At 58.3% G+C, this 55,808-nt stretch carries 57 protein-coding genes (1 of these 57 only partly in view); 41 read left to right on the top strand and 16 right to left on the bottom strand.

Going from position 1 to position 55,808, the window contains the following annotated elements; translation table 11 throughout:
* The first annotated feature begins 503 nt into the window (after positions 1-503).
* Entirely contained in the window at positions 504-1,385 is an 882-nt protein-coding gene (locus ACR0LN_RS08100) for a Hint domain-containing protein (RefSeq protein WP_480428955.1), read from the top strand.
* Between the two features lie 14 nt (positions 1,386-1,399).
* On the opposite strand, the gene ACR0LN_RS08105 is transcribed toward ACR0LN_RS08100, so the two are convergent.
* Positions 1,400-2,026 carry a J domain-containing protein gene (locus ACR0LN_RS08105; RefSeq protein WP_480428956.1) on the bottom strand — a complete coding sequence of 209 codons (627 nt, stop codon included), beginning with the start codon at positions 2,024-2,026 and terminating at the stop codon, positions 1,400-1,402.
* A 108-nt stretch (positions 2,027-2,134) separates the two neighbouring features.
* On the opposite strand from ACR0LN_RS08105, the gene ACR0LN_RS08110 reads away from it, so the two are divergent.
* Positions 2,135-2,389, top strand: coding sequence for a BolA family protein (locus ACR0LN_RS08110; protein WP_480428957.1), 255 nt, complete (start codon positions 2,135-2,137; stop codon positions 2,387-2,389).
* A 68-nt stretch (positions 2,390-2,457) separates the two neighbouring features.
* Positions 2,458-2,658: a GDCCVxC domain-containing (seleno)protein gene (locus ACR0LN_RS08115; RefSeq protein WP_480429069.1), complete on the top strand. Its 201-nt coding sequence runs from the start codon at positions 2,458-2,460 to the stop codon at positions 2,656-2,658.
* Between the two features lie 22 nt (positions 2,659-2,680).
* Here the strand turns inward: ACR0LN_RS08115 and ACR0LN_RS08120 are convergent, their stop codons facing one another.
* From ACR0LN_RS08120 to pepN, 5 genes are all read right to left on the bottom strand, one after another.
* Entirely contained in the window at positions 2,681-3,091 is a 411-nt protein-coding gene (locus ACR0LN_RS08120; protein ID WP_480428958.1) for a DUF4177 domain-containing protein, read from the bottom strand.
* Positions 3,092-3,264: 173 nt separating this feature from the next.
* Entirely contained in the window at positions 3,265-4,776 is a 1,512-nt protein-coding gene (gatB, locus tag ACR0LN_RS08125) for an Asp-tRNA(Asn)/Glu-tRNA(Gln) amidotransferase subunit GatB (RefSeq protein WP_480428959.1), read from the bottom strand.
* 71 nt (positions 4,777-4,847) lie between these two features.
* Positions 4,848-6,107, bottom strand: a complete 1,260-nt coding sequence (locus ACR0LN_RS08130) for a hypothetical protein (protein WP_480428960.1) — start codon at positions 6,105-6,107, stop codon at positions 4,848-4,850.
* Between the two features lie 131 nt (positions 6,108-6,238).
* A complete protein-coding gene (locus ACR0LN_RS08135) occupies positions 6,239-6,580 on the bottom strand; it encodes a hypothetical protein (RefSeq protein WP_480428961.1) in 342 nt (113 codons plus the stop codon).
* Between the two features lie 83 nt (positions 6,581-6,663).
* Positions 6,664-9,216 (bottom strand): aminopeptidase N, encoded by a 2,553-nt coding sequence (gene pepN / locus ACR0LN_RS08140; protein WP_480428963.1) that lies wholly within the window; start codon positions 9,214-9,216, stop codon positions 6,664-6,666.
* Positions 9,217-9,410: 194 nt separating this feature from the next.
* Between pepN and ACR0LN_RS08145 the strand changes: the two genes are divergently transcribed.
* The 3 genes from ACR0LN_RS08145 (at position 9,411) to ACR0LN_RS08155 (ending at position 12,983) form a co-directional block, all read left to right on the top strand.
* Positions 9,411-11,543, top strand: a complete 2,133-nt coding sequence (locus ACR0LN_RS08145) for a malate synthase G (protein ID WP_480428965.1) — start codon at positions 9,411-9,413, stop codon at positions 11,541-11,543.
* Between the two features lie 24 nt (positions 11,544-11,567).
* Positions 11,568-11,993, top strand: coding sequence for a GlcG/HbpS family heme-binding protein (locus ACR0LN_RS08150; protein ID WP_480428966.1), 426 nt, complete (start codon positions 11,568-11,570; stop codon positions 11,991-11,993).
* Between the two features lie 210 nt (positions 11,994-12,203).
* The gene (locus ACR0LN_RS08155) at positions 12,204-12,983 is read left to right on the top strand and encodes a gamma-glutamyl-gamma-aminobutyrate hydrolase family protein (protein ID WP_480428967.1); all 780 of its coding nucleotides are present in this window, start codon (positions 12,204-12,206) and stop codon (positions 12,981-12,983) included.
* Positions 12,984-13,030: 47 nt separating this feature from the next.
* Here ACR0LN_RS08155 and ACR0LN_RS08160 read toward each other — a convergent pair whose 3' ends face one another.
* The gene (locus ACR0LN_RS08160) at positions 13,031-15,271 is read right to left on the bottom strand and encodes a xanthine dehydrogenase family protein molybdopterin-binding subunit (protein ID WP_480428968.1); all 2,241 of its coding nucleotides are present in this window, start codon (positions 15,269-15,271) and stop codon (positions 13,031-13,033) included.
* A gap of 3 nt (positions 15,272-15,274) precedes the next feature.
* Positions 15,275-15,739, bottom strand: coding sequence for a (2Fe-2S)-binding protein (locus tag ACR0LN_RS08165; protein WP_480428969.1), 465 nt, complete (start codon positions 15,737-15,739; stop codon positions 15,275-15,277).
* A 99-nt stretch (positions 15,740-15,838) separates the two neighbouring features.
* Here ACR0LN_RS08165 and ACR0LN_RS08170 point away from each other — a divergent pair, with 99 nt between their 5' ends.
* Positions 15,839-16,417: a TetR/AcrR family transcriptional regulator gene (locus ACR0LN_RS08170; RefSeq protein ID WP_480428971.1), complete on the top strand. Its 579-nt coding sequence runs from the start codon at positions 15,839-15,841 to the stop codon at positions 16,415-16,417.
* Here the strand turns inward: ACR0LN_RS08170 and kynU are convergent.
* Positions 16,410-17,603: a kynureninase gene (gene kynU / locus ACR0LN_RS08175; RefSeq protein ID WP_480428972.1), complete on the bottom strand. Its 1,194-nt coding sequence runs from the start codon at positions 17,601-17,603 to the stop codon at positions 16,410-16,412. The two genes, ACR0LN_RS08170 and kynU, sit on opposite strands and share 8 nt — an antisense overlap.
* Positions 17,604-17,776: 173 nt before the next feature.
* Between kynU and ACR0LN_RS08180 the strand changes: the two genes are divergently transcribed.
* From ACR0LN_RS08180 to ACR0LN_RS08210, 7 genes are all read left to right on the top strand, one after another.
* Complete coding sequence (locus tag ACR0LN_RS08180; protein ID WP_480428973.1) at positions 17,777-18,226, top strand: methyltransferase family protein; 450 nt, start codon at positions 17,777-17,779, stop codon at positions 18,224-18,226.
* 127 nt (positions 18,227-18,353) lie between these two features.
* On the top strand, positions 18,354-19,925 hold the full coding sequence (locus ACR0LN_RS08185; protein WP_480428974.1) for a Re/Si-specific NAD(P)(+) transhydrogenase subunit alpha: 1,572 nt from the start codon (positions 18,354-18,356) through the stop codon (positions 19,923-19,925).
* Between the two features lie 13 nt (positions 19,926-19,938).
* Positions 19,939-21,393, top strand: coding sequence for an NAD(P)(+) transhydrogenase (Re/Si-specific) subunit beta (locus ACR0LN_RS08190; RefSeq protein WP_480428976.1), 1,455 nt, complete (start codon positions 19,939-19,941; stop codon positions 21,391-21,393).
* Positions 21,394-21,477: 84 nt separating this feature from the next.
* On the top strand, positions 21,478-21,834 hold the full coding sequence (locus tag ACR0LN_RS08195; RefSeq protein WP_480428977.1) for a VOC family protein: 357 nt from the start codon (positions 21,478-21,480) through the stop codon (positions 21,832-21,834).
* Positions 21,835-21,941: 107 nt separating this feature from the next.
* Positions 21,942-23,219 carry a DUF3422 family protein gene (locus tag ACR0LN_RS08200; RefSeq protein ID WP_480428978.1) on the top strand — a complete coding sequence of 426 codons (1,278 nt, stop codon included), beginning with the start codon at positions 21,942-21,944 and terminating at the stop codon, positions 23,217-23,219.
* A gap of 69 nt (positions 23,220-23,288) precedes the next feature.
* Positions 23,289-24,431, top strand: a complete 1,143-nt coding sequence (locus ACR0LN_RS08205; RefSeq protein ID WP_480428979.1) for an MFS transporter — start codon at positions 23,289-23,291, stop codon at positions 24,429-24,431.
* Positions 24,432-24,490: 59 nt separating this feature from the next.
* Positions 24,491-25,654, top strand: coding sequence for a M20 aminoacylase family protein (locus ACR0LN_RS08210; protein WP_480428980.1), 1,164 nt, complete (start codon positions 24,491-24,493; stop codon positions 25,652-25,654).
* Between the two features lie 42 nt (positions 25,655-25,696).
* Here ACR0LN_RS08210 and ACR0LN_RS08215 read toward each other — a convergent pair whose 3' ends face one another.
* Together ACR0LN_RS08215 and moaA are read right to left on the bottom strand one after the other, a co-directional pair.
* Positions 25,697-27,019, bottom strand: coding sequence for a 3-deoxy-D-manno-octulosonic acid transferase (locus ACR0LN_RS08215; protein ID WP_480428981.1), 1,323 nt, complete (start codon positions 27,017-27,019; stop codon positions 25,697-25,699).
* A gap of 1 nt (position 27,020) precedes the next feature.
* Entirely contained in the window at positions 27,021-28,028 is a 1,008-nt protein-coding gene (moaA, locus tag ACR0LN_RS08220; RefSeq protein ID WP_480428982.1) for a GTP 3',8-cyclase MoaA, read from the bottom strand.
* A 90-nt stretch (positions 28,029-28,118) separates the two neighbouring features.
* Between moaA and ACR0LN_RS08225 the strand changes: the two genes are divergently transcribed.
* Positions 28,119-28,535 carry a hypothetical protein gene (locus ACR0LN_RS08225; protein ID WP_480428983.1) on the top strand — a complete coding sequence of 139 codons (417 nt, stop codon included), beginning with the start codon at positions 28,119-28,121 and terminating at the stop codon, positions 28,533-28,535.
* Here ACR0LN_RS08225 and ACR0LN_RS08230 read toward each other — a convergent pair.
* Genes ACR0LN_RS08230 through glmU form a run of 4 tightly spaced genes read right to left on the bottom strand, consistent with a single transcriptional unit; the run spans position 28,523 to position 32,939 of the window.
* Positions 28,523-29,209: a DNA alkylation repair protein gene (locus ACR0LN_RS08230; RefSeq protein ID WP_480428984.1), complete on the bottom strand. Its 687-nt coding sequence runs from the start codon at positions 29,207-29,209 to the stop codon at positions 28,523-28,525. The genes ACR0LN_RS08225 and ACR0LN_RS08230 overlap by 13 nt on opposite strands.
* 4 nt (positions 29,210-29,213) lie before the next feature.
* Entirely contained in the window at positions 29,214-29,756 is a 543-nt protein-coding gene (locus tag ACR0LN_RS08235; RefSeq protein ID WP_480428985.1) for a pyridoxamine 5'-phosphate oxidase family protein, read from the bottom strand.
* A gap of 3 nt (positions 29,757-29,759) precedes the next feature.
* Positions 29,760-31,580, bottom strand: a complete 1,821-nt coding sequence (glmS, locus tag ACR0LN_RS08240; RefSeq protein WP_480428986.1) for a glutamine--fructose-6-phosphate transaminase (isomerizing) — start codon at positions 31,578-31,580, stop codon at positions 29,760-29,762.
* 3 nt (positions 31,581-31,583) lie between these two features.
* Positions 31,584-32,939: a bifunctional UDP-N-acetylglucosamine diphosphorylase/glucosamine-1-phosphate N-acetyltransferase GlmU gene (gene glmU, locus ACR0LN_RS08245; RefSeq protein ID WP_480428987.1), complete on the bottom strand. Its 1,356-nt coding sequence runs from the start codon at positions 32,937-32,939 to the stop codon at positions 31,584-31,586.
* A gap of 134 nt (positions 32,940-33,073) precedes the next feature.
* Between glmU and ACR0LN_RS08250 the strand changes: the two genes are divergently transcribed.
* From ACR0LN_RS08250 to ACR0LN_RS08260, 3 genes are all read left to right on the top strand, one after another.
* Positions 33,074-33,745: an HAD-IA family hydrolase gene (locus tag ACR0LN_RS08250; protein ID WP_480428988.1), complete on the top strand. Its 672-nt coding sequence runs from the start codon at positions 33,074-33,076 to the stop codon at positions 33,743-33,745.
* 39 nt (positions 33,746-33,784) lie between these two features.
* Positions 33,785-34,975: a DegT/DnrJ/EryC1/StrS family aminotransferase gene (locus ACR0LN_RS08255; protein ID WP_480428989.1), complete on the top strand. Its 1,191-nt coding sequence runs from the start codon at positions 33,785-33,787 to the stop codon at positions 34,973-34,975.
* Between the two features lie 158 nt (positions 34,976-35,133).
* Entirely contained in the window at positions 35,134-36,297 is a 1,164-nt protein-coding gene (locus ACR0LN_RS08260) for an isovaleryl-CoA dehydrogenase (protein WP_480428990.1), read from the top strand.
* 46 nt (positions 36,298-36,343) lie between these two features.
* On the opposite strand, the gene ACR0LN_RS08265 is transcribed toward ACR0LN_RS08260, so the two are convergent.
* Positions 36,344-36,949, bottom strand: coding sequence for an OmpW/AlkL family protein (locus tag ACR0LN_RS08265; RefSeq protein WP_480428992.1), 606 nt, complete (start codon positions 36,947-36,949; stop codon positions 36,344-36,346).
* Positions 36,950-37,085: 136 nt separating this feature from the next.
* On the opposite strand from ACR0LN_RS08265, the gene ACR0LN_RS08270 reads away from it, so the two are divergent.
* The 23 genes from ACR0LN_RS08270 to ACR0LN_RS08380 form a co-directional block, all read left to right on the top strand.
* Positions 37,086-38,612, top strand: coding sequence for an AMP-binding protein (locus tag ACR0LN_RS08270; protein ID WP_480428993.1), 1,527 nt, complete (start codon positions 37,086-37,088; stop codon positions 38,610-38,612).
* On the top strand, positions 38,609-39,073 hold the full coding sequence (locus ACR0LN_RS08275) for a lysozyme inhibitor LprI family protein (RefSeq protein WP_480428994.1): 465 nt from the start codon (positions 38,609-38,611) through the stop codon (positions 39,071-39,073). The genes ACR0LN_RS08270 and ACR0LN_RS08275 overlap by 4 nt, the downstream gene beginning before the upstream one ends.
* Positions 39,070-40,674, top strand: a complete 1,605-nt coding sequence (locus tag ACR0LN_RS08280; RefSeq protein ID WP_480428995.1) for a carboxyl transferase domain-containing protein — start codon at positions 39,070-39,072, stop codon at positions 40,672-40,674. The genes ACR0LN_RS08275 and ACR0LN_RS08280 overlap by 4 nt, the downstream gene beginning before the upstream one ends.
* Positions 40,674-41,099 (top strand): ASCH domain-containing protein, encoded by a 426-nt coding sequence (locus ACR0LN_RS08285; protein WP_480428996.1) that lies wholly within the window; start codon positions 40,674-40,676, stop codon positions 41,097-41,099. Before ACR0LN_RS08280 ends, ACR0LN_RS08285 begins: the two co-directional genes overlap by 1 nt.
* A gap of 3 nt (positions 41,100-41,102) precedes the next feature.
* Positions 41,103-43,031, top strand: coding sequence for an acetyl/propionyl/methylcrotonyl-CoA carboxylase subunit alpha (locus ACR0LN_RS08290; RefSeq protein ID WP_480428997.1), 1,929 nt, complete (start codon positions 41,103-41,105; stop codon positions 43,029-43,031).
* 78 nt (positions 43,032-43,109) lie between these two features.
* The gene (locus ACR0LN_RS08295; RefSeq protein WP_480428998.1) at positions 43,110-43,964 is read left to right on the top strand and encodes a hydroxymethylglutaryl-CoA lyase; all 855 of its coding nucleotides are present in this window, start codon (positions 43,110-43,112) and stop codon (positions 43,962-43,964) included.
* Positions 43,965-43,973: 9 nt separating this feature from the next.
* Positions 43,974-44,762 carry a crotonase/enoyl-CoA hydratase family protein gene (locus tag ACR0LN_RS08300; protein ID WP_480429000.1) on the top strand — a complete coding sequence of 263 codons (789 nt, stop codon included), beginning with the start codon at positions 43,974-43,976 and terminating at the stop codon, positions 44,760-44,762.
* A gap of 186 nt (positions 44,763-44,948) precedes the next feature.
* Positions 44,949-45,314, top strand: coding sequence for an NADH-quinone oxidoreductase subunit A (locus ACR0LN_RS08305; RefSeq protein ID WP_050602775.1), 366 nt, complete (start codon positions 44,949-44,951; stop codon positions 45,312-45,314).
* Positions 45,305-45,838 carry a NuoB/complex I 20 kDa subunit family protein gene (locus ACR0LN_RS08310; protein WP_170615354.1) on the top strand — a complete coding sequence of 178 codons (534 nt, stop codon included), beginning with the start codon at positions 45,305-45,307 and terminating at the stop codon, positions 45,836-45,838. Before ACR0LN_RS08305 ends, ACR0LN_RS08310 begins: the two co-directional genes overlap by 10 nt.
* A gap of 11 nt (positions 45,839-45,849) precedes the next feature.
* Complete coding sequence (locus ACR0LN_RS08315; protein ID WP_480429002.1) at positions 45,850-46,449, top strand: NADH-quinone oxidoreductase subunit C; 600 nt, start codon at positions 45,850-45,852, stop codon at positions 46,447-46,449.
* A gap of 5 nt (positions 46,450-46,454) precedes the next feature.
* Positions 46,455-46,631 (top strand): hypothetical protein, encoded by a 177-nt coding sequence (locus ACR0LN_RS08320; RefSeq protein ID WP_050602773.1) that lies wholly within the window; start codon positions 46,455-46,457, stop codon positions 46,629-46,631.
* A gap of 1 nt (position 46,632) precedes the next feature.
* Complete coding sequence (locus tag ACR0LN_RS08325) at positions 46,633-46,755, top strand: hypothetical protein (protein ID WP_257599041.1); 123 nt, start codon at positions 46,633-46,635, stop codon at positions 46,753-46,755.
* Positions 46,755-47,978 carry an NADH-quinone oxidoreductase subunit D gene (locus ACR0LN_RS08330; protein WP_170343780.1) on the top strand — a complete coding sequence of 408 codons (1,224 nt, stop codon included), beginning with the start codon at positions 46,755-46,757 and terminating at the stop codon, positions 47,976-47,978. Before ACR0LN_RS08325 ends, ACR0LN_RS08330 begins: the two co-directional genes overlap by 1 nt.
* Positions 47,978-49,093 (top strand): NADH-quinone oxidoreductase subunit NuoE, encoded by a 1,116-nt coding sequence (nuoE, locus tag ACR0LN_RS08335; RefSeq protein ID WP_480429004.1) that lies wholly within the window; start codon positions 47,978-47,980, stop codon positions 49,091-49,093. Before ACR0LN_RS08330 ends, nuoE begins: the two co-directional genes overlap by 1 nt.
* A 33-nt stretch (positions 49,094-49,126) precedes the next feature.
* Complete coding sequence (locus ACR0LN_RS08340; RefSeq protein ID WP_480429071.1) at positions 49,127-49,348, top strand: DUF5337 domain-containing protein; 222 nt, start codon at positions 49,127-49,129, stop codon at positions 49,346-49,348.
* 12 nt (positions 49,349-49,360) lie between these two features.
* Complete coding sequence (gene nuoF, locus ACR0LN_RS08345; RefSeq protein WP_170400329.1) at positions 49,361-50,659, top strand: NADH-quinone oxidoreductase subunit NuoF; 1,299 nt, start codon at positions 49,361-49,363, stop codon at positions 50,657-50,659.
* Between the two features lie 5 nt (positions 50,660-50,664).
* Complete coding sequence (locus ACR0LN_RS08350; protein WP_480429006.1) at positions 50,665-51,081, top strand: MAPEG family protein; 417 nt, start codon at positions 50,665-50,667, stop codon at positions 51,079-51,081.
* 77 nt (positions 51,082-51,158) lie between these two features.
* Positions 51,159-51,476: a hypothetical protein gene (locus ACR0LN_RS08355; RefSeq protein WP_480429008.1), complete on the top strand. Its 318-nt coding sequence runs from the start codon at positions 51,159-51,161 to the stop codon at positions 51,474-51,476.
* 98 nt (positions 51,477-51,574) lie between these two features.
* A complete protein-coding gene (locus ACR0LN_RS08360) occupies positions 51,575-51,979 on the top strand; it encodes a DUF5333 domain-containing protein (protein ID WP_480429010.1) in 405 nt (134 codons plus the stop codon).
* Positions 51,980-51,982: 3 nt separating this feature from the next.
* Positions 51,983-54,004 carry an NADH-quinone oxidoreductase subunit NuoG gene (nuoG, locus tag ACR0LN_RS08365; protein ID WP_480429011.1) on the top strand — a complete coding sequence of 674 codons (2,022 nt, stop codon included), beginning with the start codon at positions 51,983-51,985 and terminating at the stop codon, positions 54,002-54,004.
* A gap of 195 nt (positions 54,005-54,199) precedes the next feature.
* Positions 54,200-55,237: an NADH-quinone oxidoreductase subunit NuoH gene (gene nuoH, locus ACR0LN_RS08370; RefSeq protein ID WP_480429013.1), complete on the top strand. Its 1,038-nt coding sequence runs from the start codon at positions 54,200-54,202 to the stop codon at positions 55,235-55,237.
* A 1-nt stretch (position 55,238) separates the two neighbouring features.
* Entirely contained in the window at positions 55,239-55,733 is a 495-nt protein-coding gene (gene nuoI, locus ACR0LN_RS08375) for an NADH-quinone oxidoreductase subunit NuoI (protein ID WP_480429014.1), read from the top strand.
* A protein-coding gene (locus ACR0LN_RS08380; protein WP_480429015.1) for a carboxymuconolactone decarboxylase family protein crosses the window boundary here: on the top strand, positions 55,730-55,808 show its 5' portion. 332 nt of this gene lie beyond the right edge of the window; only the first 79 of its 411 coding nucleotides appear in the window; its start codon is at positions 55,730-55,732; the stop codon falls past the right edge of the window. The genes nuoI and ACR0LN_RS08380 overlap by 4 nt, the downstream gene beginning before the upstream one ends.

Genomic DNA, 55,808 nt, shown 5'->3' on the forward strand with positions numbered 1-55,808 from the left:
CCGCATTGCCGGGTCTGAACCCGTGTGTGGTGCAACATATTGCGGGCAAGGGCAAGGGAAAGCCGCGCGTGTCGTAAAGTCGGCAAGTCTTTCTTTGAAACTGGCCTTATCGAGGCTTGATGAGCCGAGTCGGGAAGCGCTTCGCTTACCCGTGCCTCTTTAGAAATCCCCAACTTTAACGGTGTGGATGCATAAGGATGTTGAAATAATCCGTTTCGGGTGCAGCTGTAACGGTTTTGACAGTCGGTCGCCGAAAGCTGCAAGCGTCTGCCATCTAGAGCAACAGTTGCCCGGACGGCACTTTTGGAAATCTCAAACTCGAAATCAGGGAGGTTAATTTTAGGTTAAACTGCCTTTTTGTACACTACTCACAACGGTTCGTTGAGAAATTATTGTGTGTGAGGGTTAAGTGACAAGCAGAACCAGCTTCTACAGCATGCTCGCCCGATGCCCGCAAGATGGCACGCCGCGTATAACGGCTGTTCTGGCGGAAGGCGCACACGATGGCGTTTGATGTTCTTCTCCACACTGTGAATACGACCGGCCCGGGTGACTTGGTCGTTCAAAATACGACTGAACCAGCAATTATTGATGGCGACACGATATCATTTGACGGCGGTCTTACTTTTGAGCCCTATGAATACCTTGGGCAGGGTAACAGGGACGGTTCAGGTGAGTCCGGCGAGTTCATTGAGGTCAATGGAGAAATTTACGCCTGGAATACTGACAATCCAACCGGCCCAATGTCTACGGGCAATTGGAAAATTACCGAAGGCGACCTCGATCCGGATAACCCACCATGTTTTGTAGCTGGCACGCTGATCGAAACAAAGACCGGCCCCCGAGCTGTTGAAGAATTGAAAGTCGGCGACAAGGTATGCGTTTCCGGCGGCCAAACTCTGCCTGTTGTTTGGATCGGCAAACGAACACTGAGTGCTCAGGCTTTGCGCCTTAGACCAAAGTTTCGACCAGTCCTGATCAAGCGCGACGCGCTAGGGAAAGGCCTGCCTGACCGTGATCTCTACGTATCGCCACAGCATCGGATCGTCCTTGAGGGCTGGCGGGCTGAGTTGCTGTTCGGCGAGCCGATGGTCTTTTCTGCGGCGATCCATCTAGTCAATGATGACAAGATCCGTCAGGTGCGTAAGGAAGACGCCGTTACTTATTATCACATAGCCTGTGAACGGCATGTCATTCTGACATCGCATGGCTTGCAAAGTGAGAGCCTGTTTCTTGGCGACAGGACGCTTACTTCGTTTAACCGCGAATACGTTGCCGAATTGCGCGAGCTATTCCCTGAACTAAGCGACGAAGCACCGTCACAACAGACACGGCTGCGCTGCTTGAAACGTCCCGAAGCGCAAGCGCTACGGGACATGTTCTGAAGATAGGATGAGGCTTACTTAAAGTTCCTGCTGTCCTTGATCTGATCCCACGCCCAGACAACCTCTTGCAGCTGTTCTTCCTGAGACCGGTCGCCGCCGTTCATGTCGGGGTGCAAGACCTTGATAAGTTTCTTGTAAGCCTTGCGCACCTCGGCTTTGGACCAGCTGTCTTTAGCTTCAAGTATCTCGATAGCGCGACGTTCGGTCGGCGGCAGGCGACGGCCGCCTCCACCCGAGGTGCGACCCTTGTTCTGCGTACTGTTCGCGCCCAGCACCTGATGCGGGTCTTCGATGCCCAGACGGGCCCAGGCGCTCGCCTCGGGGTCGCCCATTGGCTTTGTCTCACGCTCCCACACCTTGTCCTTGGACCTCTGCGCGTTCAGTTCGGCCTCAGTGGTGCCGTCGAAGAAGTTCCACTTCTGGTTATATTCGCGCACGTGCTGCTGACAGAACCAAAAGAAGTCATCCAGCACATCCGGCGCTTTTGGTGCGCGGAATTTGCCGGGCTCGTTGCAGCCCTCGTGGTCACAAATACGAACCGAGGTTTCCGACGCACCCGACATGCCCCTGCGTCCGCGCGGGTTCTTTTTCTTGGCGCTGGAAACGGACATATCGAATCCGAAGGGGTCTGATTTCACCATGCTCTGAACCTCTCGAAGGTATCTTTTCGACTCGGAGGCAGCAGTTTAGTCTAAGCAGCCGAAAGTAGAAGAGGGGGAGCGGTAAAATTTTTGCCGCTGAGCAAAAAAATGAGCGTGACCGACGAAATCTATGAGCGCCTTGATGCCGCATTTAATCCGCGTGAGCTGAAGGTAGTCGACGACAGCGAGAGCCATCGAGGCCACGCAGGGTATCAGGAAGGTGGCGAAAGCCATTTCAACGTCCTCATCCGCGCCAGCGCCTTCGAGGGTCAGTCCCGTGTTGCCCGCCATCGTGCAGTGCACAAAGCGCTGGGCGATATCGTGCCGCGTATTCATGCACTTGCGCTGGATATTGGTGTTTAAGCCCTAGCGGTTCTCGGGCTTAGGAAAAGGACTAGGTTGGACCTATGGCTGAAGAAAAGTCCGGCATAATGATACAATCCACCCTGACTTGCCCGCTTTGCGGTCATGTCGAAACTGAGACGATGCCTACAGATGCGTGCCAATGGTTTTATCAATGCAAATCGTGCCAAGCGGTTTTGAAACCGCTGGAAGGCGATTGTTGTGTTTATTGTTCTTTCGGATCTGTGCCGTGCCCGCCGATACAACTGGGTAAATCCTGCTGTCAGTGAACCAACAAGTGTTGCGTGCCTGTCAGGGCTTTTCTTCTGAAGTGATACTGCTCTCGGACCCTTTTAGAGACAGCGGCGGTTCTTTGACCTGTTGCGAGATTGGGGCTGGGGCGACAACCTTTTCCGGGCCGGGCACTGGCTGGGCCAATGCGACGCCTTCAGGCGTTTCTGATGGGCTTGGAGTTGGGGCAACGGCCAACTCAATTTCGCGCCGGAACACTAGAACATTGCGCCAGTTCACAGTTGAGCCGGTCAATCCTGAGCGTTCCTCGCTAGGCAGCAATTCCGCGCGCTGATACTCCCAGCCGTCCTGTCCCATCTGGTTCAGCACTTGCTCGACCGAGGCGGCGAACCGGTCCTCGGTGCTTTTCGCCCCCTTGGCCTTGGTGCCTTTTTGCGGGGCGGGGACGACTTTGTACTCGTAGCGCTGCATCAGATCTTCCTGGTTGCCGGTCTTTGGCAATCTAACATGTTGGGGGTTTTGGGAAAGTCATCATCGCAAACGCGCCAAAATCCGCCGGATATGTCGTTGCGGCACAACGTGCCGAACAAAAACGGCAGAGGTTTTCGCAACCCCTGCCGCCCATGATTAGAACTTTGAGCGACTTACGATCCCAGCTTTTTGCTGACCAACTCGTTCACCGCCTTGGGGTTTGCCTTGCCGCCGGTGGCTTTCATGACCTGACCCACGAACCAACCAGCCAGTTTCGGGTTAACCTTGGCTTTCTCGACCTGTGCCGGGTTGGCTGCGATGATTTCATCCAGAGCGGCCTCAATGGCACCGGTATCGGTGACCTGTTTCATGCCGCGCTCTTCGACGATCCGCGCCGGGTCGCCGCCTTCGGTATAGACGATTTCGAACAGGTCCTTTGCGATCTTGCCCGAAATCGCATCCGACGAAATCAGGTCGATGATGCCGCCCAATTGCGCCGGCGAGACCGGCGAGTCGGTGATCTCGTGGTCTTCCTTCTTCAGGCGGCCGAACAGTTCGTTGATCACCCAGTTGGCGGCCAGCTTGCCGCTTCGGCCTTTGGCGACCTCTTCGAAGTAGGCCGCCGATTCCACTTCGGCGGTAAGTACTGACGCGTCATAGTCGGTCAGACCGAACTCGCTGATGAACCGTGCTTTCTTGTCGTCCGGAAGTTCAGGCAGGCTGTTTGCGATGTCGTCCACCCATGCCTGCTCAATCTCCAGCGGCAGCAGGTCGGGGTCGGGGAAATAGCGATAGTCATGCGCTTCTTCCTTGGACCGCATCGAACGAGTCTCGCCCTTGTCCGGGTCATAAAGGCGCGTTTCCTGATCGACCTTGCCGCCACCTTCGACGATGGCGATCTGACGGCGGGCTTCGACCTCAATCGCTTGCTGGATAAAGCGCATCGAGTTCATGTTTTTGATCTCGCAGCGTGTGCCAAGATGCGAGAAGTCCTGCGTTTCCTGGTACTTCTCATAGGCACCCGGCAGACAGATCGAGACGTTCACGTCCGCCCGCAGGTTGCCGTTCTGCATGTTCCCGTCGCAAGTGCCCAGATAGCGCATGATCTGGCGCAGCTTGGCAATATAGGCTGCGGCCTCTTCGGGGCCACGGATATCGGGGCGGGATACGATCTCCATCAGGCAGACGCCGGTCCGGTTCAGGTCGACGAAGGACATATGCGGGTCCATGTCGTGGATCGACTTGCCTGCGTCCTGCTCCATATGGATGCGTTCGATGCGGACCATGCGTGCGGTGCCGTCACCCATTTCCACCAGCACTTCTCCTTCGCCCACGATGGGGTGGTACAGCTGCGAAATTTGATAGCCCTGTGGTAGGTCAGGATAGAAATAGTTCTTGCGGTCAAAGGCTGATTTCAGGTTGATATCCGCCTTCAGGCCAAGCCCGGTGCGCACCGCCTGTTCCACGCAGTATTCGTTGATGACCGGTAGCATGCCCGGCATTGCCGCATCCACGAAGGCCACATTTGCGTTCGGTTCGGCCCCGAATTGGGTCGACGCACCCGAGAACAGCTTGGCATTGGATGAAACCTGAGCGTGCACCTCCATCCCGATCACCAGTTCCCAATCGTGCTTGGCACCGGCAATGGTTTTGATTTTGGGCATTTCGTATGTCAGGTCGAGCATGGCGCGCCTCTATTTCCGCAGAAGTCTAAGCCTGCGTATTAGGCGTGCCGCGCCAAAGGGGCAAGGGGGAATCAGTGCTGAGACAGGCGCAGACCGGCGGGTGTAAAGGTCACGTCCATCCCACTGCGCAGTTCTTCCCGGAACAGATCGCCAATTGCACGCAGCGCGTCGCGTTGACCACGGGCGGCAAACCGCTCGGTTGAATTAACACGGACCGAGTTATTGAACCCATTTGCCGCATGCGCCCAGATCAGCGGGTGCAGTTCTGTCAGGTGATCGCGGATCAGCCAGTGGGCCGCCTCGTGAATCTGCGAACGCACCAGATCGGCCTTTTCATTCAAGCCCAATCCGTTTTGGATCGTGACGGCGCAATAAGCCGACAGCATGTTTACGGTCGGCTGATCCGGGCGACGGTGCAGGATGTCGTGCAGGCCTTCCAGAAAGTATTCGACATCCAACCGTTCGCATGCGTTTTCGTCCAGTGCGATGGCATCAAACTGCACCCAAGTGTATCCGCCAGCGCCCCAGATATCCTGAGTGCGTGCTGCACTTCGCAGGGCCTGTAGCTCAAGCTCTTCATAGCTGCCGAAATACCGGGGCAACAAATGAGTGCCCATGGCGCGCATGTGCCGCTGATTTTGCGGGTCCAGTGTGATCAACCGTTCATATTCGTCCGCAACACGCAGGTTTACTTTCCGCTGCCCAACCAGCAGGGCGCAACCCGCTGCGGCGACCAGAGGGCTGTTCGGTGCAGCAGCGCGGCACTTCGGCAGAAGTGCCGAAGCCCTGTCGAAATGGGCGGCGCATCGCGACCGGTGCAGCGGTGGCAGTGTCGCGTTGGTTGCGGTCCCCCGCCATGCCCAGGCCAAATCGATATGCGCAAGCGCAACAACCAAAGTGATCATCGGGTCATTCGGATGGGCGCGAATTTCGTCTTCAAGTTCAGAAATACCGCCTAGCAGATCGTATTCACTCAAGGCGTTGTAATCCGTCAGGGCATGCTCGACCGCCAGTACAACATCGGATCGGGCACCAAAGGCCAACAAATCCGCGATCGGTGTACCATCTGGTGCAGTCGCGCGTGCCTCGTCAGCTTCGCGCATTTGTCGAGACAGTTCCGACCATCTATCCTGCCGGACCAACCCACGACCTTTTTCAATAATGTCGTGCGCAGCCAATTCTTCGTCCCGCGTACTCGCAACGGGAATGTTCAGCTGCCCACTATCTGGCATCGCCGCAGCAACAGGGCAATCAGAGGCGCACATTTCCTGCGCGGATTGTTGAGGGATCAAAGGAGAATGGGCGTGATGCGCCTTGAAAAACCGAAACATGGCAGAACTCGAAACCGTAACAGACAGGTGGCAGTGACAAAAACTTTACCAAAAACCCCCTCAAACTCAAGCTTTCCATGGGGATTTGGGGGTGATTTGGGCAGCTATAGACTGTAGCGAGGCGGATTGTTTCAGAATATACGAAAATGATGGCGCTCGATCCTAAGCGCCGCCTTTTGAAAAACGACCTCTAAATCCCGGTGATGCGGCGTCGATTCATCCGGCAATCGTATCCGCTTGCCAGACGTCAGCACCAGTGAAGCGCGCACCGAAAAGTCCCACCGTGTGTCCAGGCGAACGTAGTCTATGTCGGACAGGGCGACCTGACCTTCGCGGTTGCCCGAGAACCATCGTATTTCGTCCTGATCCAGGGACATGCCCGCCTGGGAACCATTCACGATGTCCCAAACTGCTGGAACTGTGGCCAACCCTAGCAGACCCACCAACCACCAAGCCGCATCAAACAGGATCATCAGCGCAATCAGAGATGCATAAACGCACATCAATATCAAAACTGCGCGCGGGGTCCGATTGTTGCGCGTAAAACTGTATGGAGTCATGCGCCGATAATGCGAGAGACCATTTCCGTGGTGTCACGGGAAAGGATTGGAGTTTCAGCGATCCGGTTCAGCTGGTCACGGATCAGGTCTCGGCGGTCGGTGTCATAGCGCTTCCATGTCTGGAAGGCCGAACACATCCGCGCCGTGGTTTGCGGGTTCACAGGGTCGAGTTTGATCAGCCAATCCGCCAGCAATGCGTATCCGGCACCATCCGCACGATGGAAACCAGCATGGTTCATTGCCAGCGCACCCATCACAGCGCGGAATCGGTTTGGGTTTTTCCAATTGAAATCAGCGTGCTCTGTCAGGTCGCGGGCAGTGTCCGCTGTGGCATCAGGGGCAGCCATCGAGACTTGCAAAGCGAACCATTTGTCCATCACCAGGCGATCATGCTGCCACTGGTTGTAAAAGGCGGCCAGTTCTGCTTGCCCTTTCCCTGCGCGCAACAGGCAGGACAGCGCGGTCAGTTGCAGGGTCATATTGTCGGCGGAGGCATATTCCTCGGCCGCTTTCGCGCCGCTATCCAGCCGCGAAGTCAGCGACAACGCCGCACTACCAAGGGCGCGTTTTCCGGCCTGCTCAGCATCTGGATTGAACGGAGCTTCAATCAGAGCATCACTATGCAATCTGGGCAGCAAGTCCTGTACGTGTTGTGCCGTGGCTTGTCGCAGAGTTTCAACTGCGGTCCAGATTGCCATTGGATCAGGTGTGTCTCCGTCATCAAACAAGGCTGCGGCAAGTTCGGATTGAGTCGGCAGGCCCAGCATCAGCGACCGATAAGCCGGATCCAATTCCGTATCGCGCAGCACCGCCAGAATACCGTCCAGATAGTCTGAGCCGGGAGCGATGTCTTCACGGATCATCCGCAACAGCGTGTCTTGCGCCAAAGACCGTCCCGCCTGCCAGCGGTTAAACGGGTCGGTATCGTGGGCCAGAAGGAATGCGCGTTCAGCGTCGGTTTGGTCGCGCTCAAGAATGATCGGAGCCGAGAAATCCCGCAGGATTGAGGCAACAGGTTTGGCAGCCAACCCGGTAAACTCAAAGCTCTGTTCGGACTCGGTCAGTTCCAAAACCTCGGTCGCGCGCACCTCATCCCCGTTTGGTCCCAGCAGGCCGACGGCAACCGGGATCACCTGCGGCAGTTTCTCGGACTGACCAGGCGTAGGTTCGGTGCGCTGTGACAGGGTCAGGGTGTATGTGCCGTCCTGCCAGTCTTCGCCGACCGTGACACGAGGCGTGCCCGACTGACTGTACCACCGCTTGAATTGGGTCAGATCGCGGCCTGTCGTATCCTCGAACACTTTAATCCAATCTTCGATGGCGCAGGCCTGTCCATCATGGCGCTCGAAATACAGATCGAGCGCCTTAGCGTAAGATTCATCACCCACCAGTCGCTTGAGCATACCGATGATCTCGGCGCCTTTTTCATAAACAGTTGCGGTGTAGAAATTGTTGATTTCCTGAAAGCTCTCGGGCCGGACGGGATGCGAGAGCGGTCCGTTATCCTCGGGGAACTGCCGGGCGCGCAGGTCGATGGCGTCGTGGATGCGTTTGACCGGAGCTGATCGCATGTCGGACGTGAACTGAGCATCGCGAAATACCGTTAAACCTTCTTTCAGGCAAAGCTGGAACCAGTCGCGGCAGGTGATGCGGTTGCCGGTCCAATTGTGGAAATACTCATGCGCAATAATCGCTTCGATCCGCTCGAAATTGGCATCGGTCGAGGTTTCAGGGCTGGCCAGAACGGCTGAGGAGTTGAAGATGTTCAGCCCCTTATTCTCCATCGCACCCATGTTGAAATCGTCAACGGCCACAATGTTGAACACATCCAGATCGTATTCACGACCATAGACGTCTTCGTCCCATTTCATCGACTTTTTCAACGCTTCCATGCCAAATGCGCATTTGCCCTCATCGCCGGGGCGGACCCAGAGGTTCAGGTCCACGTCGCGCCCGGACATGGTGGTGAAGCAGTCGGAATGGGGGATCAGGTCGCCCGCGACCAGCGCAAACAGATAGGCGGGTTTGGGCCAAGGGTCCGTCCATTCGGCCCAGCCGTCGCCCTTGCCCGAGGGGTTGCCGTTGGACAGCAGTACCGGAAGGTCTCCGTTGATACGCACGGTGAAGGTGGACATCACGTCTGGACGGTCGGGGTAATAGGTGATCTTGCGGAACCCTTCGGCCTCGCATTGGGTGCAATACATGCCGTTCGACATATAAAGCCCTTCAAGCGCGGTGTTGTTGCCGGGGTCAATCTCGACAACCGCCTCCCAGATAAAGGGTGCATCGGGGACTTGTGCGGTCAACCCCTTTTCGGTGACGTCAGGCGTAATCTCGACACCGTCAATGACGGCGCGGATCAGGTTGAGGTCCTCTCCGTGCAAGAAAAACGTATGATCCGTGGCATCGGGGTTCGGGCGAAAGGCAATGCGCGAAGTGACACGGGTGGCGTGGTCGGCCAGATCAAAGGTCAGGTGCACGCTGTCCACCAGATAGCCAAAAGGCGAGTAGTCTTTCAGGTAGATCGTGGTAGGGGCAGCGTCGCGCATCTGGGCCTCGCATCGGTTGGTGTTCGGGGCGACGTTAGGGGTATCAGGGAGGGGCTGCAAGTCAGGGCGACGGACGACCATTGCCAATTTGGTAATATTTTTTGACCAAAATGCCAGCGCCGTTGTTGCGCATCGGAAACTTTCGCATTAATTGGAGCGTATACAATGGCGCACAATGGCAGGAGATGACGAAGATGAGCAACAGAAACGCCCGGAACGGTTTGCAGATTTCCGTTGAACTGTCGGATTTTATTGAGAACCGAGCCCTGCCTGGAACGGGAGTTTCGCCTGACACCTTCTGGGCCGGCCTGTCGCGTTTGATGACTGAGCTCGGCCCCAAGAATCAAGAGCTCTTGGCGAAACGTGCTGACATTCAGAGTCGTATTGATGCCTGGCATGTAGCGCGCAAAGGTCAGGTACATGACGCGACCGCCTATAAAGCCTTCCTAAAGGATATTGGTTATCTGGTCGAAGAGGGCGAGGCGTTTCAGATCGAAACCGCCAATGTCGACCCCGAGATCGCGCTGACCCCCGGCCCGCAGCTGGTGGTGCCTATCACCAACGCCCGCTTTGCGCTGAACGCGGCCAACGCGCGCTGGGGCAGCCTGTATGATGCGCTTTACGGCACCGATGCGATGGGCGATCTGCCACCACCGGGTGCATTTAGCGCCGAGCGTGGCGAGCGCGTGATTGCTTGGGCAAAGGCCTTTCTGGACGACTGCGCGCCGCTGGCCGAAGGGTCCTGGGCAGACGTCGCCGACCTGCGCGTTGAAGGCGGTGCGTTGGTTCCGGCTCTGGCTGATCCCGCAGTATTCGTGGGCTTCGGAGGAACTGCGGACAAACCCGACTTTGTTCTGTTGAAGAATAACGGACTGCACGTGCAGATCATGATCGACCCGAGCAGCAATATCGGCTCTTCCGATCCTGCGGGCATCTCGGATGTGCGGCTGGAATCGGCCCTGTCTACGATCATGGATTGCGAAGACTCGGTCGCCTGTGTGGATGCCGCCGACAAGGTCGTCGCCTATGGAAACTGGCTGGGCCTGATGAAAGGCGACCTGACCGAAGAGGTCACCAAGGGTGAAAAGACCTTCACCCGCAAACTGGCGGATGACTTGGAATACACCACTGCTAGTGGTCAGCAAGCCACACTGAAAGGCCGCTCGCTTATGCTGGTGCGGAACGTTGGCCACCTGATGACCAACCCTGCCGTTCTGGATGGTGATGGCAATGAGGTCGGTGAGGGCCTGATGGACGCGCTCTGCACCACGCTCATCGCGATGCATGACCTCAAGCGCGAGGGTGGCAACTCGGTCGAAGGCTCGGTCTATGTGGTCAAGCCCAAGATGCACGGCCCGGAAGAGGTCGCCTTCTCGGTCGAGATTTTCGACATGGTCGAAGACATCCTCGGCCTGCCGCGCAATACCGTGAAGCTGGGCATCATGGATGAAGAGCGCCGCACCTCAGCGAACCTCAAGGAATGCATCCGCGCCGCGAAATCGCGTGTGGCCTTTATCAATACCGGGTTCCTGGACCGCACGGGGGATGAGATTCATACCTCGATGGAAGCTGGCCCGATGCTGCCCAAGGGCGACATCAAGAATACGCCGTGGATTGCGGCGTATGAGGATCGCAATGTCGATATCGGCCTGGCTTGCGGCCTGAAGGGCAAGGCGCAGATTGGTAAGGGCATGTGGGCGATGCCCGATCAGATGGGCGATATGTTGCAAGCTAAGATCGGCCACCCTCAATCCGGTGCGACCTGTGCCTGGGTCCCGTCGCCGACCGCGGCGACCCTGCATGCCACGCATTACCACAAGGTCAACGTGCTGGACCGTCAGGACGAAATCGCCGCCGGTGGCGCACGTGGTACGCTAGAGGACCTTCTGACCGTCCCGCTGCTGGGTGGTCGCAACCTGAGCGGTGACGAAATCACACGTGAAATCGAAAACAACGCCCAAGGCATTCTGGGCTATGTCGTGCGCTGGGTTGATCAGGGCGTGGGGTGCTCGAAAGTGCCGGACATCAACGATATCGGATTGATGGAGGATCGGGCGACCTGTCGGATTTCGTCGCAGGCGCTGGCCAACTGGCTGCATCACAACGTCGTTAGCGAAGAAAAGGTGATGACGGCGATGCAGAAGATGGCCGCCGTTGTGGACCGTCAGAACGAAGGCGACCCATCCTATTCACCGATGGCACCGGGATTCGACGGAATTGCGTTTCAGGCGGCCTGTGAATTGGTTTTCAAGGGCCGTATCCAGCCCTCGGGCTATACCGAACCGGTTCTGCACGCCCGCCGTCTAGAACTGAAAGCAAGCCTTTAATCCCTAGAAGCGAGAGACCCCAATATGGCAGTCACCTTACGTAAAGCCCGCACAATCATCCGCAAAACCCTTGAGAAGGGGCGCGAGATGGAATTGAAACCTCTTTCGGTCGTCGTGCTGGACGCTGGTGGCCACGTCATCGCGTTTGAGCGAGAGGATGGAGCCGCGCCCGGGCGGTTCTCGATCGCGCATGGCAAAGCCTATGGGTCGGTCATGCTGGGCATGGCGGGTACCGCTCAGATGCAGCGGGCCGAGGCGCAGGCGTATTTCATGGCCGCTGTGAATGGCGTCTATGGCGGTCAGGTTGTTCCGGTTCCGGGCGGTATTCTATTGCGGGATCGCAAAGGCGCAGTGATTGGCGCGGTTGGTGTAACCGGAGATACGTCGGACAACGATGCTATTGCTGGAATGACCGGAATTGAATCGGCAGGTCTGTTCGGAGAGATCTGATATAGATCAGCGATTTTGAGCGCTTTCTGGGAAGATTTTCCGAACAAATTGAGTTGGGCGCAACTCTGTTCCACGCTTGGCGGAAATTAAAGAACGAAATGTGCGTGGTTGAACACGTCCTTGCGCTGTCATGCAGGGCGTGTTCTGTTGCACGTTCCTTTTGCTGCGGATAGCTTTCTTGTTAACCACAAGAACAGCAAGGAACACGGAATGTCTCGACCCGTCGTCGGTATCATCGGCAACTCTTACCTTATGAACGATGAATATCCGACCCATGCGGGCGGTACGATGAATTCAGACGCCGTTTCCAATGTTTCGCATTGCTTGCCGCTTTTGATCCCTTCAGACCCCCGCTTTGTTTCGGTCGGCGAATTGCTGGAGGTCTGTGACGGATTCCTGCTGACAGGTGGGCGCCCGAATGTGCATCCCGAGGAATATGGCGAAGACGTCACCGATGCCCATGGTGAGTTCGATCGGGCGCGGGATGCAATCACCTTGCCTTTAGTCCGGGCCTGCGTCGAGCGGGGCCAGCCGTTTATGGGCATCTGCCGCGGTTTCCAAGAGGTGAACGTGGCGATGGGCGGGACGCTCTATCCCGAAATTCGAGACCTGCCGGGGCGCATGAACCACCGCATGCCACCGGATGGCACGCTGGAAGAAAAGTTTGCCCTGCGCCATGTTGTGACATTGGACGAAGGTGGCGTATTCCACAAATTGTTCGGGGCACCAGAGGTGATGACCAACACTCTGCACGGGCAGGGGATCAAAACAGTTGGTGATCGCGTGATCATAGACGGCCACGCGCCGGATGGCACGCCCGAGGCGATCTATATCAAGGATGCGCCCGGATTTACCCTGTCGGTACAATGGCACCCTGAATGGGATGCGATCAATGACCCCGTGTCGCGCCCGCTATTCGAGGCGTTCGGCGCAGCTGTGCGTGCCTGGGCTACTGGGTCGGATACCGGACTAATTCAGCAAACAGCATGAATTTCGCGCCGGCCCGCAAGAGGGGGAATCGGGCCGGCGCAGCGCGATCAGATCAGCAGGTTGAACTGATTGACCAGCGGTAGGGTGCGGGCACGTTCTCCGGTTAGATCGAACAATGCGTTGCCAAGCGCGGGCATGGACGGAGGTGTTCCGGGCTCTCCAGCGCCGCCCATGTGGCGGTTGGTCTCCAATACACGAACCTCAACCTCTGGCGCGGTGTGCATGCGGATCGCGTCGTAGTCGGGGAAATTGTACTGTTCGACCTCGCCTTCGGCAAAGGTGATCTCGCCGAAGCAGGCCGCAGACAGACCGTACATCATGCCGCCGAACATCTGTGCCTTGACGTTTTCGGGGTCCAAAGCCAGCCCCATGTCACAGGCAATCCACGCCTTGTTGATGCGGATAGTGCCGTCTTCGTCGACCACTTCGATCACCTGCGCGACCGGAGTGCCAAAGCTGTAGGTGAAGGCTATGCCACGTCCGACGCCATTCGGGGTCTGGCCCGTCCAGCCCGACATTTCCTTGACCGCTTCCAGGCAACCAGCCGAAGGCGCGTGTTCGTTCCTCATCAACTCCAAACGGAAGTCCAGTGGGTCCTGACCGGCGGCATCGGCCATCTCATCCATGAAGGTTTCATGGAAGAACCCATTGTGACTGTTGCCGACCGACCGCCAGAAGCCAACCGGAACGTCAAGTTTGGCGATGTGGCCGCTCATCCGGTAGTTCGGGACTGCGTACGGTTGGTTGAAAAAGCCTTCGACCAGCACCTTGTCAGGGCCACCTCCGGGCATGCCGGTATAGCGCGTCACCGCTTGCTGCGTACAGGATTGCGCCGCAACCGCGCCGTCGATCAGCACCGCTTTGCCGTCCTTTACCGCGCCGCGCATCCGGGCAATTGCGCCGGGGCGATAGTAATCGTGGCGCATATCCTCTTCGCGGCTCCAGGTCGTCTGGACCGGAGTGCCGGGCATCGCCATCGCAACCTTGGTGGCAATCTCGCCAAAGTCCAACTCCCCACGACGTCCAAAACCGCCGCCCAGATAAGTGGTGTGAATTTGAACCGCCTCAGTATCCAGACCTGCAGTGTTTGCCGCGCGGAAGCGGATCAGCGTGGGGGCCTGGTTGCCGCACCACAGTTCCAATGCGTCTCCGGTATACAGCGCGGTGGCATTCATCGGTTCCATCGTCGCGTGGGCCAGATAGGGCACTTGGTATTCGGCGGTGATTTCGGATGCGCCCTCGGGTGTGACGCTGACATCACCTTCGTCGCGCATAGTCGAATTCGGAGAGTCGTCAAACGCTTCGGCAATCTTAGCGAAAATGCCATTCGTTTCGGGCGGGTAGGGCGCGTCGCCCCAATCGACATCAATGGCCTCGACCGCTTGGTTGGCGAGCCAGGTGTTGTTGGCGATCACCGCAACGCCAGTGCCCAGATCGACGATCTTTTCAACACCGGGCATGGATTTTGCAGTGCTGTCGTCAAAGCCGTTCATCGCGCCGCCCAGCTTTGGGTTCATCCGAACAGCGGCAAATTTCATGCCGGGCAGGCGAACGTCGACGCCGAACGCGGCAGTGCCGGTTGCTTTCTCGACCATATCAAGACGTGGTTGTGTCTGGCCCAGATAACGCCATTCGGAAGGATCGCGCAGCGGCACCTCGACTGGTTCAAGTCCGGCTGCATCTACGGCCAGATCCGTATACGCGATCTTGTCACCATTCGGCGCGATGACATGGCCGGACGCGGTTTTCAACTCTGACGGATCGACGTCCAACCGGCTCGCCGCAGCGCGTTTCAGCGTTTCACGGGCCGAGGCGCCGGCCTGACGCATCCGCTCGAACCCGTCTTTCATGGATGTCGAGCCGCCAGTGACCTGCAGGCTAAGCGCTTTGCCAAGTACACCCAGCGCCTCACCCAGATTGTGTTGGAAGTCTGAAATGTCATAGCCTTTGTTGGGCAGCCCTTCCCCCAGCATGGCCGAGTTATAATAAGCCGCCGCAGCCGGACCGTGCAGGACGGTGATCTGGTCCAAATCCACATCCAGTTCCTCGGCAATCAACGCAGCCCAGGTGGTTTTGACGCCTTGCCCCATCTCGGCGCGGGGGGCAAAGAGTGTCACGCCGTTCTGGTCGATCAGAACAAATGGATTCAGCGCCGCCTGACCCTCAGTGGGTTTCAGAGGGTTCGCCGCAGGACGGCTGACGTAATAGGCACCGAACGCCACGCCGCCGACGATCGCGGCGGAGCCGATCAGAAATGTGCGGCGGAGGATTTTCCCAACAGAAGCCATCAGTTACGCCTCCTTCAATTTGCCAGCCGCGTCATGGATCGCGGCGCGAATGCGGGGATAGGTGCCACAGCGGCACAGGTTGCCTTGCATCGCCTCGTCAATATCGGCGTCTGATGGCGCGGGGTTTTCCGCCAGCAAAGCCGCCGCCTGCATGATCTGACCCGACTGGCAATAACCACACTGCGCCACCTGATGATCGACCCATGCCTGCTGCAGCGCGTTCATTGCGTCGGGCGAGCCAATCCCTTCAATGGTGGTCACGTCTCCCCAGACATCCGACAGCGCCACCTGACAGGATCGCACGGCCTCGCCATCAATATGCACGGTGCAGGCCCCGCAGGCGGCCACGCCGCAGCCGAATTTGGTTCCGGTCAGGCCAACATCATCCCGCAGAACCCAAAGCAGGGGGACGTCATCGGGCAGGTCTACCTGATGTTGTTTGCCGTTGATCTTCAGGGCGGTCGCCATGGCGCACCTCATCTAGCTGTGGCTGGTTTCTGACATAATTAGCGCAAAGTGTCAGTCTGTCAATTGACAAAATGAACAAAAAATGTCACCAGTTCAGATATGACGGAAGCAGTTGACGATTCACGGCAAAAGGCCATCCTGAATTCAGCTTTTCAGGCCTTTTCTACCTATGGATACAAAAAGACCTCGATGGACGACATCGCGCGCGGCGCAGGCATGTCCCGTCCAGCGGTGTATCTGCATTACAAAAATAAAGAGGCGATCGTCAGAAAGCTGACCGAGATGTACTACGCCGATAAAATCGGCGAAGTGGCGGCAGCGCTGGCATCGCAGGGCTCGGTGCCCGAGGTTCTGACCCGTGCGATACAGGCGCAGACCGCGGGGATGGCGAACATTCTGGCCTCTCCCCATGGGCTTGAGATGCTGGATAACACCAAGTCCATGGCGGCAGAAATCGTCGCGGACGGAGAGGCGAAGCTGGCCGGCTTGTACACCAACTGGCTGTCGCAGCAGGAGCAGGCCGGACGGGTTCGTCTGTTCGCGGACGCGGCTGAGACCGGTCGGACCATCACGGCCATGCTCAAGGGGCTGAAGATGATCGGTGCCGGGGCCGAGATTTACGAGCAGCAGGTCGCACAGGTTGCTGCCCTGATCGGCGCAGGACTGGAGATCAGGTAACGCGCTGACGAACTTTGTATTCCGGTGCGTCCCAAAGGCGGTTGCCCATGATGTCGGCCAGAATCCCTACTGCTTGCTCAACGTCCTGTTCGTCGATGTAAAGCGGCGCGAAGCCAAATCGCATGGTATCGGGCGCGCGGAAATCTCCGATCACGCCGCGCGCAGTCAGCGCCTGCATGGCCGCGTACCCATCCGCAAAGCGGAACGATACCTGACTGCCGCGCTTGTTCGGGTCACGCGGGCTGGCCAGTTCAAGCTCCGGGCAGGTGGCTTCGACTCGGGCGATGAATAATTCGGTCAATTCAATGGACTTGGCGCGTACATCTGCCATGTCTGCCATGTCCCAGATATCCATCGCCGCCGAAAGTGCGGTCATCTGGATGATCGGAGGGGTGCCGACCCGCATCCTTTCAATCCCGCTGCCGGGGCGATAGTCCAGATCGAAGGCAAAGGGCGCCTCGTGCCCCAGCCAGCCCGACAGGGCGGGGCGTACACGGTTGGCCAGACGTGGCGCGACATAGATAAAGGCGGGCGCACCGGGACCACCGTTGAGGTACTTATACGTGCAACCCACGGCGAAATCGGCGTTGCAGCCGGACAGGTCCACGGGGATAGCCCCGGCAGAGTGGGCCAGATCCCAGACCGTGACCACTCCGTTCGCATGCGCCAACTCGGTTAACGCCTTCATGTCATGCAGGCGACCGGTTTGATAACCCACCTCGGTCAGCATCAGCACCGCGACCTCTTCGGTGATATGCGCCGCGACATCTTCGGGGTCTACAACACGCAGTTCGTAGTCTGGCCCCAATGAGCGCAGCAACCCGTCTGCCATGTAGAGGTCCGAGGGGAAGTTGCCGCTGTCGGACAAAACCACTCTGCGCCCGGAATTAAGTTCCAGCGCCGAGGCGAGCGCCTGGTAGACCTTGATCGAAAGTGTATCGCCGACCATGACGCAGCCGGGTTCGGCGCCAATCAACCGCGCGATGCGGTCGCCAAGCTCGGTCGGCAGAGCCATCCATCCCGCCGCGTTCCAGCTTGTGCTTAGCATCTTGCCCCACTCGTCCTGCAACATCCCGTCAACGCGCGCTCCTGCTGTTTTCGGCATTGGGCCAAGTGAATTGCCGTGCAGGTAAATAACGCCTTCGGGCAATTCGAACATGGATTTGGTGGCGGCAAAGTCAGTCATCTGGGGCGTATTACCTTGTGTCATGTGTCACGGATATGGTTCGGCCTATCCGATCAATTTATGCCTGTCCATTGATGCGACAACCTGAACTTTTGCCAATCCGGTCAGAAAGCGGTAGGACATCGCTCAGAAACGACACGTGCTTTACGTGACGTCACCCGTAAGGACTGTCTATGCGCTGGATCGATGTCCCTCCTGTTTGGCTTGCGGGCTTTATTTTACTGGCTTGGTTGCAGGCGCAGTTCTACGGGTTTGGCCTGTCACTCGATAGTGGAATCACCGATCTGCTAAGCGGTATTCTGATCGGAGGCGGAATTCTGATCGCCCTTCTGGCTATTGTTGAATTTCGCCGTAACAACACGACCGTGATACCGCGTCAGACACCTTCGGCGCTGGTGCAGTCTGGTATCTATAAACGAAGCCGCAACCCGATCTATGTGGGCGACGTACTGATTCTGGCCGGTCTGATATTGCGGTTCGATGCGGTGCTGTCTCTGGTTTTGGTTCCGGTCTTCGTATGGGTATTGGAACGCCGGTTTATCCTGCCGGAAGAAGACCGCCTGCGCCGCACATTCCGCGCCGATTTCGCCCGTTATGAACGTAAAACCCGCAGGTGGGTTTAAGGGGGCAAACCAATGACAGCACATGACAAATGCTGCGCTTGCGAAATAAAGTTGCGCAAGATACATCTTTGTTTAACAAACATAACCGACCAGCACTCGAATTGAGTGAGAACTAGGGGGACCGCCAGTGAAACTAGGCACACCGAAGGAGATATTGGACGGTGAGAACCGGGTTGCGATGACGCCGGACTCTGCTGTTCAGTTGCAGAAACTGGGCTATGAGTGCCTGATTGAGAAGGGGGCGGGTCAAGCTGCTGGTTTCTCGGATGCGGCGTATGAGGCCGTGGGCGTTGAGGTTGTGAAGACCGCGGCCTCGCTGTGGAAATCGGCCGACATCATCGCCAAGGTGCGCATTCCGACCGAGGCTGAGCTGAAGCGTCTGACCAAGGGCAAGACGCTGATTTCCTTCTTCAACCCAGCCGCCAACGAGGAAGGGATGGAGCTGGCCAAATCCAAGGGCGCGAATGTGATCGCCATGGAAATGGTGCCGCGGATTTCCCGTGCGCAGAAGATGGACGCTCTGTCCTCGATGGCAAACATCGCCGGGTATCGCGCGGTGATTGAGGCCGGGAATAACTTTGGCCGCTTTTTCACAGGTCAGGTGACGGCAGCCGGTAAAGTGCCGCCCGCCAAGGTGCTGATCGTTGGTGCCGGTGTGGCCGGTCTGGCGGCGATCGGGACGTCGACTTCGCTGGGCGCGATTACTTACGCGTTCGACGTGCGCCCGGAAGTGGCTGAGCAGGTCGAATCCATGGGGGCCGAGTTCGTCTATCTGGACTTTGAAGAGGAACAGCAGGATGGCGCGGCCACGGGCGGCTATGCCTCGGTACAGTCGGAGGAATTCCGCAACGCGCAGCTGGCCAAGTTCCGTGAGCTGGCGCCCGAGATGGATATCGTCATCACCACCGCCCTGATCCCCAACCGTCCGGCACCCAAGCTGTGGCTGGAGGATATGGTCAAGGCGATGAAGCCGGGCTCGGTCATTGTTGACCTCGCGGCTGAGCGGGGCGGCAACGTCGAAGGCACGGTGCCGGATGAGAAGGTCGTGACCGACAACGGCGTAACCATCATCGGCTATACCGACTTCCCCAGCCGGATGGCGGCGCAATCCTCATCTCTGTACGCGACCAACATCCGTCACATGATGACTGACCTGACGCCCGAGAAGGACGGTCAGATCAATCACGACATGGAAGATGACGTGATCCGCGGCGCGACCGTGACCCATGAGGGCGAGATCACCTTCCCACCGCCACCACCCAAGGTGCAGGCGATTGCGGCGCAGAAAAAACCCGAGGTCAAAGAGCTGACCCCGGAAGAGAAAAAGGCGCAAGAGGTTGCGGCCTTCAAGGCGCAGACCAAGCAGCAGTTCACCCTGCTGGGTGTGGGCGGCGCGCTGATGCTGCTGGTGGGGCTGATCGCTCCGGCCAGCTTCATGCAGCACTTCATTGTCTTCGTGCTGGCCATTTTTGTAGGCTTCCAGGTGATCTGGAATGTCTCGCACAGCCTGCACACACCGCTGATGGCGATCACCAACGCGATCTCGTCGATCATTATTGTCGGTGCCTTGATGCAGATCGGATCGGGATCGTTCCTGGTCATCCTGCTGGCGGCGCTGTCTGTCTTCATGGCCGGGATCAACATCTTCGGCGGCTTCCTCGTAACCCGGCGCATGCTTGCCATGTTCCAGAAATCTTAAGGAGGCCGGGCACATGGAATTTGGCTTCACCACTGCCGCTTATGTTGTCGCGGCTGTTCTGTTCATCCTTTCGCTCGGCGGTCTGTCGAACCAGGAAAGCGCCAAGCGCGCGGTCTGGTATGGCATCGTCGGTATGGCGCTGGCGGTCTTTGCCACGCTGGTTGGTCCGGGCTCGGGCCTGTGGCTACTATCGCTGCTGCTGATCATCGGCGGCGGTCTGATCGGTCAATACGTGGCGCAGCGCGTCCAGATGACCGAGATGCCGCAACTGGTGGCCGCGATGCACTCGCTGGTCGGTCTGGCGGCGGTATTCGTGGGCTTCAACGCGCATTTTGAGATCGGCAACGTGGCGCAGGTCATGGCAATTGCCGACAGCGCGTCTCAGGCGGACCTGTCCGATCTGGGCGCGTTTGCCAAGCTGATCGCCAAGAAGACGGCGGCTGAGCTGGCGATCCTGCATGTGGAACTGTTCCTGGGCATCTTCATCGGTGCGATCACCTTTACCGGGTCGGTCGTGGCCTATGGCAAGCTGGCGGGTAAAGTGACGTCTGCAGCCACCAAACTGCCCGGCGGTCATGCGCTGAATGCGGCGGCGGCGGGTCTCTCGCTGATCTGTCTGATCTGGTACACCAGCACGGGCGGTTTCTTCCCGCTGATCCTGATGACGCTGGCGGCGCTGTTCATCGGCTATCACCTGATCATGGGCATCGGCGGCGCCGACATGCCGGTGGTTGTGTCGATGCTGAACAGCTATTCCGGCTGGGCGGCGGCGGCCATTGGCTTCAGCCTTGGCAACGACCTGCTGATTGTGGTCGGCGCGCTTGTGGGCTCGTCCGGTGCGATCCTGTCCTACATCATGTGTAAGGCGATGAACCGGCACTTTGTCAGCGTGATCCTGGGCGGCTTTGGCGGCACCTCGGGTCCGCAGATGGAGGTCGAGGGCGAGCAGGTGGCCATCGACGCCGATGGTGTTGCGGCTGCTCTGAACGACGCCGACAGTGTCATCATCATCCCAGGCTACGGCATGGCCGTGGCGCAGGCGCAGCAATCTGTGTCCGAGTTGGTCCGCAAGCTGCGCGCCAAGGGCAAAGAGGTCCGCTTTGCGATCCACCCGGTTGCGGGCCGTCTGCCGGGACATATGAATGTGCTGCTGGCCGAGGCGAAGGTGCCGTATGACATCGTTCTGGAAATGGACGAGATCAACGACGACTTCCCCGAGACAGACGTGGCCATCGTCATCGGCTCGAACGACATCGTGAACCCTGCGGCACAGGAAGACCCCAATAGCCCCATCGCCGGCATGCCGGTTCTGGAATGCTGGAAGGCCAAGCAGGTCTTCGTGTCCAAGCGCGGTCAGGGCACCGGCTATTCGGGCATCGAAAACCCGCTGTTTTTCAAAGAAAACACCCGCATGTTCTACGGCGACGCCAAACAGTCGCTCGATAAACTCTTGCCTATGATCGATTGATCACAACAAAAACAGAAACTGAAGGCGCCCAAACCGGGCGCCTTTTTTCGTTTTAAGGTATTCTGTTGGTGCAGGAGGTGACCGATGGAGAAAGTAAACGGCATAGGTGGCGTGTTCTTCCGCGCTCGAAACCCCGAAGCATTAAGCGCTTGGTACGAGGAACATCTGGGCGTTAATCACTATGACCCCGTTCCTTGGAAGCAGCGCGAAGGGTACACGGTCTTTGCGCCATTTGAACGAGAGACTGAATACTTTGGGCGCGCAGATCAACAGTGGATGATCAACTTCCGTGTTGATGATCTGGCGGCCCTGACCGTACAGCTGGAAGCCGCCGGGATTCAGGTTGAAACCCGCGCTGAATGGGACAGTGAAGTCGGGAAATTTGCCCGCATTCACGATCCCGAAGGCAATCCCATCGAGCTGTGGCAACCAAATCAATAAGATAGCGGACATGTATACCGTTGTATCCCTGTAAGTGTATGAAATAAAATGCGAATTGATGTATGGCCGTTGTGTCGTATAGTGCCCCGGACCAAACGGAGCCCTTTATGACGCCCATCGACGACCACCCGCTGCGCTACGCGCTGGCCAATGAACTGCACGCGCGCCCGTTCCCGGTTGCAACGACGCCTTGCACAGTGGTTTTTCTGGCGATCAAAAAGCCTGTGGCTGCTGTGGCGCGGGATCGGGGAGAGGATTTGGCGCATCTGATCGACTTGCTGGATCGCCACGGGGCGCAGCATCCGCAACCTAATGCCACTCATTACGCTGGTCAGATCGGGCGGCATTGGCTGAAATGGGAACAGCATACTGAATTCGTCGCCTATACCGCGATCACGCAAAACGTCAGCGACCGACCCTTCAACCCGGCTGATTTTGAGGTTTTCCCACCCGATTGGCTGATGTCCAGCCCGGGGCAGCGGATCACCTCGGCCATGATCCGTGTGGTCGAGCGTCAGGAGGATGATGCAGTTAAAGCGTCTTTGCTGAATTGGTTCGAGCCTGAAAGCCTTGCAGTGGCCCGTGTGCTGGACGATTCTGCGGTTTGCGCCAGCGATTTTCGCATTGACCCTGCCGGGCATATGCGGTTCGCGCTGTTTGTCTCAGAGGGCACCGGGCGGCGCAGGACAGGGCGCATTATCCAACGTCTGTGCGAGATCGAAACATACAAGGCCATGTCGATGCTGGGCTTTGCCCGTGTCAAGCAACTGACCCCCAGGATTGGTGAGCTGGACGGCAAACTGACCGAACTGATGGGGCAGATGACCGACAACTCGGCCCACCCGGACGAGCTGCTGCCCGATTTGTTGTCTACCTCAACCGAGCTTGAGACCCTCTCGGCCCAATGTTCTTTTCGCTTTGGCGCGACAGGGGCTTATGAGGCTATCGTAAACCAGAGGATTGAGGTCTTGCGCGAAGAACGGTTTCAGGGCGGTCAGAGTTTTGCGGATTTCATGATGCGCCGCTATGACCCGGCCATTCGCACTGTGAAATCGACCGAGCGCCGTCTGCAGGCACTATCTGACCGGGCCATTCGCGCCGGGGAATTGTTGCGGACGCGCGTAGATGTGGAGCGCAGTGCGCAGAATCAGGCGTTGCTGGAAAGCATGGATCGTCGCGCCGATCTGGCCCTGCGCTTGCAACATACGGTCGAGGGGTTGTCAGTGGTTGCAATCAGCTACTACGCCGTCTCGCTGGTCAGCTATCTTCTTTATCCGCTGACAAAGGCCGGGATCAGCAAAGGCATGCTGACTGCTGCTGTGACAATCCCAGTTGTCCTGTTGGTTTGGTTTGCAATCCGCCAAATCCGCAAGCGGCTGGAATGATCAGCATTTGCCAATTGGTGTGCAGGCAGTAGAACAGAAGCGTTTGACGCATTCTGCGAAGGATTCCCGGTGATTGGATTGTTGGCTGCTTGGCGGGCCGTTTCTGCCATGTTCATCCTGAATGGTGCGTTGTTCGGCATCTGGGCATCGCGCATTCCAGCGGTGCGGGATAGGTTGGACCTGTCGCACGAAGCTTTGGGCTATGGGCTGCTGTTCATGGCAGCGGGGGCAGTCTGTTCTTTCCCGGTCACAGGGCGGCTGACTGACCGTTTCGGAGCGGTGACAATTACACGGGTCATCGCCGTGCTCTACACGCTATCTCTGATATTGTTGGCCGTGGCCGACGGGTTTTGGGCATTGGCGGCTTTCCTGTTCGTATTCGGCGCCTTTCACGGGTCAATGGACGTTGCCATGAACGCTTGGGCTGCTGAGGTCGAGCAGGCCTATGACAAGCCTGTCATGTCCTCGTTCCACGCGATGTGGAGCCTCGGGGCCGGTTTGGGCGCGCTCAGCGGGTTTGGGGCGGTACAGATAGGTCTGACGGTAATGCAGCACTTTTTGCTGGCCGGAGGCGTCGTGGTGGCCTTGGCGCTTGCCTTGTCGTGGGTGCAATGGACCTCGCGCACAGCCGCTTCCAAGGGTGGTGCCGTGTTTGCCCTGCCGTCCGGCGCGCTGATCCTAGTTGGGTTTACGGCGCTTTGTGGCGCGCTTGGGGAAGGGGCGGTTGCGGATTGGAGCGCGATCTTCCTGCGTGATGTGACCGGCGCCGCTGAAAGCGTTGCCGCGCTGGGATATGCGGTGTTTTCTGTGACAATGGTGGCGTTCCGTCTGGCGGGCGGCTTTGTCATTGCTCGGTTTGGCCCCGTTGCGACAGCTCGGTTCGGGGGAATATGCGCGGCATTGGGTGTGTTCACAGTGGTTTCGGCTGCCGAAGCGGGACTGGCGCTGGCGGGTTTTGCCATGATGGGTGTCGGCTATGCGGTGATCATGCCGCTTGCCTTCAGTCGGGCAGCCAGTGATCCGCATGTGCCGCCCGGTCAGGCCATCGCCAGCGTGGCGACACTGGGCTACGGAGGGCTGCTGATTGGTCCGCCGCTTATTGGGTTTCTCGCCGAGATGCTTACATTGAGATTGGCGTTCGCTGCTTTGCTGCCTTTGGCCGTCCTGATCGTCGTGCTGTCTGGCGCGCTTAGGCCCGCCCCTTTGAACTAAACGTACTACCATGTCTTGGGGGCAGCCCCCCGGCCAAGAGAATAAGATGGGAGAAAACTATGCCGATCAAAAACCGTTTTGCCGAGTTGCAGGGTGAAATCACTGAGTGGCGGCGTGACATTCACGAAAACCCCGAAATTCTGTTTGAAACCCATCGCACCAGCGCTTTGGTCGCGGAAAAACTGAAGGAGTTCGGCTGCGATGAGGTTGTGACCGGCATTGGTCGTACCGGGGTTGTCGGGGTGATCAAGGGCAAGGAGGATACCGGCGGTAAGGTGATCGGCCTGCGGGCGGATATGGACGCGCTGCCGATCCACGAAGCGACGGGGCTGGACTATGCCTCGAAGACAGACGGTGCGATGCATGCCTGTGGTCATGACGGGCACACGGCGATGCTGTTAGGGGCGGCAAAATACCTTTCGGAAACGCGGAACTTCGACGGCACGGTTGTAGTGATCTTCCAACCCGCAGAAGAGGGAGGCGGCGGCGGCCGTGAGATGTGCGAAGACGGCATGATGGAGCGATGGGGGATTCAGGAAGTGTATGGCATGCACAACTGGCCCGGTCGTCCCGTGGGCAGCTTTGCCATTCGTCCCGGCGCGTTTTTTGCGGCGACTGATCAGTTCGACATCTCGTTCGAGGGCAAAGGTGGTCACGCGGCCAAACCGCATGAAACGGTGGATACGACCGTGATGGCGGCGCAGGCGGTTCTTGCGTTGCAAACGGTGGCTGCGCGCAACGCTGATCCTGTAGATCAGGTCGTGGTTTCGGTGACGTCTTTTGAAACCTCATCGACGGCATTCAACGTGATCCCGCAGACTGTGCAACTCAAAGGCACTGTCCGCACGATGAGCACAGAGATGCGGGATCTGGCGGAAAAGCGTATCAAAGAGATCTGCAATGGCGTTGCCGCGACATTTGGCGGTGCTGTTGAGGTGACCTATTACCGAGGCTATCCGGTGATGGTGAACAGCGATGAGCAGACCGATTTTGCCGCAGATGTTGCGCGGTCAGTGGCAGGAAGCTGTGACGAAGCGCCCTTGATTATGGGGGGCGAGGACTTTGCCTTTATGCTCGAAGAACGGCCCGGGGCGTATATTCTGGTTGGCAATGGCGATACGGCGGCGGTGCATCATCCTGAATACAATTTCAACGATGAGGCCATTCCGGCCGGGTGCAGCTGGTGGGCTGAGATTGTTGAACAACGGATGCCTGCGGCTTAGTGGACAGGGCGGGGGCTCTGCCCCCGCACCCCCGAGGTATTTTTAGCCAGATGAAGATGGATCCCTGTGCGCCAAGCTGAGTTCGGTGCAAAGCGTTTCGACGATCGTATCCAGTGCCGATTGCTGGATGTTGACGCAGGATTTCGCTGCGGCGCGTGCCGTATCCAACGCGGATTGATCGGTTCGCCAGGCTGCGACAGCATCTGCCAGTTCGGGGGCGGTTTGAACTTGTCGCGCTCCACCGGTTTCGATCAATGGCGCGAAGGTTTCGGCGAAGTTGAAGTAGCCCGGGCCGGTTATGACCGCAGCACCGGCTTGAGCCGGTTCAAACGGGTTGTGGCCGCCGATTTCTATTAGTGATCCCCCTAGGAACACGATGGGGCAGAGCGCGTACCATGTGCCGGTTTCACCCAATGTGTCGGCAATATAGACCTGCGTTTGGTCGGTGATTTGATCGCCATTCGAACGAACCGCCGCAGTTTGCCCGGCCTTTGTTATCAGCGAGGACACCTCGTCGCGACGTTCCGGGTGGCGCGGGATCAGGAGCAAAAGCAGATCAGGCCAGAGTTCGAGCAATTTGGCATGGGCGGCCAGAACCGTTTCTTCTTCGCCTGCATGGGTCGAGCTGGCGATCCATACGGGGCGGTCCCCGATCTGTGTGCAGATGTCCGAAAGGGTGGCCTGATCCACAGGCAAGGGTTCAGACATCGCCTTCAGATTCGTACCCGGTTGCACTCGGTCAGCGGATGCGCCAATCGTGATTAGGTTTTGGGCGGTTTTGTCGTTCTGGGTCAGGAACAGACGGAAATGGTCCAGAATAAACTGAGCCGTATGCGGGCGTTTTTTCCAGCCTTCGACGGATTTATCCGACAGGCGGGCATTCAGCAGCGCCAGAGGAACCCCTCGGGTGGCGCTTTCGACGATCAGGCGGGGCCAGATCTCGCTTTCGACGAAGATACCTGCATCCGGTTGCCAGTGGTCCAGAAAGCGTCGCACGGGACCAGCAGTATCCAGTGGCGGGTATTGGTGACGAGATCGCGGCGGCATACGTTTTTCGATCAGCGCCGCTGAGGTGGGCGTGCCGGAGGTGATCAGAAACTCGGCTTGCGGCAGACGTTCACCCAGCCGTTTGATCAGGCTGATGACCGAAAGGGTTTCACCTACGCTGGCGGCGTGGAACCAAACAAGCCGCCCGTCTGGGCGGGGAAGGCTGGCGTGACCCAGGCGTTCCTGCTGACGCTTTTTGGGTACATCTGCGGCCTGCAACTTGTTGCGAACTGTGCGCCAGACCAAAGGGCTCGCAAGCGAAGTGAAGCCGCAATACAGGTGATACAGCAGCGTCGGTCGACCAGTTTGATCCGGCATTTCAGCCGCCTGTATGGCTCATGTGACGGCTCATTTTGCCGTCGACCGCCTGGCGGGAATAGTCGAAATCGTGGCCCTTGGGTTTAAGGTTGATCGCCGCGCGGATGGCCTCTTCAAGTGGTTGCTCGGTATCGGGGTGATCGCGCAGAGGGGCACGCAGGTCGGCCATATCTTCCTGACCGAGGCACATGTAAAGCTCGCCGGTGCAAGTCAGGCGCACGCGGTTGCAGCTTTCGCAGAAATTATGGGACAGCGGCGTAATGAAGCCTATCTTTTGCCCGGTGTCTTCAAGCCGGACATAGCGGGCAGGCCCACCGGTTCGCTCGGCCAGATCGGTGACAGTATAGTGGTTTTCGTATTCCTTGCGCACGTCTTTCAGCGACCAGTACTGATCCAAACGATCCTCGTTGCCGATATCGCCCATCGGCATAACCTCGATCCAGGTCAGGTCCATATCACGTTCAGCGCACCATTTCGTGATGGTGGGCAGCTCAACCTCGTTGAAGCCTTTAAGGGCCACCGCATTGATCTTGATCCGTAGCCCGGCCTTCTGTGCCGCGTCGATTCCGTTCAAAACTTGTTTAAGGCGGCCCCAACGGGTGATCTGGGCGAACTTGTCCTCGTCCAGCGTATCCAGCGAGATATTTACTCGACGCACACCTGCGGCATAAAGATCGTCGGCAAAGCGATGCAGTTGCGAACCGTTGGTGGTCAGCGTCAGCTCTTTTAACGCTCCGCTTTCCAGATGCCGGGTCATGCTGTTGAAAAACGTCATGATATTGCGGCGCACCAGTGGTTCACCACCGGTTATACGCAGCTTTTCAACCCCCATCTTCACGAAGGTCGAGCACATGCGGTCAAGTTCTTCCAGCGTCAGCAGGTCTTTCTTGGGCAAGAACTTCATGTCTTCCGACATGCAGTAAACACAGCGGAAATCGCAGCGGTCCGTGACGGAGACGCGGAGATAGGTAATCGCACGCGCGAAAGGATCGATAAGAGGAGCGGTCATGCGACATAGGTAAAGCCGAGACCTGCCCGCGACAAGGGCGAACTTTCCTTTGCGCTGGTACAGATGCACACAGAGGGATAGGCTGTCGGCATGAGATATACGCTTATTGCTTTGTGCACGCTGGTTGCGGGGTGTGACGCGGTTCGGTCGACGACGGACCGCGTTTTCGGGGGAAGCGACTCCGCTCCCGAGCAAGAAGAGATTGTTACGGAAGAAGTATTCGAGCCGGAACCTGTGTCTGCCACCGCGGCCAGTTGGGTCGGCGCAAAGACGACAATTGCCGCATTGGGTGATCCGACCACGCCGGGTCGCTGGCTGGAAACTCCGTTGGTTGACACGGAGTTCACCGGTCGCGTCGTCGTGCCCAGAACCGGGGCGCAGGCCTACATCACTTTGGTGCCCGCGCCGGGACCAGAGAGCGGGGGCAGCCGGTTGTCTCTGGACGCGATGCGGGCGTTATTGCTGCCGTTCGACGAACTGGTCGAACTTGAGGTCTATTCGAACTGATTTTTCAGGTATTTTCCGGCTTCGCGGCGGGCAAAGGGTTTCATGGCGTCGCCATGCGCGCCCAGAAATGCGGTCACCCTTGGGGCGTCGTGCTTTGACAGTTCACGCAGCCACCAGGCGATGGCCTTCTGTATGAACCAGTCCCGGTCAGGCACGTAGCCAGCGGCCCATTCGAGGATACGGTCTCGTCGTGCCAGATCATCAGGTTTGGGATGGTTCTGCTTGGTCCAGGGCAGAGTGGCGACCAAAGCCGCGCGGCGGGTCCACATATGGTCTGAGGTTGTCCAGCTTTCCACTTGGTCCAGCCGGGTTGGGTCGGTTGAAAGGCGTTTCTGCATCGCCATACAGGCGTGATCGGCCACGGCCCATGCATCGAAGTCGGGCAGCCAGCCTTGCAGCAATTCCCAAACCGCCTCATCAGGACGAATGCGCGCCTGCGTCAGCAGTTTCGCGGCGGCCAAGCGACCCTCGTGGACGTTACTCTGCCACAGAGCATCTGCAAGCTCCACGCGCGAGGGTACGTCCAGTTCCTGACGCCAGGCCTTGGTCAGATCGTTCAGGACGGGGTTGCCGACGCCCAGATAGGGGCGCTCAACCTTGTGGTAGGCGGCCATCTGCCCTGCGCGCTCGGGGTCAGCATGTGCTTTGATCTGATCGAGATAGGTGTCCAGCATTGCACTAATCAGCGGTGCGCGTTGGCTTGCCGTCGATGGTCTGGTGGTTCTTTTCCACCCAATAGGCGCGGATGTCATCGTCTGACTTGCCGTCTACCCATTTCTGCATCGTGTCGCGATCCGATTGGTACTCCATGAACGGAACGGCATAACCGCAGGACGTCTGGACCAGATCAATCTGCAGATCATAAATCTGCCGCGCGCTGCGATGGTTGGGGAATAAATCGGCAAGTTCATCCCAACCTTTGTCACCCACATGCAAGGTGTGGGCTGACCCGTATGTACGCAGGATCATCGGGCGGGTGGTGAAGGAACACCACATCAGCGTCATGCGATTGGTTTCCAGCAAATGCCCTGCGGTTTCATTGCCGCTGCCGGTCAGGTTCATCCAAGCAATACGGTTGGGTCCTAGAACGCGCAGCGAATCCATTCCCTTGGGCGAGATATTCACCCGCCCGTCAGGCCCCGCTGTGCCAACGAAAAACATGTGCTGTTCTACGATGAACTTTTGTTGAGTAGCGTCCAATTCCGGGAATTGCTTGGCCATGTTTCACTCCACCGTGACGGACTTCGCCAAGTTGCGTGGCTGGTCCACATCTGTGCCTTTGGCAACGGCGGTGTGATAGGCCAGCAACTGCGCTGGTATTGAATACAGGATGGGCGCAAGGTTTGTATGCACATGTGGCATACGAATGGTGTTCCAGACGCCATCATTCGCCTCGGCGATACCGGCGTCATCTGAGACCAGAATAACCTTGCCTTTGCGCGCCATGACCTCTTGCATGTTCGACACGGTTTTGTCGAACACCGCATCGCGCGGGGCCATCACGACAACTGGCATATGCTTGTCGATCAAGGCAATGGGACCGTGCTTCAACTCCCCAGACGCATAACCTTCGGCGTGGATGTAGCTGATTTCCTTGAGCTTCAAGGCGCCTTCCATTGCCAATGGATACATCAGGCCGCGGCCAAGAAACAGGACATCGCGAGCCTCGGACAAGCGCTGAGCTGCTTTTTTGATAGCGCGGTTCTGATCAAGCGCCGTATTCAGGATCGATGGCAGACCGCGCAACGCTGCCGCGTGGTCAGCCAGTTCTTCCTCGGTCAGGGTTCCCCGGTCAGCAGCAGCCTTGAGCGCCAACATCAGCAGCACACTCAGCTGACAGGTGAACGCCTTCGTCGAGGCCACCCCGATTTCGACACCCGCGTGAATTGGCAGGGCGATATCACTTTCCCGCGCAATCGAACTTTCGGGGACATTGACGACAGAAACGATCTTGTCCGCTTTGCCTTCGCAGTATCGCAGGGCGGCCAGAGTGTCAGCAGTTTCACCCGACTGGCTGACAAACAAGGCAGCAGTGCGGCTTGGGATCGGAGGCTCGCGATAGCGGAACTCGCTGGCGATATCGACCTCAACAGGGATTTGCGCCAGTTGCTCGAACCAGTATTTCGCGGTCAGGCAAGCATAAAATGCAGTTCCGCAAGCCACCATGGTCAGGCGGTCCAGCTTGGAAAAATCCAGCTCTTCTGGCAGGGCGATCCGGTCGCTGCCTGTCGGCAGGTAAGACCGGATTGCTTCGGCCACGACTGTAGGTTGTTCGGCAATTTCCTTTGCCATGTAATGTTTGTGGCCTGCCTTGTCCGCGCGTGTCATGTCCAGTTTGATCTGCCGCGTTTCACGGTTGGCAAGCTCTCCGGCTTCGTTGCGGATTTCCAGTGACGTGCGGGTCAGTACGGCCCGGTCACCTTCCTCAAGATAGGTGATGCGGTCGGTCAAAGGGGCCAGCGCAATCGCGTCCGACCCCACATACATCTCTCCATCCCCGTGCCCAATCGCCAGAGGGGAACCCTTGCGGGCGGCCACGATCAGATCATCCTCGCCATCGAACAGAAAGGCCAATGCAAAGGCGCCGTGCAGCCTGTCAATGGTTTTGAACGCAGCCTCGACCGGCGAAAGACCGGTTTTCAGATAGTGTTCGGTCAGCAATGCTACCGTTTCGGTATCCGTTTCAGTTGAGAAATCGACGCCATGCTGTGCAAGTTCGGCCCGCAACTCGCGGTAGTTCTCAACGATGCCATTGTGAACAACGGCCACAGGTCCGGCTTTGTGCGGGTGGGCGTTGGTTACTGTGGGGGCGCCATGGGTGGCCCAGCGGGTGTGACCAATTCCGGATTTGCCGGGCAGAGGGTTGTGCACCAGCATATCGCTGAGGTTGACCAGCTTTCCCACCGCCCTACGACGTCCCAACGTGCCTTTGTCTATCGTCGCAATACCAGCGCTGTCATAGCCGCGATATTCCAGCCGCTTAAGGGCTTCAACCAAAATTGGGGCGGCTTCGTGTTGTCCCAAAACACCGACAATACCACACATGATCTAATTCCCTTTATCGCGGCGAGCCTTCTTCGCCTTCAACATTTCAAACAATTTGCGGGCATAGTTTGGCTTGTTTTCCTGCTTTGCACGGGCCACGGCCAGAGCATCGGGTTCCACGTCTCGTGTGACCACGGTCCCGGTTGCAGTCATCGCACCATCGCCCAGCGAAACAGGGGCCACCAGCATGGTATTTGAGCCAATAAAGACTTTCTCACCAATTGTGGTGCGATGCTTCATTACGCCGTCATAGTTACAAGTGATCGTGCCCGCGCCGATATTAGTCGCGGCACCCACCGAAGCGTCACCGATATAGCTGAGGTGATTGACCTTGGCGCCTTCGGCGATCTCGGCATTTTTGAGCTCGACAAAATTTCCGATGCGGGTGTTTTCTGCCAGCTCGGCACCGGGGCGCAGGCGCGCGTATGGTCCGACAATTGCGCCGCGACTGACATGGCAACCTTCCAGATGCGAGAACGCCCGGATTGTCGCTCCGCTTTCGACAGTGACACCGGGTCCGAAGACAACGTTGGGTTCAATCATGGTGTCACGCCCGATGATGGTATCGGCGGCCAAATAGACCGTATCGGGAGCCATCAGCGTGACGCCCAGGTCCAACAATTCGGCACGGGCGCGGGCCTGAAACTCGGCATCTGCTGCCGCCAGATCAGAACGGGAATCGACGCCCAGCGTTTCGGATTCGACGCATTTGATAGCCGTTGCTGACAGTCCACGTGCATTGGCGATGGCCACGATTTCGGTCAGATAGTATTCACCCGATGCGTTTTTGTTGCTCACCTGATCAATCAGGTCGAACAACAGCGAAGCGTCGCAGGCAAGAAGACCACTATTGGTGAAACGAATAGCGCGTTGCTCCTCGGAGGCGTCTTTGTATTCTACGATTTCAACCAGCCGATCTCCATCCATGATCAGACGGCCGTAACGCGGCTGAAGCTCGGCGATGTCGAAGCCCAGCATCACCAGATCATGCGAGGCGCGGGCATCGACCATACGCTGCAGCGTATCGGGTTCGATAAAGGGTGTATCACCATACAGGACGATAACGTTGCCCGTGAAGCCTTCCAGCGCTTGGCGTGCTTGCGCAACCGCATGAGCTGTGCCCAGTTGTTCTTCTTGACGGACAACAATTGCGGATTCGTCTTCGGCAGTTGCGGCTTTTTCGACGGCTTCGGCCCCGTGTCCGGCCACGATCACAGTGCGTTCCGGCGACAGGCTCGCGGCTGCGCGCATGGCGTGAACCAGCATTGGGGTATGGGCGATAGGATGCAGAACCTTGGGAAGATCCGATTTCATCCTGGTGCCTTTTCCAGCGGCAAGGATGACAAGGGCGGTGCTCATGAAAACGATTTCTCTTTGTGTTTTGTTGCGGTCCGTTTTATCCGCTGAGGGCAAAGGCGCAAGCGGTTCTGGGATCAAACTAGATTGCCGTTTGCAACACGACACGGCAATAACCCGCCGAAGCAGGAGGCGAGATGCGCACAGTTATCTTTGATCTGGATGGAACGCTGGCCGATACATCGGGTGATCTTCTGGCCGCTGCGAACCACTGTTTCCGCCAGATGGGGCATGGTGACGTGCTGGTTCACGGGCAGGATGCGGCTGTTGCGTTGCGCGGTGGGCGGATGATGTTGACCCACGGTCTGAAGCGGGTCGGAGCATATGATGAAGAGACCGTCCTCGCCTATTACCCGACTCTGCTCGAGGCGTATTCGCAAGCCATCGATATTCACACGCAGTTCTATCCCGGCGCGCTTGAAGCGGTCGAGGGGCTACGGGCTGCTGGTTATGGCGTTGGGATCTGTACCAATAAACCCGAAGCGTTGGCGCATCAGTTGCTGACCCAGATGGGGGTCCGCGATCAGTTTGCCTCTCTGGTCGGGGCGGACACGCTGCCGGTGCGCAAACCAGACCCGGAACCACTGCGCGAGGCCGCGCGTCGGGCCGGAGGGCATCCGGATCTGTGCGTTTTGATCGGCGACTCTGACACTGACCGCAACACGGCGCGGGCGGCGGGTGTGCCCTCGGTGCTTGTGACTTTTGGTCCGTCGGGTGATGATATGGCCGCTTTGGAACCTGAAGCCTTGTTGCATCATTTCGACGATCTGCCGGAAATGGTCACTGGACTTATCGGTGCGGCGGCGTGATCTCTTGACCAGAACCCCTTGCAGAACCGGGACGCGTCTATGACCGAGACATTCACTGGCAGTTTCACACAGCAGGAACCCATTCCTGAAGAGGCGATTGAGGCCGCTATGGCCGTTCTTCGCCACGGTCGCCTACATCGATACAACGTGGCGCCCGGCGAATTGGGTGAAACTGCATTGCTCGAGCAGGAATTCGCGGCGCAGATGGGCGCAAAATACTGCCTGGCAGTGTCTTCCGGCGGGTACGCTTTGGCGACCGCATTGCGGGCGGTGGGCGTGCAGCCCGGCGATCCGGTGCTGACAAATGCCTTTACACTTGCGCCGGTGCCGGGGGCGATTGCCTCGGTCGGGGCAAAGCCGGTTTTTGTGGGCGTGACCGAAAACCTGACGATTGATCTGGACGAGTTGGAAACCAAGTTGGATCGGGCGCGCGTGCTGATGCTAAGCCATATGCGCGGGCACTTGTGCGATATGGATCGGCTGATGCAGATGTGTGATGCCGCCGGTGTCACGGTGATCGAAGATTGCGCCCACACGATGGGGGCCGCGTGGCGCGGACAGCTGTCGGGGCGTCAGGGGGCGATCGGGTGCTACTCTTGCCAGACCTACAAGCACGTCAATTCAGGTGAGGGTGGGTTGCTAATCACCGATGACGAGGAACTGGCGGCCAAAGCCACGATGCTGTCGGGGTCCTATATGCTTTATGAACGTCACCTTGCCGCGCCGGGCTCTGAAGTGTTTGAAAAAATCAAATACACCACGCCCAATGTGTCCGGGCGAATGGACAACCTGCGCGCGGCCATCCTGCGCCCGCAGTTGCGCGACTTGGATCGTCAGGTACAGCGCTGGAATGAGCGTTATGACGAGATCGAGGCCGGGCTGAGGGACACCCCCGGCCTGACAATCGTAGAGCGGCCAGAGGACGAAACCTATGTCGGGTCTTCGATCCAGTTCCTGCTGCTCGATTGGTCGCCTGAGCGGATTGCCGACGTCATTCGCCGATGCGCCGCGCGCGGTGTCGAGTTGAAGTGGTTCGGTGGCGCCGAGCCGACCGGGTTCACCTCGCGCTATGACAGTTGGCGCTATGCGGATAGCGAACCTTTACCTTCCAGTGATCGCATTCTTGCTGGTGTGATGGATATGCGCGTACCACTGACATTCTCACTGGAGGATTGCCGTCTGATTGCGCGCATCATCCGGTCAGAGGTCGGGGCAGTATTCCAATCGTGATCCAATTGAGTGCGCCTTTGGCGCACGCCATAACTGTAGAGTGCCGCCCTCTGAATGGCGGCATTTTCTTTACGTGCGCCTTGTCATTGACCCGCACAGGATTCGCTGCTACCTAGTTATTGAACAAATGTTCATTAATTCGACGGGGAGGTCGCAATATGTTCACGGCTACCATGCAGTTCGATCTGGGTGAGGATGTGAATGCCCTGCGTGAGGTGGTGCATCGCTGGGCGCAGGAGCGGGTCAAGCCAATGGCGGCCGAAGTGGATAAATCCAACGCCTTTCCCAACGAGTTGTGGAAAGAGATGGGTGATCTGGGGCTGCTGGGGATCACGGTGCCAGAAGAATATGGTGGGGCAGAGATGTCATATCTGGCGCACACCGTCGCCGTGGAAGAGGTTGCGCGGGCGTCAGCCTCTGTCTCATTATCCTACGGGGCGCATTCCAACCTGTGCGTTAACCAGATCAAGCTGAACGGATCCGATGAGCAAAAGGCGAAGTACTTACCGCGGCTGATCTCGGGGGAGCATGTGGGCGCGTTGGCAATGTCCGAGGCCTCGGCTGGGTCAGACGTAGTGTCGATGAAGCTGCGAGCGGAAAAGCGTAACGATCACTACCGGTTGAACGGCAGCAAGTACTGGATCACCAATGGCCCAGATGCAGATACGCTGGTTGTTTATGCCAAGACCGATCCAGATGCGGGGTCGAAAGGCATTACGGCTTTTCTGATCGAGAAAGAGATGAAGGGCTTCTCGGCCTCACCGCATTTCGACAAGCTGGGGATGCGCGGGTCGAACACTGCCGAGTTGATCTTTGAGGATGTCGAAGTGCCCTTCGAAAACGTTTTGGGCGAAGAGGGAAAGGGCGTCGCAGTTCTGATGTCCGGTCTGGATTACGAACGCGTCGTTCTGGCCGGGATCGGCACCGGGATCATGGCTGCCTGTCTGGACGAGATCATGCCCTATCTGGCCGAGCGCAAGCAATTCGGCAAACCTATTGGCAGTTTCCAACTGATGCAGGGCAAAATCGCCGACATGTACACAGCGATGAACTCAGCTCGGGCTTATGTGTATGAGGTTGCCAAGGCTTGCGATCGGGGCGACGTGACGCGGCAGGACGCGGCGGCGTGCTGTCTTTATGCCTCAGAGCAGGCAATGACGCAGGCGCATCAGGCGGTGCAGGCGATGGGCGGGGCTGGGTTTTTGTCAGATTCTGCAGTCAGTCGGATTTTCCGAGACGCCAAGCTGATGGAGATCGGCGCTGGCACCAGCGAAATCCGCCGGATGCTGATCGGGCGGGAATTAATGAACGAAATGGTCTGAGAAAATACACCCCGCCAAGTGGTGGCGGGGCGTGCTTTGAAAGGGATCAGAAGCGATGGACGTAGGATACGCCGACCAGCCAGGGATCGATTTCGGCTGTGCCGATCTTGGTTCCGTCCAGCTTGACGTCGGAATCGATGTCAAACCAGCGCACGTTCAGACGTACGGCGCCTTTCTCGGTAACCATGTAGTCCAGACCGGCCTGGAATGCGATGCCGACCGAATTGTCCAGTTCGAGGTCGCCCAGATCGGACTGTTCGTCAAAGAAGATGGTGTAGTTGATACCGGCGCCGACATAAGGCTTCCACGCGCTGTTGGTCGGGAAGTGATAGTTCAACGACAATGTGGGCGGCAACTGGTCGACTTTGCCGGCATCGATGCTACCACCCAGAGTGACATCATGGCTGAACGGCGTAGCGGCGAGCAGTTCGATACCCAGGTTGTCACGGATGAAGTACTCGGCGGTGAAGATCGGACGGGTGTCGGAATCCACATCGGCATCCAGCCCAGCGAGGGTTCCGTTGTCGGATTTCGGGTCGAGATAGCCGACACCGATACCAAGAGTCCAGTCACCTTGATTCTGGGCCATTGCAGGGGCGGCAAGCGCGACAAGCGCGGTAGAGAGTGTCAAAGCGGCGAGTGTTTTGGTCATTTTATGGCCTTTGGATTTGTTGATGATCCGGTTTTGCAGAACAAGGCCGTTGGGAACTCTGATCTGTATCAAACCCCTATGAAGATGTTCAGCTGTCGGAGCGCGGATAGATTCATGAAAACAAGGGGTTATCACCATGTGTCCCGATAGGCGCATACCGGGTATGCAGAAAGACGGAGGCTGGGCGATTCCGAACAGGCTCAACATGGCGCAGCAGTGCCTTGCGCATCCTACCGATAGCGTCGCCATCTTTGACCTGACTAATGAGCGGAGCGAGACCGTCACATTTGGTCAGTTGACGCGTATGACGGACGGCATCGCGCGTGCGCTGCAGCCAAAGGTGCAAACTGGGGATCGCGTGGGTGTGCTATTGAGCCAATCACCCTGGTGCGCGGCGGCGCATCTGGCGATTTGGAAGCTCGGAGCAATCTCGGTACCACTGTTCAAACTATTCAAGCGGGACGCTTTGGCCTCACGCGCAGGGGATGCGGGTACGCAGCTGGTGCTGACCGATGCTGAAGGCGCAACGTTGTTAGGGGATCTTGCCCAGCCGGTGTTGGCTGATCAGATCGCGCCGTCGGATGATCCGCTGCCTTTCGCCGACACCGGGCCAGAAGACCCGGCGGTGTTGATCTACACCTCGGGCACTACCGGAAGCCCAAAAGGGGCGCTGCATGGGCACCGGGTTCTGACCGGCCATCTGCCCGGTGTTTCGATCAGTCATAACCACCTGCGCGAGGGCGACTGCCTTTGGACCCCCGCTGACTGGGCGTGGATCGGCGGGCTGTTCGATGTGCTGATGCCAGGGCTGGCGCTGGGCATCCCGGTGGTTGCAGCGCGGTTGGAGAAATTCACGCCAGAGGCCTGTGCCGATGTAATCGCACGGGGCGGAGTGCGGAACGTGTTCTTCCCGCCTACGGCTCTGCGGATGCTGAAGGCGGTAGATCAGGTGATTCCCGGACTGCGCTCGGTCGCGTCGGGGGGTGAGCCATTGGGGGCCGAAATGCTGGCCTGGGGGCAAAAGGCGTTTGGCTTGACGATCAACGAATTCTACGGCCAGACCGAATGCAACATGGTCGTGTCCTCCTGCGCCGAGGATTTTCCGGTGCAGCCCGGTTGCATCGGGAAACCGGTTCCTGGGCATGAGGTCGCGGTGATCGACGAAAGCGGCAACCCGATCAGCGAGGAGGGCGACGTCGCCATCCGGCGCGGTTCGGCCTCGATGCTGCTGGAATACTGGAACCGCCCCGAGGCGACCGCTGAAAAGTTCCGCGGCGATTGGCTGATCACTGGCGACCGCGGCGTGTGGGAGGGTGATTATCTGCGTTTTGTCGGTCGCGATGATGACGTGATCACCTCAGCCGGATACCGCATTGGTCCAGCCGAGATCGAGGATTGCCTGCTGACCCACCCATCGGTGGCGACGGTCGGTGTAGTCGGCAAGCCTGACCCACTTCGAACCGAGATCGTGAAGGCCTATGTGGTATTGAAACCGGGGGCTGAGGCGGCGGAGCGTGAGTTGCAGGATTGGGTCAAGGACCGTCTGGCGCATTACTCCTATCCGCGTGAGGTGTCCTTTCTGGAGGATCTCCCAATGACGGTAACAGGTAAGGTGATCCGTAAGGAATTGAAGGCGCGGGCGGCAAGGGAGTTGGTTCAATGATGCGGCTGGCTATTGCAGCAATGCTGTTTCCGTCATTTGTGTCTGCCCAAAATCCTTGGGTGGATCAGGCGTATATTCAATGGTGTTTCACGCAAGCTCAGTCAGGCGGCGGCCTTTCGGCGTGTCTGGGGAAAGCTGCGGGCGCCTGCCAAACTGCACCAGGGAACGATACAACCATTGGAATAGCCCAGTGCATTCAGGCTGAAACCCAAGTTTGGGACGGCTTTCTGAATGAGCAATATCAGCTTCGCCGCACCGAACTCGCTGAACAAAACCCGGCACTGTCGGATAAATTACAAAACGCACAGCGAGCCTGGATCAGTTTTCGGGACGCAGAGTGCGCGTTGGCGTACAGCATCTGGTCCGGTGGGACGATACGAACGATCGTTGCCGCAAATTGCATGCTGACAGAAACCGCTGAACGCGCCGTCGAGTTGCGCGACTTGGGAAAGATGGAATGAAACTCACATCCAAAGCCATGCCCGCCTCCGAGGGCTTCAAGTCAAACCGCGCGGCTCATCTCGACGCACTTGCCCAAATCTCCGTAGCTGCCGAAGCCGCTCGGATGGGTGGGGGTGAGAAATCCCGCGCGCGGCATGAATCGCGGGGCAAGATGCTGCCGCGTCGTCGGGTGGCGAACCTGCTGGACCCGGGGTCTCCGTTTCTGGAAATAGGCGCGACGGCGGCGCACGGGATGTATGGCGACGCCGCGCCCTGTGCCGGGGTGATCGCGGGCATTGGCCGGGTACAGGGGCAGGAGGTTATGGTGGTCTGCAACGACGCCACCGTGAAGGGCGGCACCTATTATCCGATGACCGTTAAAAAACACCTCCGCGCGCAGGAGATTGCCGAGGAAAACCATTTGCCCTGCATCTATCTGGTCGATAGCGGCGGCGCGAACCTGCCCAATCAGGATGAGGTCTTCCCCGACCGCGACCACTTTGGCCGTATCTTCTATAATCAGGCGCGGATGAGCGCGAAGGGCGTCCCTCAGATTGCTGTGGTGATGGGCTCGTGCACGGCGGGCGGGGCCTATGTGCCTGCGATGTCGGATGTGACCATAATCGTGAAAGAGCAGGGCACGATCTTTCTTGCCGGGCCGCCTCTGGTCAAAGCCGCGACGGGTGAGATTGTCACGGCCGAGGATTTGGGCGGCGGCGACGTTCACACGCGCCTGTCTGGCGTGGCGGATTATCTGGCCGAGGATGACGCCCACGCGCTGGCCTTGGCGCGCCGGGCGGTGGGGTCGCTGAACCTGCGCAAACCGCAAACGGTCGATTGGGCCAATCCCGAAGACCCGGCATATGATCCCGAGGAAATTCTCGGCGTGGTCCCTGCCGATCTGCGCACACCCTATGACATCCGAGAGGTCATCGCGCGATTGGTCGACGGTTCTCGGTTCGACGAATTCAAGCCACGCTTTGGTGAAACTCTGGTGACTGGTTTCGCCCATGTCAAAGGCTGCCCGGTCGGGATCATTGCCAACAACGGCGTGCTGTTTTCCGAGGCCGCCCAGAAGGGCGCGCATTTTGTTGAGCTGTGTTCTCAGCGCCGCATCCCATTGGTCTTTTTGCAAAACATCACCGGGTTCATGGTGGGCCGTAAATACGAAAACGAAGGCATCGCCCGTCATGGGGCCAAGATGGTTACAGCGGTCGCGACGACTTCGGTACCAAAAATCACAATGCTGGTCGGCGGGTCGTTTGGGGCGGGAAATTACGGCATGGCAGGCCGGGCCTATCAGCCAAGGTTCCTGTGGACCTGGCCGAACTCGCGGATTTCGGTGATGGGTGGCGAGCAGGCGGCGGGCGTTCTGGCCACCGTGAAACGCGACGGAATCGAGCGGCAGGGCGGCACTTGGTCTGCCGAGGAAGAGGCCGAGTTCAAACGCCCCACGTTGGAGATGTTCGAAGAGCAATCGCATCCGCTTTATGCTTCGGCGCGGTTGTGGGATGACGGCATAATCGACCCACGCAAAAGCCGTGACGTGCTGTCCTTGTCGCTAAGTGCAGCTCTGAACGCCCCGATTGAGGAGACACGTTTCGGCGTGTTCAGGATGTGATGAGCGTGACAATCCAAGATGTATTGGCCCGTTACCCCGATGCGCAAACCTTCAAATTTGGTGATAGCTTCGAGATGAGCGCGGAATTGTTGGATTTGGTCCGATCAGGCAAGAAAACGGCAACTTGTGGTGCGCTGCGGGACTATCCAGAAGGCAGCCCTGAGATGCCCGTTGTCGGGCGGCGAGACATCGCATTGGAATGGGATGGTCGTCCAGCTTTGATAACCGAAACGGTTGAGGTCTCGACCTGTCGATTTTGCGACATGACCGAAGATTTTGCGCTTGCTGAAGGCGAGAATGAAACGCTGGAAGAATGGCGCAACGATCATCGCCGATATTTTGAGCGAAACGGCGGTTTTGATCCTGAGATGGAGCTGGTGTGCGAACGGTTTCGATTGGTCGAAGTTCTGGCGGTTGAGGTGTAAGACATGTTCAACAAAATCCTGATTGCCAACCGGGGTGAGATTGCCTGTCGTGTGATTGAATCGGCGCAGAAGATGGGTGTGGCCTGTGTTGCGGTTTATTCGGATGCCGATGCTACAGCCAAGCATGTGCAGATGGCGGATCAGGCCGTGCATATCGGCGGGGCGGCCCCAGCAGAGAGTTACCTGAAAGGCGATGTGATCATTCAGGCCGCTTTGGACACCGGCGCTCAGGCGATCCATCCCGGCTATGGCTTTCTGTCCGAAAACCCCGATTTTGTGGATGCGGTCGAGGCAGCCGACCTGACCTTTATCGGCCCGTCGGCAGATGCGATCCGCCAGATGGGACTCAAGGATGCGGCCAAGGTAGTGATGGAGCAGGCGGGTGTGCCCGTCGTGCCCGGCTATCATGGCGACAATCAGGACCCAGAGCATCTGGCCGGGGCTGCTGACACCATCGGCTACCCTGTTCTGATCAAGGCCGTCGCGGGCGGCGGCGGAAAGGGTATGCGCCTGGTCGAAAAGCCCGAAGATTTCTCAGCCGCGTTGGACAGTGCCCGTGGTGAGGCCCGCACCGCCTTTGGCAATGACGCCGTACTGGTCGAGAAATTCGTCGCAAAGCCCCGCCATATCGAGGTTCAGGTATTCGGCGACGGCACTCACGCGGTGCATCTGTTTGAACGAGATTGCTCATTGCAGCGGCGTCACCAGAAGGTGATCGAAGAGGCTCCGGCCCCCGACATGACGCCCGAGATGCGCGAGGCCATGGGGCAGGCGGGCGTCCGCGCGGCCGAGGCCATCGGCTACAAGGGCGCGGGAACCGTCGAGTTCATTGTCGATGCTTCAGAGGGGTTGCGGTCGGATCGGTTCTGGTTCATGGAGATGAACACTCGGTTGCAGGTTGAACATCCGGTGACCGAAGCAATCACCGGTGTTGATCTGGTTGAATGGCAATTGCGGGTCGCCTCGGGTGAGCCACTGCCGAAAAAGCAAGACGACCTGTCTATCACAGGCCACGCGTTCGAGGCCCGGCTGTATGCCGAAGACGTTCCCAAGGGTTTTCTACCCGCCACAGGCACCCTGACGCATTTGCAGTTTCCATCCTCTTGTCGCGCCGACAGTGGCGTGCGCGCGGGCGATACGATCAGCCCATGGTATGATCCGATGATAGCCAAGGTCATCGTACATGGACCCACTCGCGCAGTTGCGCTGGAACAGTTGCACCGAGCGCTGAAGCGGACTGAGGTTGCGGGCACCGTTACCAACCTTGCGTTTCTTGGGGCGCTTACGCGGCATCAGGGCTTTGCGGTGGGCGATGTGGATACCGGGCTGATCGGGCGGGATCTTGAGAGGCTGACGCAGGTGGCTCCTGTGTCCTCAACAGACTGTGTGGCTGCTGCCATGACCGCGCTGGGGCTGGTTGAAACCAGCGGCGACACAGGGTTTTCCCTGTGGGCACCGCTGCATCGAGCTGTCCAGTTAAAAGCCGGTGAGGTCTGTGATCTGGACGTGCAGGTTGAAGGCCCGAATCGTCAGATATGGCAGATCGGTGAGGAAACCATCATTGCAGAACGAGCCGCTGAGGGTTGGTCTATCGACGGGGCCGCGATGCCGCGCGTTATTATTGCGGGTGCGCGGATTACTGTGTTCGAAAGCTACGGCCTGGCATTTGACATTATTGATCCTTTGGATCGCGATGCCAGCGCGACCGGGGATACCAATGTGATCGACGCCCCGATGCCCGGACTGGTGAAAGCCGTTTTCGCTCAGGTGGGTCAGACCGTACAAGAGGGAGACCGGCTGGCCATTCTGGAGGCGATGAAGATGGAGCACTCTTTGCTTGCAGCCCGCGATGGCGTTGTCGCCGAAGTGTTGGTCGAAGACGGCGCACAGGTCGAGGCTGGGGCTGCTCTGGTTCGGTTGGAGGAGGAGTGATCTATCCGCGCGGTGCATTGCGTGGCACAGTCAGGTCATCCGTTAAGAAAACAAGGCTATGCCGGGAGGAGCACGAGTATGGGTGATCGGGTTGAGATCTTCGAGGTGGGGCCGCGGGACGGCTTGCAGAACGAACAGCGCGAAATTCCGGTGTCCGAGAAAGTGGCATTGGTCGATTGCCTTAGCCGTGCCGGGTTCAACCGGATCGAGGTGGCCAGCTTCGTTTCGCCCAAATGGGTTCCACAGATGTCAGGCAGCGCAGAAGTGTTGGCCGGTATCAACCGGGTCGACGGGGTGCGCTATGCCGCGCTCACACCGAATATGCGCGGTTACGACGATGCCCTGGCGGCCAAGGCGGACGAGATCGCGGTGTTTGCTTCGGCCTCAGAAGGGTTTTCAAAGGCCAATATCAACGCCACGATTGCCGAATCCATTGAACGGTTCACTCCGATCCTTGAGGCCGCTCGGCATATAGATCTACCGGTGCGTGGCTACGTCTCGTGCGTGACCGATTGCCCCTATGACGGCCCGACCGCACCCGAGAAGGTCGCCGAAGTCGCCGACCGGTTGTTCGCGCTAGGCTGCTACGAGGTGTCTCTGGGCGACACGGTTGGGCAGGGCACGCCGGATACCATTGCACATATACTACTGGCTGTTCGTGAACGCGTTCCTGTGACCAGGCTGGCGGGGCATTTTCACGACACCAATGGGCGGGCCATCGACAATATCGACGCGGCGTTGGCGCTGGGCGTGCGCAATTTCGATACAGCTGTTGGTGGCTTGGGTGGCTGTCCCTACGCGCCCGGAGCGGCGGGGAATGTCGCGACCGAAGCCGTCGCGGCCCATTTGGGACGGTTGGGCTATGAGACCGGTTTGGATCATGCGGTTTTGGACGAGGCAGCGCAGATGGCGCGTTCCATGCGGTCAACTTGAGGGGGCGGTATGTTTGAAACGATTTCGGTCAACGCCGATGTGCGCGGTGTGGTCACGCTGACATTAGAGCGCGCCGAAAAGCACAACGCGATGTCGGCCCAAATGATCTCTGAACTGACACAAGCGGCCCATCAACTAGGTGCGGACAAATCCGTGCGTGTAGTCGTGCTGACCGGCGCGGGTAAGAGTTTCTGCGCCGGTGGCGATTTGGGATGGATGCAAGACCAGATGGCCGCCGACCCTGAAACACGGTTTTCCGAGGCGCGCAAACTGGCTGAAATGTTGCAGGCGTTGAACACGATGACAAAGCCGCTGATCGGTGCTCTGCAGGGCAACGCATTTGGCGGCGGTGTAGGTCTCGCAGCCGTCTGTGATGTTGCGATTGGTGCAGACGGTATAAAGATGGCACTGACCGAAACCAAACTGGGTTTGATCCCGGCGACTATTGGCCCCTATGTCATCGCGCGGATGGGCGAAGCCCGAGCGCGGCGCGTTTTCATGTCGGCGCGCGTGTTCGAGGCCGCCGAAGCCGTTGAGCTTGGGTTGCTTGCTAAGACTGTTCCGGCTGCAGATCTTACCGAGGCGGTCGAGGCAGAAGTTGTACCCTACTTGTCTTGTGCGCCGGGGGCCGTGGCCTCGGCCAAGGGGTTGGTTCAGGCACTGGGGCCGACCATCGATGACGCGGTAATCGACCGGACGATCCGAGCGCTGGTGGAGCGGTGGGAAACCGAGGAAGCGCGTGAAGGGATCAGCGCCTTTTTCGGCAAACGAAAACCTGCCTGGAATACTCAGGTTTAGCGCACAACACATCAACAGAGGATTCGCTAAAACTCTTAGTTTTCCACGGGCATAGGCAAGTGGAATATTAAGTTCCTGCGCGTTTGTGTTCGGTTGACCCTCTGACCCTGCGCGGATAGAGAATGTCCAGTCAACACGCCAATTGACGGCGCCCCGGGATAGGGTTGCGCAGGAAAGGAGCTATTCGTGGAAGACCTGTTGCGGGAATATCTCCCGATCTTGGTGTTTCTGGCCGTTGCTGTAGGCCTTGGAATCGTCCTGATTCTAGCGGCTGTGGTTCTGGCAGTTCGCAATCCCGACCCCGAAAAGGTCAGCGCATATGAATGTGGCTTCAACGCCTTTGACGATGCGCGAATGAAATTCGACGTCCGATTCTATCTGGTCTCGATTCTCTTCATCATCTTCGACCTGGAAATAGCATTCCTGTTCCCATGGGCCGTCGGCTTCAAAGACATCAGCGATGTGGGCTTCTGGTCCATGATGGTGTTTCTGGGCGTTCTGACCATCGGCTTTGCCTATGAATGGAAGAAAGGGGCCTTGGAATGGGAGTGATGACGGGCGCAAACACCGCTGGCGTCGATAAGGAAGTCGCCACCCAGGCCCTGAATGCCGAGCTTCAGGACAAAGGCTTTCTGCTGACCTCGTCCGAGGACATCATCAACTGGGCGCGTACCGGTTCGCTGCACTGGATGACCTTTGGTCTGGCCTGCTGCGCAGTTGAAATGATGCACACCTCGATGCCGCGTTACGACGCGGAACGGTTTGGCATTGCGCCGCGCGCCTCCCCACGTCAGTCGGACGTGATGATCGTGGCGGGCACGCTGACCAACAAGATGGCCCCCGCGCTGCGCAAGGTTTACGACCAGATGCCCGAGCCGCGTTATGTGATCTCGATGGGCTCCTGTGCGAATGGCGGTGGCTATTACCACTATTCCTATTCCGTCGTGCGCGGCTGTGACCGCATCGTTCCCGTGGATATCTACGTGCCCGGCTGCCCTCCGACCGCTGAGGCTCTGCTGTACGGTTTGATGCAGCTGCAACGCAAAATCCGCCGCACCGGCACCATCGTACGCTGAGGAGAGAGCTGATGAGCGAAGCACTCAAAGAACTTGGCGCGCAGCTGGAACTGAAGCGGGCTGATTGCGTTCTGTCTTGGGACGTAACCCATGATGAGCTAAACGTCGATGTCGCCCCGTCGAACCTTGTTGAATTCGTCGAATTTCTGAAATCCGATCAGAACTGCAAGTTTTCGACTCTGGTGGATATTACCGGCGTGGACTACCCCGAACGGGCCAAGCGGTTCGACGTGGTTTATCACTTCCTGTCGATGTACCAGAATCAGCGCATCCGCCTGCGGGTCTCGATCCGCGAAGAAGACATGGTGCCCTCGATCGTTGACGTTCACCCCTCGGCCAATTGGTTCGAGCGTGAGGTGTTTGACATGTTCGGCATCCTGTTCTCGGGCCACCCGGACTTGCGGCGCATCCTGACCGACTATGGCTTCCGTGGTTATCCGCTGCGCAAGGATTTCCCGACTACAGGTTATACTGAGGTCCGGTATGACGAGGCGCAGAAGCGCGTGGTCTATGAGCCGGTCAGCCTGGTGCAGGAATACCGGCAATTCGATTTCATGTCCCCGTGGGAAGGTGCCAACTACATTCTGCCAGGGGATGAAAAACAGGAGTAGCCATCATGTTTGAGTTCCTGATCTGGATTGTACTGGTAGTTGCAACGGTCGTACCGATGCTCAAGCTGCTGCCGCATTTCGGGATCAACAAGAACTGGGCGTTTGCATGCATCATCTCTCCGGTCGTGATTGTCCTTCTGTGGATGATGGCGATGAAGCTGCAAGAGATGGAGCGACGCTGACATGATGGGCGAACTTATCATTTTGGGCGCTTTGGGCGTCTTGCTTGCAGGGGCCGCAGCCAAGGCGGCTGAGGCCGAAAAGGTCCGGGTTCGGGCCGAAGCGAAGAAGAAACGAGGGCGTTGATGGACGGCTCAAGATACGATGACGGCAGCACGGACGCGCTGAGCGGAGAACAGAAGATCCGCAACTTCAACATCAACTTCGGCCCGCAACACCCTGCGGCGCACGGGGTTTTGCGTCTTGTGCTTGAGCTGGACGGTGAGATCGTCGAGCGCTGCGACCCGCATATCGGCCTGCTGCACCGTGGTACCGAAAAGCTGATGGAAAGCCGGACGTATCTGCAAAACCTGCCGTATTTCGACCGTCTGGATTACGTGGCGCCGATGAACCAGGAGCATGCCTGGTGTTTGGCCATCGAAAAACTGACCGGTGTGGAAGTGCCGCGCAGGGGCTCTCTGATCCGGGTTCTGTATTCCGAGATTGGGCGCATCCTGAACCACCTGCTGAACGTGACCACGCAGGCGATGGACGTGGGTGCGCTGACCCCGCCGCTTTGGGGCTTTGAAGAGCGTGAAAAGCTGATGGTGTTCTATGAGCGCGCTTGTGGTGCCCGCCTGCACGCTGCCTATTTCCGTCCCGGTGGTGTGCATCAGGACCTGCCGCCCGAATTGCTGGACGATATCGAGGCGTGGAGCCACGAATTCCCCGCCGTTCTGGATGATATTGACGGCCTGCTGACCGAAAACCGCATCTTCAAACAGCGCAACGCCGATATTGGTGTCGTGACCGAAGATGACATTCAGAAATACGGCTTCTCGGGCGTGATGGTGCGCGGATCGGGGCTGGCTTGGGACCTGCGCCGCGCGCAGCCCTATGAATGCTATGACGAGTTCGAATTCCAGATTCCCGTCGGCAAGAATGGCGACTGCTACGACCGCTATCTGGTGCGGATGGAAGAGATGCGCCAGTCGTTGCTGATCATCCGTCAGGCCATCGCCAAAATCCGCGACTGCCCCGGTGACGTTCTGGCCCGTGGCAAGATCACTCCGCCGAAACGCTCGGATATGAAGACCTCGATGGAAAGCCTGATCCATCACTTCAAACTGTACACCGAAGGCTTCCACGTCCCGGCAGGCGAGGTTTATGCCGCCGTCGAAGCCCCCAAGGGCGAGTTCGGCGTCTATCTGGTCGCCGACGGCACCAACAAACCCTACCGCGCCAAACTGCGCGCGCCGGGCTTCCTGCACCTGCAAGCCATGGACCACGTCGCCAAAGGCCACCAACTGGCCGACGTTGCCGCCATCATCGGAACCATGGACGTCGTATTTGGAGAAATTGACCGCTAATGCTCCGCCGTCTTCACCCCGAACAACCCGATAGCTTTGCCTTTACCGCTGCCAACCAGCAATGGGCCGAAGCGCAGATCACCAAATACCCCGAGGGCCGTCAGGCCAGCGCGGTCATCCCGCTGCTATGGCGGGCGCAGGAACAAGAGGGCTGGCTGAGCCGTCCTGCGATTGAATCCGTGGCCGACATGCTGGGCATGGCCTATATCCGCGTGCTTGAGGTGGCTTCGTTCTACTTCATGTTCCAGTTGCAGCCGGTTGGCTCGGTGGCGCATGTTCAGGTCTGTGGCACCACATCCTGCATGATTTGTGGCGCCGAGGACTTGATTGCGGTTTGCAAGGAAAAGATCGCGGCCAAACCGCATGAGCTGTCCGCCGATGGCAAGCTAAGCTGGGAAGAGGTTGAATGCCTCGGGTCCTGCACCAACGCACCGATGGCACAGATCGGCAAGGATTATTACGAAGATCTGACCGCCGAAAGCTTTGGCAAGATCGTTGACGATCTGGCGGCAGGCAAGGTGCCGACGCCGGGCCCGCAGAACGGGCGTTATGCGGCTGAACCGCTGAAAGGCCTCAGCAGCCTGACTGAATATGAAGCGGGTAAACCTCAGTACAATGCCAGTGTCGAGTTGGCGACCGATCTAAGCGACACGGTCAAGCGCATCGACGGCACTGAGGTGCCGATCCTAACCCCATGGTTGGGTAAAGATGGCAAGGCGGCGGCGACCAAAGCAGCACCTAAACCTCCGAAGGCACCTGCAGTAGCGAAGCCTGCCGTGCAGCAGGCGGCAGAGGCAAAAGCAAAGAATGCCGGTGAAGTTAAGGAAGACCAGCCGGAAACCCTGATCGCAGCACGTGGGGGCAAAGCGGATGACCTCAAGCTGCTCAAAGGTGTCGGTCCGAAACTGGAAGAGACGCTGAACGGGCTTGGTTTCTACCACTATGACCAGATCGCAGCCTGGACGCCCGAACAGGTGGCGTGGGTAGATGCACGGCTGAAGTTCAAGGGCCGCATCGAACGCGATGGCTGGATCGAACAGGCGGCCAAGCTTGCGGCGGGTGAAGAAACCGAATTCGCCAAACGTGCCAAAGAAGACGGCACTTACGAAGACTAAATGATTGTGCCCATCCGGGGCATTCTAGGTGAGATGGACAAGGACAAGGAACAGGCCATAGCCCGCAAGGGCCGACATATTGGCATCGTCATCGCCGTGACGATGGTGTTTTGGCTTGCCATGACAATGTTCATCGGCCCCGCGCTGGGTTTGCCGGGGCGTTATGCGCTGCTTTTTGATTTCGCCGCTCTGGCAGGTTTCATCTATGCAGGCGTCAACATTTTTCAACTCTGGCGCATGCGTCAGGACAACTGAAGGTAACACGCGATGCTGAAGGATCAGGACCGGATCTTTACCAACATCTACGGGATGCATGAACGCACGCTAAAAGGCGCGCAGGCCCGGGGGCATTGGGACGGCACTGCTGGCCTGATTGAAAAGGGGCGTGACTGGATCATTCAGACGATGAAGGACTCGGGCCTTCGTGGTCGCGGCGGGGCGGGCTTTCCGACCGGTCTGAAATGGTCGTTCATGCCCAAGGAAAGCGACGGGCGTCCTGCCTATCTGGTGGTGAACGCGGACGAATCCGAGCCCGGCACCTGCAAAGATCGCGAAATCATGCGCCATGACCCGCATACACTGATCGAGGGCTGCCTGATCGCGTCCTTCGCAATGAATGCGCATACCTGCTATATCTACCTGCGCGGCGAATACATCCGCGAGCGTGAGGCGCTGCAGGCGGCGATTGACGAAGCCTATGATGCGGGCCTGCTGGGCAAGAACGCGGCCGGTTCGGGATGGGATTTCGATTTGTTCCTGCATCACGGTGCGGGCGCCTATATCTGCGGCGAGGAAACCGCCCTGATCGAAAGCCTTGAGGGCAAGAAGGGCATGCCGCGGATGAAACCTCCGTTCCCGGCGGGCGCGGGGCTTTATGGCTGCCCGACCACGGTGAACAACGTGGAATCCATTGCTGTTGTGCCCACCATCCTGCGTCGTGGCGCGGATTGGTTCGCGGGCTTTGGCCGTCAGAACAACGCAGGCACTAAGCTGTTTGCGATCTCGGGCCATGTGAACAACCCCTGCGTCGTTGAAGAGGCGATGTCGATCTCATTCGAGGACCTGATCGAGACCCATTGCGGTGGCATTCGCGGTGGTTGGGACAATCTGCTGGCGGTGATCCCGGGTGGGTCGTCGGTGCCTTGTGTGCGCGGCGAAAACATGCGCGATGCGATCATGGATTTCGACTATCTGCGCAACGATCTGGGCTCGGGGCTTGGAACGGCGGCGGTGATCGTGATGGACAAGTCCACGGACATTATCAAGGCGATCTGGCGTCTGTCGAAGTTCTACAAACACGAAAGTTGCGGCCAATGCACGCCGTGCCGTGAAGGTACGGGCTGGATGATGCGCGTGATGGACCGACTGGTGCGCGGCGAGGCCGAGCTGGAAGAGATCGACATGCTGTTTGATGTGACCAAACAGGTCGAAGGCCACACGATCTGCGCCCTTGGCGACGCGGCGGCCTGGCCGATCCAGGGTCTGATCCGCAACTTCCGTGAAGAAATCGAAGATCGCATCAAGGCTCAGAAGTCGGGCCGTATGGGTGCGATGGCAGCGGAGTAACTCTGATGGACGGTTTTGCAGAATACGGCCATGCGGTAGCATCGGTGGTGATCTTCACTCTGGTAATCTTGGCTCTGTCCCCTTTCGCGGCTCTCGCGAAACAGGCCACGGGGCTGGCACCGGGCGCAACACCGGAACAGGACTATTCCGATAAGGCATATCGCCTGAACCGGGCCTACCTGAACGGCACCGAAACACTGCCTGCTTATCTGACTGTTACGGTCGCGGCCATTCTGATGGGCACCAGCCCATTTTGGGTTAACCTGCTGGCCTCGGTCGCGTTGCTGGCGAGGTTGGCAATGCTGGTGGTGCATATTCGGGGTATTGGCAAACCGGCCGCCGGTATGCGCTCGGTTCTGTATGTCATCGCCTGGGCCTGCATGGTCGTGATGGGCCTTATGGCTTTGGTTGCGGCGTTTTAATGGCGGCGTGGGGGAAACAACAGGTGTTTAGTCTGAAACATCTTAAGCGAAGCGCTGCTGTTTTGGGCGCTGTGGCCATGCTTACTGTTGTTTCGGCCTGCGGGGTTGTCTCACCATCCGAAGATCAGGTTCTGTTTGATGGTGTGAGATTCCGGGCAAAGGCAAAGCCCGTTGACAAGAAGGCGATGCCGACCGAATTCACCGTGGTGGTGACCGGTGTGTCCGCTTCTTTGGATGGCGCGCGCGAAGCCGGGCGCTATGAGGGGACGAAATTCTGTATCAAGAACTTCGGGTCTTCCAGCATCAGTTGGAAGGTTGGCCCAGATACCGAGCCGCAAAACCTGCGCATCAGTGAAGACAAACTGACATTTGTGGGAGCCTGCCAGCGGCCATGAAGCGTGTGTTTGCATATCAAGCCATGAAACGGCAGGTGTTATTGAATAGCGCACCGTTTGCCGGTCGTCTTGGGTTTCCCAAGACAAAAGGAGTAGTCATGTCTGGTGTGAAAATGCTTGCGCTTCTGTCTGTGCTTGCCTTGCCGGCAGTTGCAGACGCGAAACCGCCCTTGCGCGAAGTCAAAGAGATTGACGACGAACTCTACTACATCGCCATCGCAAACGAGATTTCGGAGTATTGCCCGTCCATCAGTGGGCGGCGACTAAAGGCGATCGGTGTAATGTGGGACCTTCGGTCCAAAGCAAACAAACTGGGGTACTCGGACAAAGAAATCCGCGCTTACGTGGATTCAGATACCGAGAAAGACCGGATGCGCGCCAAAGGTGAGGCATTTTTGGCTCAGAACGGTGTTTCCTATGACAACCCCAATTCCTTCTGCACACTCGGACAGAAGGAAATCAAAAGAAACAGCGCCATTGGCGTGTATTTGAGGGCGAACTAGACCATGTCTGACCTCCGCAAAGTGAATATCGACGGGCAGGAAATCGAAGTCGATGGGGCAATGACCCTGATCCAGGCCTGTGAAGAGGCCGGAGTCGAAGTGCCGCGTTTCTGCTATCACGAACGTCTGTCGATCGCCGGTAACTGCCGGATGTGCCTGGTAGAGGTCGTGGGCGGCCCTCCAAAACCTGCGGCATCCTGCGCGATGCAGGTGCGCGATCTGCGTCCGGGGCCGGAAGGTCAGCCTCCGGTGGTCAAGACGAACTCGCCCATGGTCAAGAAGGCCCGCGAAGGCGTGATGGAGTTCTTGCTTATCAACCACCCGCTTGATTGCCCGATCTGTGACCAAGGGGGCGAATGCGACCTTCAGGACCAAGCGATGGCCTATGGTCTGTCGGGTACGCGTTTCAAAGAAGCCAAGCGGGCGGTGGATGACCTGGATCTGGGGCCGTTGGTCGGCACCGCGATGACCCGCTGCATCAGTTGCACCCGCTGCGTGCGTTTCACGACCGAGGTCGCCGGGATCACTCAGATGGGGCAGACCGGTCGCGGTGAGGATGCCGAGATCACCTCGTATCTGAACCAGACGCTGGACTCAAACTTGCAGGGCAACATCATCGACCTATGCCCGGTTGGGGCGCTGACGTCGAAGCCCTACGCCTTTACCGCACGCCCGTGGGAGTTGACCAAGACCGAGAGTATTGATGTCATGGATGCCTTGGGCTCGAACATCCGCGTGGACACCAAGGGGCGCGAAGTGATGCGTTTCCTGCCACGCAACCATGATGGCGTGAATGAAGAGTGGATCAGCGACAAGACCCGATTTGTCTGGGACGGTCTGCGCCGTCAGCGTCTGGACAAGCCGTATGTGCGCGAAAACGGCAAACTGCGTCCGGCTTCTTGGTCCGAGGCGCTCACCAAAGCCGCCGAGGCACTGAAAGGGGCTGAAAAGCCTGCCGGGATCGTGGGTGATCTGGCCCCGGTCGAGGCTGCGTTTGCGCTTAAACAGATGATTGAAGGGCAGGGTGGTGTCGTCGAATGCCGTACCGATGGCGCACGTCTGCCAGCGGGTAACCGTGGCGCCTATGCAGGTACATCCGCGATTGAGGACATCGACAGCGCTGAGCGTATCCTGCTGATTGGTACCAATGCGCGAGAAGAAGCTCCGGTCCTAAACGCGCGCATCCGCAAAGCTTGGGCGCATGGGGCTGAGGTGGCGTTGGTCGGCCCGGCGGTGGATCTGACATATGAGTACCACCACATGGGTGACGATCGCGAGGCACTGCAAAAGGCCGTCGATATGGGCGGCGATGATGAGATCAAGGGCAAGGCCTCGCTGGTCATCATCGGGCAAGGCGCGTTGCAAGAGGCTGATGGTGCCGCTGTTCTGGCCGCTGCGCAAGCCATTGCGACCAATACTGAAAGTGGTCTGATCGTCCTGCACACAGCGGCTTCGCGCGTGGGTGCCATGGACGTTGATGCAACCAATGAGGCGGGCATGGACGCCATCAGCGCAGCTGATGTCATCTACAACCTCGGCGCGGATGAGGTTGAGATCGGCGAAGGCGCTTTCGTGATCTATCAGGGCAGCCACGGTGACCGGGGCGCACATCGCGCAGACGTGATCCTGCCGGGTGCTGCCTATACCGAAGAAAACGGCCTGTTCGTGAACACCGAAGGTCGCCCCCAACTGGCCATGCGCGCCGGGTTTGCACCGGGTGAAGCCAAGGAAAACTGGGCGATCCTGCGTGCTCTTTCGGCGGAACTGGGTGCGAAGCTGCCTTACGACTCGTTGGCTCAGCTTCGCACCGCGCTGATTGAGGCGGTTCCGCATTTGGCTCGCATCGACGAAGTGATCGAAAATGAGGTTCAGGCGCTTGAGGTCGGCCCGCTGGGCAAGGCCACCTTCCGCAACGCGGTCAAGGATTTCTATCTGACCAATCCGATCGCCCGTGCCTCGCAACTGATGGCTGAGCTGTCGGCACAGGCGCAGGCGCGCAAAGCCGAGAAGATCGCGGCGGAATGAACCTGACTTGTTTCATATCGCCTATGTGTACCTACGATACGGTGGCCCGAGAAATGCGTGTGGAACGCAACAAAAAGGGTGGCGCTATGGCAGCGGATGCTGTTTACACCAACGCGCCGACCCAGACACTCTTTGCGCAGGCAACTGGCCTTAGCAATGGGCGCGGAAAACGGAATACCCACGGTGTGAGGACCAATGGCTGATTTCTTTAACACCCCAGGCGGAATAGCCATCATCATTCTGGCGCAAGTGCTTGCCGTTGTTGCCTTTGTGATGATCTCGCTGTTGTTCCTCGTCTATGGCGACCGCAAGATTTGGGCTGCGGTTCAGATGCGTCGAGGCCCCAACGTGGTAGGCGCTTATGGCCTGCTGCAATCGGTGGCGGACGCGCTGAAATATGTGGTCAAAGAGGTGGTCATCCCCGCCGGTGCTGATCGCACGGTGTTTATGCTCGCGCCGTTGACGAGCTTTGTTCTGGCAATGATCGCCTGGGCGGTGATCCCGTTCAACGATGGCTGGGTCCTGTCGGATATTAACGTCGCTATCCTCTACGTCTTCGCTGTATCCTCATTGGAGGTTTATGGCGTGATTATGGGCGGTTGGGCGTCGAACTCAAAGTACCCATTCCTCGGCTCTCTTCGCTCAGCCGCGCAAATGATTTCGTATGAAGTCTCCATCGGCCTGATCATCATCGGCGTGATAATCTCGACCGGTTCTATGAACTTCGGTGACATCGTTCGCGCGCAGGATGGCTCGTTCGGCTTCTTCAGCTGGTACTGGCTGCCGCATTTCCCGATGGTCTTCCTGTTCTTCATCTCGGCGCTTGCCGAGACCAACCGCCCGCCGTTCGACCTGCCCGAGGCGGAATCAGAGCTTGTCGCCGGTTATCAGGTCGAATACTCGGCCACGCCCTTCCTGTTGTTTATGGCCGGTGAATACATCGCCATCTTCCTGATGTGCGCGCTGACTTCGCTGCTGTTCTTCGGCGGCTGGCTGTCGCCAATCCCTGGCCTGCCTGATGGCGTACTGTGGATGGTCGCCAAGATGGCGTTCTTCTTCTTCCTCTTCGCGATGGTCAAGGCGATCACGCCCCGCTACCGCTATGACCAGTTGATGCGTCTGGGCTGGAAAGTGTTCCTGCCGTTCTCGCTGGCCTGGGTGGTATTCGTGGCTTTCGCGGCGAAATTCGACTGGTTCTGGGGTGCATTCGCCCGTTGGAGCGCAGGAGGCTGATATGACACAAATCGACTATACCCGCGCTGCCAAGTATTTCCTGCTGCAGGACTTCTGGGTCGGCATGAAGCTGGGGCTGAAGTACTTCTTCGCGCCCAAGGCCACCGTCAACTACCCGCACGAAAAGGGCCCGCTATCCCCACGTTTCCGCGGCGAACATGCCCTGCGCCGCTATCCGAATGGCGAGGAACGCTGCATCGCCTGCAAACTGTGTGAGGCGATCTGCCCCGCGCAGGCCATCACCATCGACGCCGAACCGCGCGAAGACGGCAGCCGCCGCACCACGCGGTACGACATCGACATGACCAAGTGCATCTATTGCGGCTTCTGTCAGGAGGCTTGCCCGGTCGATGCCATCGTCGAAGGCCCGAATTTCGAATTCGCAACTGAGACCCGCGAAGAGCTTTTCTACAACAAAGAAAAACTGCTCGACAACGGTGAACGCTGGGAAGCCGAGATCGCCCGCAATCTGGAAATGGATGCGCCTTACAGATGAGTGACAGCCCGACAAATCCGTTTGAGCTGATGATGAAGCAGGCTCAGGACATGGCCAAGGCGATGAACCCGGCGA

This window comes from Ruegeria sp. AA6 (genome assembly GCF_056542865.1).

Coding starts and splice junctions, on each gene's coding strand:
- moaA (WP_480428982.1), bottom strand. CDS start 28,028: ATGACCGCTCCTCTTATCGATCCTTTCGCGCGTGCGATTACCTATCTC.
- ACR0LN_RS08160 (WP_480428968.1), bottom strand. CDS start 15,271: ATGGCTTCTGTTGGGAAAATCCTCCGCCGCACATTTCTGATCGGCTCC.
- ACR0LN_RS08340 (WP_480429071.1), top strand. CDS start 49,127: ATGGACAAGGACAAGGAACAGGCCATAGCCCGCAAGGGCCGACATATT.
- ACR0LN_RS08215 (WP_480428981.1), bottom strand. CDS start 27,019: ATGCCGGATCAAACTGGTCGACCGACGCTGCTGTATCACCTGTATTGC.
- ACR0LN_RS08320 (WP_050602773.1), top strand. CDS start 46,455: ATGTTTGAGTTCCTGATCTGGATTGTACTGGTAGTTGCAACGGTCGTA.
- ACR0LN_RS08190 (WP_480428976.1), top strand. CDS start 19,939: ATGGAATTTGGCTTCACCACTGCCGCTTATGTTGTCGCGGCTGTTCTG.
- ACR0LN_RS08355 (WP_480429008.1), top strand. CDS start 51,159: ATGCTTACTGTTGTTTCGGCCTGCGGGGTTGTCTCACCATCCGAAGAT.
- ACR0LN_RS08135 (WP_480428961.1), bottom strand. CDS start 6,580: ATGATCCTGTTTGATGCGGCTTGGTGGTTGGTGGGTCTGCTAGGGTTG.
- ACR0LN_RS08265 (WP_480428992.1), bottom strand. CDS start 36,949: ATGACCAAAACACTCGCCGCTTTGACACTCTCTACCGCGCTTGTCGCG.
- glmU (WP_480428987.1), bottom strand. CDS start 32,939: ATGAGCACCGCCCTTGTCATCCTTGCCGCTGGAAAAGGCACCAGGATG.
- ACR0LN_RS08100 (WP_480428955.1), top strand. CDS start 504: ATGGCGTTTGATGTTCTTCTCCACACTGTGAATACGACCGGCCCGGGT.
- ACR0LN_RS08270 (WP_480428993.1), top strand. CDS start 37,086: ATGTGTCCCGATAGGCGCATACCGGGTATGCAGAAAGACGGAGGCTGG.
- ACR0LN_RS08235 (WP_480428985.1), bottom strand. CDS start 29,756: ATGGCCAAGCAATTCCCGGAATTGGACGCTACTCAACAAAAGTTCATC.
- ACR0LN_RS08105 (WP_480428956.1), bottom strand. CDS start 2,026: ATGGTGAAATCAGACCCCTTCGGATTCGATATGTCCGTTTCCAGCGCC.
- ACR0LN_RS08225 (WP_480428983.1), top strand. CDS start 28,119: ATGAGATATACGCTTATTGCTTTGTGCACGCTGGTTGCGGGGTGTGAC.
- ACR0LN_RS08145 (WP_480428965.1), top strand. CDS start 9,411: ATGAGCAACAGAAACGCCCGGAACGGTTTGCAGATTTCCGTTGAACTG.
- ACR0LN_RS08110 (WP_480428957.1), top strand. CDS start 2,135: ATGAGCGTGACCGACGAAATCTATGAGCGCCTTGATGCCGCATTTAAT.
- ACR0LN_RS08275 (WP_480428994.1), top strand. CDS start 38,609: ATGATGCGGCTGGCTATTGCAGCAATGCTGTTTCCGTCATTTGTGTCT.
- ACR0LN_RS08165 (WP_480428969.1), bottom strand. CDS start 15,739: ATGGCGACCGCCCTGAAGATCAACGGCAAACAACATCAGGTAGACCTG.
- ACR0LN_RS08285 (WP_480428996.1), top strand. CDS start 40,674: ATGAGCGTGACAATCCAAGATGTATTGGCCCGTTACCCCGATGCGCAA.
- glmS (WP_480428986.1), bottom strand. CDS start 31,580: ATGTGTGGTATTGTCGGTGTTTTGGGACAACACGAAGCCGCCCCAATT.
- ACR0LN_RS08360 (WP_480429010.1), top strand. CDS start 51,575: ATGTCTGGTGTGAAAATGCTTGCGCTTCTGTCTGTGCTTGCCTTGCCG.
- ACR0LN_RS08330 (WP_170343780.1), top strand. CDS start 46,755: ATGGACGGCTCAAGATACGATGACGGCAGCACGGACGCGCTGAGCGGA.
- ACR0LN_RS08200 (WP_480428978.1), top strand. CDS start 21,942: ATGACGCCCATCGACGACCACCCGCTGCGCTACGCGCTGGCCAATGAA.
- ACR0LN_RS08290 (WP_480428997.1), top strand. CDS start 41,103: ATGTTCAACAAAATCCTGATTGCCAACCGGGGTGAGATTGCCTGTCGT.
- ACR0LN_RS08180 (WP_480428973.1), top strand. CDS start 17,777: ATGCGCTGGATCGATGTCCCTCCTGTTTGGCTTGCGGGCTTTATTTTA.
- ACR0LN_RS08115 (WP_480429069.1), top strand. CDS start 2,458: ATGATACAATCCACCCTGACTTGCCCGCTTTGCGGTCATGTCGAAACT.
- ACR0LN_RS08255 (WP_480428989.1), top strand. CDS start 33,785: ATGACCGAGACATTCACTGGCAGTTTCACACAGCAGGAACCCATTCCT.
- pepN (WP_480428963.1), bottom strand. CDS start 9,216: ATGCGCGACGCTGCCCCTACCACGATCTACCTGAAAGACTACTCGCCT.
- ACR0LN_RS08195 (WP_480428977.1), top strand. CDS start 21,478: ATGGAGAAAGTAAACGGCATAGGTGGCGTGTTCTTCCGCGCTCGAAAC.
- ACR0LN_RS08250 (WP_480428988.1), top strand. CDS start 33,074: ATGCGCACAGTTATCTTTGATCTGGATGGAACGCTGGCCGATACATCG.
- nuoH (WP_480429013.1), top strand. CDS start 54,200: ATGGCTGATTTCTTTAACACCCCAGGCGGAATAGCCATCATCATTCTG.
- ACR0LN_RS08300 (WP_480429000.1), top strand. CDS start 43,974: ATGTTTGAAACGATTTCGGTCAACGCCGATGTGCGCGGTGTGGTCACG.
- nuoG (WP_480429011.1), top strand. CDS start 51,983: ATGTCTGACCTCCGCAAAGTGAATATCGACGGGCAGGAAATCGAAGTC.
- nuoF (WP_170400329.1), top strand. CDS start 49,361: ATGCTGAAGGATCAGGACCGGATCTTTACCAACATCTACGGGATGCAT.
- ACR0LN_RS08170 (WP_480428971.1), top strand. CDS start 15,839: ATGACGGAAGCAGTTGACGATTCACGGCAAAAGGCCATCCTGAATTCA.
- ACR0LN_RS08315 (WP_480429002.1), top strand. CDS start 45,850: ATGAGCGAAGCACTCAAAGAACTTGGCGCGCAGCTGGAACTGAAGCGG.
- ACR0LN_RS08350 (WP_480429006.1), top strand. CDS start 50,665: ATGGACGGTTTTGCAGAATACGGCCATGCGGTAGCATCGGTGGTGATC.
- ACR0LN_RS08310 (WP_170615354.1), top strand. CDS start 45,305: ATGGGAGTGATGACGGGCGCAAACACCGCTGGCGTCGATAAGGAAGTC.
- ACR0LN_RS08230 (WP_480428984.1), bottom strand. CDS start 29,209: ATGCTGGACACCTATCTCGATCAGATCAAAGCACATGCTGACCCCGAG.
- ACR0LN_RS08280 (WP_480428995.1), top strand. CDS start 39,070: ATGAAACTCACATCCAAAGCCATGCCCGCCTCCGAGGGCTTCAAGTCA.
- kynU (WP_480428972.1), bottom strand. CDS start 17,603: ATGACTGACTTTGCCGCCACCAAATCCATGTTCGAATTGCCCGAAGGC.
- ACR0LN_RS08130 (WP_480428960.1), bottom strand. CDS start 6,107: ATGTTTCGGTTTTTCAAGGCGCATCACGCCCATTCTCCTTTGATCCCT.
- ACR0LN_RS08210 (WP_480428980.1), top strand. CDS start 24,491: ATGCCGATCAAAAACCGTTTTGCCGAGTTGCAGGGTGAAATCACTGAG.
- nuoI (WP_480429014.1), top strand. CDS start 55,239: ATGACACAAATCGACTATACCCGCGCTGCCAAGTATTTCCTGCTGCAG.
- nuoE (WP_480429004.1), top strand. CDS start 47,978: ATGCTCCGCCGTCTTCACCCCGAACAACCCGATAGCTTTGCCTTTACC.
- ACR0LN_RS08325 (WP_257599041.1), top strand. CDS start 46,633: ATGATGGGCGAACTTATCATTTTGGGCGCTTTGGGCGTCTTGCTTGCA.
- ACR0LN_RS08150 (WP_480428966.1), top strand. CDS start 11,568: ATGGCAGTCACCTTACGTAAAGCCCGCACAATCATCCGCAAAACCCTT.
- ACR0LN_RS08260 (WP_480428990.1), top strand. CDS start 35,134: ATGTTCACGGCTACCATGCAGTTCGATCTGGGTGAGGATGTGAATGCC.
- ACR0LN_RS08155 (WP_480428967.1), top strand. CDS start 12,204: ATGTCTCGACCCGTCGTCGGTATCATCGGCAACTCTTACCTTATGAAC.
- ACR0LN_RS08295 (WP_480428998.1), top strand. CDS start 43,110: ATGGGTGATCGGGTTGAGATCTTCGAGGTGGGGCCGCGGGACGGCTTG.
- gatB (WP_480428959.1), bottom strand. CDS start 4,776: ATGCTCGACCTGACATACGAAATGCCCAAAATCAAAACCATTGCCGGT.
- ACR0LN_RS08120 (WP_480428958.1), bottom strand. CDS start 3,091: ATGCAGCGCTACGAGTACAAAGTCGTCCCCGCCCCGCAAAAAGGCACC.